The 57671-nt window shown below is 33.8% G+C and carries 49 protein-coding genes (1 of these 49 running past the window's edge); 10 read left to right on the forward strand and 39 right to left on the reverse strand.

Going from position 1 to position 57671, the window contains the following annotated elements; genetic code table 11:
- The 10 genes from D9R05_RS03415 to D9R05_RS03460 form a co-directional block, all read right to left on the reverse strand.
- Positions 1 to 2455, reverse strand: a 2455-nt coding sequence (locus tag D9R05_RS03415; protein ID WP_162984882.1) for an efflux RND transporter permease subunit, incomplete at its 3' end; no start/stop codon positions are given.
- 138 nt (positions 2456 to 2593) lie between these two features.
- Positions 2594 to 2905, reverse strand: coding sequence for a DUF6660 family protein (locus tag D9R05_RS03420; protein WP_120187512.1), 312 nt, complete (start codon positions 2903 to 2905; stop codon positions 2594 to 2596).
- 58 nt (positions 2906 to 2963) lie between these two features.
- A complete protein-coding gene (locus D9R05_RS03425) occupies positions 2964 to 5027 on the reverse strand; it encodes a Piwi domain-containing protein (RefSeq protein ID WP_121665839.1) in 2064 nt (687 codons plus the stop codon).
- 20 nt (positions 5028 to 5047) lie between these two features.
- Positions 5048 to 5341 carry a helix-turn-helix domain-containing protein gene (locus tag D9R05_RS03430; RefSeq protein ID WP_099215414.1) on the reverse strand — a complete coding sequence of 98 codons (294 nt, stop codon included), beginning with the start codon at positions 5339 to 5341 and terminating at the stop codon, positions 5048 to 5050.
- 163 nt (positions 5342 to 5504) lie between these two features.
- Complete coding sequence (locus tag D9R05_RS03435; RefSeq protein WP_121665840.1) at positions 5505 to 7244, reverse strand: DUF3987 domain-containing protein; 1740 nt, start codon at positions 7242 to 7244, stop codon at positions 5505 to 5507.
- Positions 7241 to 8149 carry a BT4734/BF3469 family protein gene (locus D9R05_RS03440; RefSeq protein ID WP_121665841.1) on the reverse strand — a complete coding sequence of 303 codons (909 nt, stop codon included), beginning with the start codon at positions 8147 to 8149 and terminating at the stop codon, positions 7241 to 7243. Before D9R05_RS03440 ends, D9R05_RS03435 begins: the two co-directional genes overlap by 4 nt.
- On the reverse strand, positions 8136 to 8408 hold the full coding sequence (locus D9R05_RS03445; protein ID WP_240462911.1) for a helix-turn-helix domain-containing protein: 273 nt from the start codon (positions 8406 to 8408) through the stop codon (positions 8136 to 8138). The genes D9R05_RS03440 and D9R05_RS03445 overlap by 14 nt, the downstream gene beginning before the upstream one ends.
- A gap of 20 nt (positions 8409 to 8428) precedes the next feature.
- A complete protein-coding gene (locus D9R05_RS03450) occupies positions 8429 to 8731 on the reverse strand; it encodes a helix-turn-helix domain-containing protein (protein WP_121665843.1) in 303 nt (100 codons plus the stop codon).
- A gap of 155 nt (positions 8732 to 8886) precedes the next feature.
- Entirely contained in the window at positions 8887 to 9858 is a 972-nt protein-coding gene (locus D9R05_RS03455) for a DUF6617 family protein (RefSeq protein WP_121665844.1), read from the reverse strand.
- Complete coding sequence (locus D9R05_RS03460; RefSeq protein ID WP_121665845.1) at positions 9858 to 10964, reverse strand: site-specific integrase; 1107 nt, start codon at positions 10962 to 10964, stop codon at positions 9858 to 9860. The genes D9R05_RS03455 and D9R05_RS03460 overlap by 1 nt, the downstream gene beginning before the upstream one ends.
- A gap of 286 nt (positions 10965 to 11250) precedes the next feature.
- On the opposite strand from D9R05_RS03460, the gene D9R05_RS03465 reads away from it, so the two are divergent.
- A complete protein-coding gene (locus D9R05_RS03465; RefSeq protein ID WP_162984883.1) occupies positions 11251 to 11673 on the forward strand; it encodes a hypothetical protein in 423 nt (140 codons plus the stop codon).
- A gap of 959 nt (positions 11674 to 12632) precedes the next feature.
- Here D9R05_RS03465 and D9R05_RS03470 read toward each other — a convergent pair.
- The gene (locus D9R05_RS03470) at positions 12633 to 15035 is read right to left on the reverse strand and encodes a TonB-dependent receptor (RefSeq protein WP_121665847.1); all 2403 of its coding nucleotides are present in this window, start codon (positions 15033 to 15035) and stop codon (positions 12633 to 12635) included.
- Positions 15036 to 15323: 288 nt separating this feature from the next.
- On the opposite strand from D9R05_RS03470, the gene D9R05_RS03475 reads away from it, so the two are divergent.
- Complete coding sequence (locus tag D9R05_RS03475; protein ID WP_162984884.1) at positions 15324 to 17762, forward strand: hybrid sensor histidine kinase/response regulator; 2439 nt, start codon at positions 15324 to 15326, stop codon at positions 17760 to 17762.
- On the opposite strand, the gene D9R05_RS03480 is transcribed toward D9R05_RS03475, so the two are convergent.
- The 8 genes from D9R05_RS03480 to D9R05_RS03515 all read right to left on the reverse strand — a co-directional run bounded on the left by D9R05_RS03480 (position 17752) and on the right by D9R05_RS03515 (position 23755).
- Entirely contained in the window at positions 17752 to 19107 is a 1356-nt protein-coding gene (locus D9R05_RS03480; protein WP_121665849.1) for a sigma-54-dependent transcriptional regulator, read from the reverse strand. The two genes, D9R05_RS03475 and D9R05_RS03480, sit on opposite strands and share 11 nt — an antisense overlap.
- Before the next feature lie 137 nt (positions 19108 to 19244).
- Positions 19245 to 19562, reverse strand: coding sequence for a hypothetical protein (locus D9R05_RS03485; RefSeq protein WP_162984885.1), 318 nt, complete (start codon positions 19560 to 19562; stop codon positions 19245 to 19247).
- 222 nt (positions 19563 to 19784) lie between these two features.
- Positions 19785 to 20189: an alternative ribosome rescue aminoacyl-tRNA hydrolase ArfB gene (gene arfB / locus D9R05_RS03490; RefSeq protein WP_121665851.1), complete on the reverse strand. Its 405-nt coding sequence runs from the start codon at positions 20187 to 20189 to the stop codon at positions 19785 to 19787.
- Positions 20176 to 21690, reverse strand: a complete 1515-nt coding sequence (locus D9R05_RS03495) for a DUF4301 family protein (protein WP_121665852.1) — start codon at positions 21688 to 21690, stop codon at positions 20176 to 20178. Before D9R05_RS03495 ends, arfB begins: the two co-directional genes overlap by 14 nt.
- Positions 21687 to 22268: an AAA family ATPase gene (locus D9R05_RS03500; RefSeq protein WP_121665853.1), complete on the reverse strand. Its 582-nt coding sequence runs from the start codon at positions 22266 to 22268 to the stop codon at positions 21687 to 21689. Before D9R05_RS03500 ends, D9R05_RS03495 begins: the two co-directional genes overlap by 4 nt.
- Positions 22229 to 22861, reverse strand: a complete 633-nt coding sequence (gene pnuC, locus D9R05_RS03505) for a nicotinamide riboside transporter PnuC (protein ID WP_121665854.1) — start codon at positions 22859 to 22861, stop codon at positions 22229 to 22231. The genes D9R05_RS03500 and pnuC overlap by 40 nt, the downstream gene beginning before the upstream one ends.
- Entirely contained in the window at positions 22845 to 23105 is a 261-nt protein-coding gene (locus D9R05_RS03510; RefSeq protein ID WP_121665855.1) for a thiamine-binding protein, read from the reverse strand. The genes pnuC and D9R05_RS03510 overlap by 17 nt, the downstream gene beginning before the upstream one ends.
- Before the next feature lie 20 nt (positions 23106 to 23125).
- Positions 23126 to 23755: a 4'-phosphopantetheinyl transferase family protein gene (locus tag D9R05_RS03515; protein ID WP_121665856.1), complete on the reverse strand. Its 630-nt coding sequence runs from the start codon at positions 23753 to 23755 to the stop codon at positions 23126 to 23128.
- 63 nt (positions 23756 to 23818) lie between these two features.
- On the opposite strand from D9R05_RS03515, the gene ahcY reads away from it, so the two are divergent.
- Positions 23819 to 25135, forward strand: coding sequence for an adenosylhomocysteinase (gene ahcY / locus D9R05_RS03520; protein WP_121665857.1), 1317 nt, complete (start codon positions 23819 to 23821; stop codon positions 25133 to 25135).
- Between the two features lie 169 nt (positions 25136 to 25304).
- Here ahcY and D9R05_RS03525 read toward each other — a convergent pair whose 3' ends face one another.
- The 4 genes from D9R05_RS03525 to D9R05_RS03540 form a co-directional block, all read right to left on the reverse strand.
- Entirely contained in the window at positions 25305 to 26288 is a 984-nt protein-coding gene (locus tag D9R05_RS03525) for a metallophosphoesterase (RefSeq protein ID WP_162984886.1), read from the reverse strand.
- Positions 26257 to 27267, reverse strand: coding sequence for a phytase (locus D9R05_RS03530; RefSeq protein WP_121665859.1), 1011 nt, complete (start codon positions 27265 to 27267; stop codon positions 26257 to 26259). Before D9R05_RS03530 ends, D9R05_RS03525 begins: the two co-directional genes overlap by 32 nt.
- A 74-nt stretch (positions 27268 to 27341) precedes the next feature.
- Positions 27342 to 30191 carry a TonB-dependent receptor gene (locus tag D9R05_RS03535; RefSeq protein WP_162984887.1) on the reverse strand — a complete coding sequence of 950 codons (2850 nt, stop codon included), beginning with the start codon at positions 30189 to 30191 and terminating at the stop codon, positions 27342 to 27344.
- A 177-nt stretch (positions 30192 to 30368) separates the two neighbouring features.
- The gene (locus D9R05_RS03540; RefSeq protein WP_121665860.1) at positions 30369 to 31880 is read right to left on the reverse strand and encodes a tetratricopeptide repeat protein; all 1512 of its coding nucleotides are present in this window, start codon (positions 31878 to 31880) and stop codon (positions 30369 to 30371) included.
- A gap of 373 nt (positions 31881 to 32253) precedes the next feature.
- Between D9R05_RS03540 and D9R05_RS03545 the strand changes: the two genes are divergently transcribed.
- Complete coding sequence (locus D9R05_RS03545; protein ID WP_121665861.1) at positions 32254 to 33228, forward strand: ribonucleotide-diphosphate reductase subunit beta; 975 nt, start codon at positions 32254 to 32256, stop codon at positions 33226 to 33228.
- A 25-nt stretch (positions 33229 to 33253) separates the two neighbouring features.
- Entirely contained in the window at positions 33254 to 34948 is a 1695-nt protein-coding gene (locus D9R05_RS03550; RefSeq protein WP_121665862.1) for a ribonucleoside-diphosphate reductase subunit alpha, read from the forward strand.
- Between the two features lie 80 nt (positions 34949 to 35028).
- Here D9R05_RS03550 and rpmA read toward each other — a convergent pair whose 3' ends face one another.
- The 3 genes from rpmA to D9R05_RS03565 form a co-directional block, all read right to left on the reverse strand.
- Complete coding sequence (gene rpmA, locus D9R05_RS03555) at positions 35029 to 35289, reverse strand: 50S ribosomal protein L27 (protein WP_121665863.1); 261 nt, start codon at positions 35287 to 35289, stop codon at positions 35029 to 35031.
- A gap of 28 nt (positions 35290 to 35317) precedes the next feature.
- On the reverse strand, positions 35318 to 35809 hold the full coding sequence (gene rplU / locus D9R05_RS03560) for a 50S ribosomal protein L21 (RefSeq protein WP_121665864.1): 492 nt from the start codon (positions 35807 to 35809) through the stop codon (positions 35318 to 35320).
- Between the two features lie 87 nt (positions 35810 to 35896).
- A complete protein-coding gene (locus D9R05_RS03565; RefSeq protein ID WP_121665865.1) occupies positions 35897 to 36397 on the reverse strand; it encodes a DUF4199 domain-containing protein in 501 nt (166 codons plus the stop codon).
- Positions 36398 to 36581: 184 nt separating this feature from the next.
- On the opposite strand from D9R05_RS03565, the gene D9R05_RS03570 reads away from it, so the two are divergent.
- Together D9R05_RS03570 and D9R05_RS03575 are read left to right on the forward strand one after the other, a co-directional pair.
- Positions 36582 to 37907, forward strand: a complete 1326-nt coding sequence (locus D9R05_RS03570) for a M16 family metallopeptidase (protein WP_121665866.1) — start codon at positions 36582 to 36584, stop codon at positions 37905 to 37907.
- A 22-nt stretch (positions 37908 to 37929) separates the two neighbouring features.
- Positions 37930 to 39996, forward strand: a complete 2067-nt coding sequence (locus tag D9R05_RS03575) for a M16 family metallopeptidase (protein WP_121665867.1) — start codon at positions 37930 to 37932, stop codon at positions 39994 to 39996.
- 32 nt (positions 39997 to 40028) lie between these two features.
- Here D9R05_RS03575 and D9R05_RS03580 read toward each other — a convergent pair whose 3' ends face one another.
- The 5 genes from D9R05_RS03580 to mutY all read right to left on the reverse strand — a co-directional run bounded on the left by D9R05_RS03580 (position 40029) and on the right by mutY (position 44514).
- The gene (locus D9R05_RS03580; protein WP_121665868.1) at positions 40029 to 40925 is read right to left on the reverse strand and encodes a DMT family transporter; all 897 of its coding nucleotides are present in this window, start codon (positions 40923 to 40925) and stop codon (positions 40029 to 40031) included.
- Between the two features lie 97 nt (positions 40926 to 41022).
- Positions 41023 to 41580: a gliding motility lipoprotein GldD gene (gene gldD / locus D9R05_RS03585; protein WP_121665869.1), complete on the reverse strand. Its 558-nt coding sequence runs from the start codon at positions 41578 to 41580 to the stop codon at positions 41023 to 41025.
- Entirely contained in the window at positions 41577 to 42911 is a 1335-nt protein-coding gene (locus D9R05_RS03590; protein ID WP_121665870.1) for a gliding motility-associated protein GldE, read from the reverse strand. The genes gldD and D9R05_RS03590 overlap by 4 nt, the downstream gene beginning before the upstream one ends.
- An 18-nt stretch (positions 42912 to 42929) precedes the next feature.
- Positions 42930 to 43412 carry a single-stranded DNA-binding protein gene (locus tag D9R05_RS03595; protein ID WP_121666204.1) on the reverse strand — a complete coding sequence of 161 codons (483 nt, stop codon included), beginning with the start codon at positions 43410 to 43412 and terminating at the stop codon, positions 42930 to 42932.
- Between the two features lie 40 nt (positions 43413 to 43452).
- Positions 43453 to 44514, reverse strand: a complete 1062-nt coding sequence (gene mutY / locus D9R05_RS03600) for an A/G-specific adenine glycosylase (RefSeq protein WP_121665871.1) — start codon at positions 44512 to 44514, stop codon at positions 43453 to 43455.
- Between the two features lie 136 nt (positions 44515 to 44650).
- Between mutY and D9R05_RS03605 the strand changes: the two genes are divergently transcribed.
- From D9R05_RS03605 to D9R05_RS03615, 3 genes are all read left to right on the forward strand, one after another.
- Positions 44651 to 44941, forward strand: coding sequence for an HU family DNA-binding protein (locus D9R05_RS03605; protein WP_121665872.1), 291 nt, complete (start codon positions 44651 to 44653; stop codon positions 44939 to 44941).
- Positions 44942 to 45225: 284 nt separating this feature from the next.
- Positions 45226 to 46764, forward strand: a complete 1539-nt coding sequence (locus D9R05_RS03610) for an Rne/Rng family ribonuclease (protein WP_121666205.1) — start codon at positions 45226 to 45228, stop codon at positions 46762 to 46764.
- A gap of 63 nt (positions 46765 to 46827) precedes the next feature.
- Entirely contained in the window at positions 46828 to 47298 is a 471-nt protein-coding gene (locus D9R05_RS03615; RefSeq protein ID WP_121665873.1) for a regulatory protein RecX, read from the forward strand.
- Here the strand turns inward: D9R05_RS03615 and D9R05_RS03620 are convergent.
- The 8 genes from D9R05_RS03620 to D9R05_RS03655 all read right to left on the reverse strand — a co-directional run.
- Entirely contained in the window at positions 47295 to 48479 is a 1185-nt protein-coding gene (locus D9R05_RS03620; protein ID WP_121665874.1) for a PepSY-associated TM helix domain-containing protein, read from the reverse strand. The two genes, D9R05_RS03615 and D9R05_RS03620, sit on opposite strands and share 4 nt — an antisense overlap.
- Before the next feature lie 165 nt (positions 48480 to 48644).
- Positions 48645 to 49853, reverse strand: coding sequence for a DUF4374 domain-containing protein (locus D9R05_RS03625; protein WP_121665875.1), 1209 nt, complete (start codon positions 49851 to 49853; stop codon positions 48645 to 48647).
- Positions 49854 to 49877: 24 nt separating this feature from the next.
- Entirely contained in the window at positions 49878 to 52271 is a 2394-nt protein-coding gene (locus D9R05_RS03630) for a TonB-dependent receptor (protein ID WP_205589266.1), read from the reverse strand.
- A 132-nt stretch (positions 52272 to 52403) separates the two neighbouring features.
- Positions 52404 to 53288: a cupin-like domain-containing protein gene (locus tag D9R05_RS03635; protein ID WP_121665876.1), complete on the reverse strand. Its 885-nt coding sequence runs from the start codon at positions 53286 to 53288 to the stop codon at positions 52404 to 52406.
- A 14-nt stretch (positions 53289 to 53302) separates the two neighbouring features.
- Positions 53303 to 54148 (reverse strand): cupin-like domain-containing protein, encoded by an 846-nt coding sequence (locus D9R05_RS03640; RefSeq protein ID WP_121665877.1) that lies wholly within the window; start codon positions 54146 to 54148, stop codon positions 53303 to 53305.
- A 132-nt stretch (positions 54149 to 54280) separates the two neighbouring features.
- Positions 54281 to 56089 carry a LamG-like jellyroll fold domain-containing protein gene (locus D9R05_RS03645; protein WP_121665878.1) on the reverse strand — a complete coding sequence of 603 codons (1809 nt, stop codon included), beginning with the start codon at positions 56087 to 56089 and terminating at the stop codon, positions 54281 to 54283.
- Between the two features lie 152 nt (positions 56090 to 56241).
- Positions 56242 to 57126 carry a helix-turn-helix transcriptional regulator gene (locus tag D9R05_RS03650; protein ID WP_121665879.1) on the reverse strand — a complete coding sequence of 295 codons (885 nt, stop codon included), beginning with the start codon at positions 57124 to 57126 and terminating at the stop codon, positions 56242 to 56244.
- Between the two features lie 90 nt (positions 57127 to 57216).
- Positions 57217 to 57671, reverse strand: partial view of a tetratricopeptide repeat protein gene (locus D9R05_RS03655; RefSeq protein WP_121665880.1) — the 3' portion only. 193 nt of this gene lie beyond the right edge of the window; the window shows 455 of its 648 coding nt (coding positions 194-648); its start codon lies off the right edge, out of view; its stop codon occupies positions 57217 to 57219.

Below are 57671 nucleotides of genomic sequence, written 5' to 3' on the forward strand. Positions count from 1 at the left end.
CTGCTATTTCTTTTATAGGCACCTGAGTTCCGTCTGGAAGATCGATATACATACCACGCAAATCATCAATATTCTTTCTATGATCTTCATCAAATCTTACTACCAGATCAAATCGTTTTTCTCCTTCAAAAATGACTCCGGCTGTTCCTCCTGCAAAAGCTGTACTTATGTAATCATTGGCTTTTTGGATATCCAGTCCATATTGCGCAATTTTATCACGGTTAAATTTAACGGTCATTTGTGGGAGGCCTGATGTTCGCTCCGCGTTTACGTCTCCTGCACCAGGCACGGTTTGGATAATACTGGCCATTTCCTGTACCTTTTCCGACAACACCCCCAGGTCCTCTCCATATAGTTTAACCGCAATATCTTCTCTAACCCCCTCTAATAATTCGTTGAACCTTAATTCTACAGGTTGCGTAAACACAAGGTTTACCCCAGTAAGTTCTTTATTGAGTTTTTCCTTGATTTGCGCTATAAGTCCTTCTTTAGTTTCAGCGGTTGTCCAATTATCCTTATCTTTTTCAAGAATCAGGTACATATCTGCTATATCCATCGGCATTGGATCTGTTGGGATGTCCGCTACTCCAATTCTTGCTGTTGCTGTTTTAATTTCAGGAAAATTTTCTAGAAGGATATTTTCTATTTTTTTGGAAACTTCAATAGACTCTGTTAATGAACTTCCTGGTCTGATTAAAGCCTGCATTGCAATATCCCCTTCATCCAGTTGAGGCACAAATTCTCCTCCCATTCTGGAAAAAAGGAAACCGGCTAATACAAGTAGAACAGCAGCAGCACCTACAACAATGAGCTTCAGTTTTAATGCCCCTTTCAGTAAAGGCATATATACCCTTTGTATTCCACCAATTATCTTATCACTTATCCTTTCCAGCCAGCGTTCAAACCTTCCAAACCAGTTCTTTTTATTCTGAATGGGTTTCATAAATAGGGCAGACATCATAGGGACATAGGTAAGGCATAAGAAAATAGCACCTATCATGGCAAAACCGAAAGTGTACGCCATCGGCTTAAACATTTTACCTTCTACCCCCGTAAGAAAAAGTATAGGCGTGAATACAATAAGAATTATAATCTGTCCAAAAAATGCGGAACTCATCATCGTGCTCCCAGCATCATAGGCTACTTCATCCATTTTAGCCTGATTGAATTTCACCTTGCCAGATCTTATCCGTTTTTGTATTTCATACACGGTTCCCTCGATGATAATCACTGCACCGTCTATAATGATTCCAAAGTCAATAGCGCCCAAACTCATTAGATTGGCCCAGACATTGAATTGTTTCATTAAAATAAAAGCAAAAAGCAGTGATAAGGGAATAGTGGTAGCAGTAATAAGTCCACCTCTTAGACTACCTAATAACAATACCAGGGCAAAAATCACTATCAATGCACCTTCCAGTAAATTTGTTTTAACAGTATCGGTTGTTCGTGCTATTAATTCACTCCGATCAATAATTGGCTCTATGGTCAAACCTTCAGGAAGTGACTTTTCAACTTCTGCCATCCTATCTTTAACATCCTGAATTACGGCATTGGGATTGGCGCCTTTTAACATCATTATTATCCCGCCTACGGCTTCCTCTCCGTCTTGAGTGAAAGCTCCGTAGCGTACCTGATTTCCAAACTGAACATCTTCCGCAACATCTCCAATAGTTATCGGAATAGAATTTTCGGTAGTAATAGCAATTTTCCTTATATCCTCCAGTGAACGGATTAAACCTTCACCTCTAATAAAATTTGACATTTTATTTTTCTCAATATAAGCTCCACCGGTATTCACATTGTTTCGGGCCAGCGCCTCATAAACCTCAGAGATACTTATACCCATACTGTTTAATTTCTCAGGATTGATTGCTACCTCATATTGTTTTATGGAGCCTCCAAAAGAATTTACTTCCACCACACCTTCCAGCAAGGTAAGTTGTCGCTTGATTATCCAGTCCTGAATAGTTCGTAGTTCCATGGGAGAATATTCAGTTTCGTATCCCTCCTTTGGCTTTATGGTATACTCATAAATTTGACCCAATCCGGTTGAAATAGGTCCCATAGCAGGACTTCCAAATTTATCGGGAATGGTTTCTCCCAATTCATTAAGTTTTTCCTGTACTAGTTGACGAGGGAGATAAGTTCCCATATCATCTTTAAAAACAATAGTAACTACCGAAAGTCCAAACCGTGAAATAGAGCGAATCTCTGTAACTCCAGGTAAATTACCCATCGAAAGTTCTACGGGATAGGTTACAAATTGTTCAATATCTTCTGTGGCAAGATTTGGCGACTGGGTGATCACCTGAACCTGATTGTTAGTAATATCTGGCACCGATCCCAGGTTGACGGTCATCATGGACCAAATACCCGTCCCTATCAGCGCTAAGGTAAGTAGTCCAATAATAAATTTATTATTAATGGAAAATGCGATTATCTTATTAATCATATAAATAAAAATTTAATTCAGTTAAAATTCTTGATAATAATTTTGTGCCTAACAAAATCTATCAATAGGACCAAGGATCTAGTATGAGAACCAGGATTTGGTCAAAAAAGGATATAATTATCCTTTAAAAAAACTGAATTATGCCTGTGGTGGCTGTAAAATGGAAGTGGTAAAATCTTTTTTTATACCGTTTAAGTAGAGAAAATCTTGAGAAGAAATGTATTTAAACTCAAATTTTATTTCTGCGAATTTGAAATAAGTTGCGTTTATATGGCAACATTGGCAAATACAAAATGGGGAACATAAATCTGCATCTTGATGTTGGTGGTTATCACCTAAATCTTGAGAAATTTCTGTTTTAACTTCATTGTCAAAAGTACCTGTATCTTCACAAGGCACTAAATTTAGTGTGAAGATATAGATTGACAATATGAATGCTAAAAATTTCATTAAGGCAAATATAAGAATTTTTTAATGCAATGGTTGTGCAAAGAAAAAAGGCTTCGGATTATAAAAACCATAAGGTTTCTTGACCAAAAGGTGGTATTTCCTTGCTTTCAAAACGAGGTGCTATTTCTGCAACCATTTCAGGATATTTAATTGTTATTGGTACGTTTTGTTGACGTAAGGATTTCCAATATAGCCTACTAAATTGATACACTTGCTCTATTAGCTTTCTAATCATTTTACTATCATTTAAAGCCTCTGGTGTAGGACTTGATATTTTAAGTTTTATTGGAAATGAATAACTTGAATGACTTGGGTATTTTACAGTATTGTTATACCTCAAATTATTAAAGAGTAAATATTTATATTCTCCTTTAGGGCCAATATTTATATATGTGCCACTCATTGGAATTAACTCACCATTCCAATTTTGGTCAAAAGCAATAATATCTTGTGATTTTGTTTTATTAATATTAAGAACAAAAAGAGGACAAGGCAATTGAAGTTTATCCATCATTTCTAAAACAGGTTGTATTTCTTCATCCTTCATATCCTTATAAAAGTGAATCACTATTTTTTCAGGTATTTGGTTTGTTGGTACGTATTGATAGATAGCATCACTTAATGCACCCCCTAACTGTTTAACATCAGATTTACTGAAATAATGAAATTCATTAAACCTTCCATTATTTTTAAAACTGAATGCACTTGCTACATATCGAATGTTTTCTTCGGTATTTTTAAATGCACCCACACCAATAACTAATTCATTTTTAGGTTTGACATTTAGTTGCCAAGGTGTACCATCTAATTTTGCTAATAAGGCTAATGAAATGTTTGTTAAATCGTATATGAACTTATGTTGATTTCTTCTAAATCTATCAAACTCTATTACTTGAGATATAATTCTTTTATATAAAAGCTGTTCTTTAACCTTGTAATACACTAACTTTTTTTCAAGATTGGGTTCGTGCTTGTTAAAAGGACTTAAATAAATAGCAACATAATTAATATTAGGGTCTGATTTAAAATCTTTTATACCCTTTGCAATTTGAGGTAATGGATTTTCTAAATCATCAAATATTATATTGACATTATTATCGAAATGTGCTAAAACACCTGCATAAATATTTAAACCTTTATACCAACTTGTACCATCTTCCAATAATTTTTGCAATGTTTCTACTTCTTTAGCATAACTTGTATGATATATAAAGAAGAAATGCACATTATCTAACTGACAAGGATTTAAAGGCTTTAAATTCTTAAAATCAATTTTGGGATTTCTACCAACACCATTTTGAAACACTAAATCATTGCTTTCATCAGCAACTTCACCAATTCGATTTATTTCTACAGGTAAGTAATCGTCATTATTAACAGGAATAACTTTCTTAAATTCTTCACTTAAAATGAAATGTTGAATAAACTTATCTATTTTGTGTTTATAACCAATATATTTATTGGAATCATCTTTTGGTTCTGGTTGAATATTAAAAGCTGTTCGTAAATCGTTATTCAAAATGGCAAAAGCCTTTGTGTTATCATCAATAAATTCCTTTTCCTTATGATATTTTAATAACCTCATTTTATATACAACTTTATTAAGATTTGTTGTTGAGGTATGTTTTATAATTTCAGAAATAGGTTTTTTAAACACTTTGGCCATACCATCATAAGAAATAACTAACTCACCATATTCACTAACTTCTTTAATTTGTACTTTGACAGTAAACTTATAATACTGTGCAAAACTTTTATTTTGATATGATCTATTACCTATCCAAATTTGATTATCATTCACAAAGTTTTGACCAACAAGTTTTTTTATGCTTTTAAAGAATTTTTTGATTCGCCAATTATAGTAATGCTTTATTAAGTCGGTTGGTTGTTCTTTTAGATTGAGTTTTAAAGGCAAATAACCTTCCTTTTCATAAATAAATGATGTGTAGATAAAATCAGGATTTTCTTCTTTTATACCAGGAAACAAATCTTCTATATTGGTTGGAAACTTTGTTTTATACAACTTTTGCGCATTTCCAATTTTCTCTTTACTTAAATAAAAAGTTATTGGTTTGTCTGGTAAATCAAATGTTATGATATTAAAATAAAGTTCCTGACTCATAAGACTTGGGTTTATTAATTCTACTTCTTGCTCAATCTATTAATTTTTTGTTCTACAATTTTGAGGATTTCCGTAATGTTTTTTTCTTCTTTTAACATAAAGACAATTTTATCTGCTAACCAATATTGAAGTAATTCGCTTTTGTTTTGCTTTAATGCTTTAGCTAATGCTTCAACTTGTTCTTTACGAGCTATACGAGTACCACGTTCAATTTTACTTAAAAGTGCCGTATCAATATTCATTTGAGAAGCAACTTCTCTTAATAATAATTGCTTTTCTTCTCGTATTTCTCTGATGTATTCTCCAAACGTCATTTTGGGGATATTTTGACTTGTCAATATTTGTCTAATGTAAGAAAAAGAAAATAAGAACTAACAAAAAGATATTAACAATTATAAACAGGAAATGAGGAAGTTAAGGATTTGAGGATATAAAGTATTTTTATAAATCCTCGTTTCCTTAAAATCCTCAAAATCCTTATTGTGCTTTTGTGGGATTTGTATAATTGTTATGTGCTTCCCTATGTATTAGACCAGCATCAACAAATTTAGTAATATAGCCTTCTGCTGTTTTATGAGGAATCTTGTTTTTGTCGGCTATATTTAGGTAATCTTGTCTTGAAAATTGATAAGGTAGTGCTTCTAAAAAACGTTCTTTACGATTGGCTCTTTTTACTTCTTTTTGTTCGATAGGTAAATCGTTAAACACCTTACTACTGTGCTTTACTAATACGCTTATCATTTCCAATGTATTTTCAAAATCTATATCCTCACAATATCTTACTTGGTTTACATCACCATCTTCCATAATGCGAAATACAGAAAACAACATTATAATTCTAAATGCTATTAACCCCAAACGTCTAACAGTTGCTATATAGTCATCGGGTTGAAGATTGAGGTATTTGGTTTGAAGCTTCTCAAAAAACACATTAAACTTTTGTTGTTGCTCGGTTGTTAGCCTTACTTCAATATCAGGATTGTTTTTTAGGGTTTTGTATAACCCAAAAAATTCTTTTCCTAATTGGTCGTAATATTCATCTAAACCATTGGTTGTATCAGTTTGAAAAACGTTCTTCCAAGTAGGTTTGATATTCATATAATAAAACATAAAACGACTAAACAAGCCATTTTCAGCACTTGGAACCAATGCCTGAATCTGCTTTGGTGTACCAGACAACACCGTTGACAAACAAGGTCTTTCAATATCTACATACTCTCTGTCCGTTCTACGATAGTAACTAATGGTTTCGTGGTGGAATGCTTTACGAAAACCATCGGAATAATTACCGTAATCACTTTTAAAAGCTTGTGCTAAAGTATCTCCTTCGGTTTCAAAAATTAACCCTCTACCTTCATTATCCGATATTAATTGATAAACACCTGTTACACTATTGTTAGCCGGAATAAACAGCATTCTTTCAGGTGGTTTACTCGGTTTTTCCATAGTTTCACTTTTGCCCTTATTCATATTATAAGTAGCCATTTCAACTTGATGCTGTTGTTTTAGGGTTTTGGATTGTTCGCGCTTTTCTTTGTGAACAGGATTTACCAAATTTTTAATTTGGTTTAATCTCCCTTTTCCTGCTGAAGCAGGTGCAGTAACAAATAAATACAAGTTGCTAAACACTTTCCGTTGGTCGTACACACCAAACAATTTAGGAAAACAAGCACTAAATGCTGTTAATGCACCCAACAACAAAATATCACGTTCTTCATTACTGTCTGATGGTTTTACTACTTGTTGCAAAAATGTTGGGATGTTGTTGTAAACTGTTGTTGGTATTGTTGGCAACGGTTGTTTTTCTTCCTCTGGATGTTGCGATACTTCAACAACTTGTTGTTGCTGTTTTGGTTTAATACCAACTTGATGCAAATGGTGGTATAAGGTTGCTATGCTTATACCGTGTCCTTTTGCTTGTAAGCATTTATTATACTGTTCGTCGCATTCTTTATGGTCGTAACCTGAATAATTTCTGCTAATTCTATGGTAGTAATCACGTCCAGCTTCACCGTATTCCTCTGAAATAGCAAAACCAATATCACGCCACTTTTCATAAGTATCAGTAATATCGATACCTGATTGTTCTAAAGCGTTGATATATGTTTCAATATCATTTGCAACAACCGTTGTCGGTTTGTTGTTGATTGGTTTTTTAGGTACTTCTTTTTGCTCTGGAACAGCTAACCAATCTTTCGGGTTGAATATTTTTGTCATAGCTTTTGATGTCTTTTATGTAGGTATGCCAATGGATCGTGGGATAAAAAACACGCTCTGGAAATGTCTTTACCCGATTGGTCTACCTCAATGTTATATGTTTGCTTTATGTAATTGGCCACCGCAATAAAATATTCATTGTGTGACACTTTCGATAAATCGATTCTAATTATCCATTTTAAGCCTTCTCCTGAAGGTGATGTAAACAACATTTCGGTTTCGAAATATTCATCGTTTAATAATTGTTGTTTTAGTTCTTCAAGATTTTCTAAATGGTCAAAATCGATTGTCAATAATGATGAATGCTCAATTAAGCTATCATCATTTCGTTTAGAAAACACACCTGAAAATGTTACATAATCAAAATGATTTGCTTTAAATTTCCGTGCTTCTTTAGGGTTTTTAATCGCTCTAAATTGCTCTGTGATACTTTTATACTTATCGCTTGTAATACGCTCAAATATTTGGTGTAATCTTACTTTTTCAGTTGGAAAAACATTTCTAATTGGTGCTTTATAAAAACTGCTGTAAGCATACCAAGTATCATCGGGTTCATCTAACCAGGATAATTCATCTTCTTTTTTAACTTCAAAATTTAGATGCAGTACCTCATTGATTTTTAGTAACAATTCTTCTTCATTAATGATTTTAAAATGATAGGATGCAAAATCGAATACATCACCTTTAAAATCGGTTAATTCAGTATCGTAATGCATTGCCTTATTATCTACAACATTAATTTGTAATGTTGATTTACCACCGTTAAAAGGGTTACGGGTTATCCCGCAGTCCCTTCCTTTTACGGAAAGGACTGTTGTTTCAGGATAATACTGCCTTAATACATAGGCATAGATATTTAACCCATAATGCGTTTTCTTTAAAATGCTTTCTTTACTTATTTCCATCGCATTTAAAATTTGGGTTATAATAATTGCTTTGTAATAGTTCCTCTATGTCAGATACTTTGTAATAAAACTTTCCTTGTATCTTACTATATGGAAGCGTACCATTTGAACGGAACGTTTGTAGTGTGCGTTGGCTAATATGTAGCATTTGCATTACGTCCTGATTGTCAATCCACGTATCTTTTAAGCATTCTGCTCTCGATGCTCTTATTAATTCAATACGTGCTTTTATGTCCTTAATCTCTTGTGAGAGTGCCAAGAGTAAATCGATGATTTCAGTCATAACTTTACCTTTCCTTTTTTGATTAGGTAATCGGCAGCTTGCTGTTCGATTTCATCTTGGGAATCCATACGGTTACGCAGTAACCATTGATCTAACTCTTGACGTTGGAAATAGATTTTTTTGCCATTCGGTTTATAGTGTGGAATGGCTCCCGTACTTGTAAGTTTATACAAGTGCGATTGTGATAGTTCTAAATACTTGCAAGTTTCATTGAAGTTCAATACTTGCTTTTGCAACGTTTGTTGTTCTATTAACAACTTTTCGATGCTTTCTAATTTTTCGATGATTGAAATGTCCATCTTTTATTATTTTTAAATAAATGAGGACATCAGGCCTAATGTCATTCTTGATTTTCAAGAACAATACAAAGGTTTGAAATAAGCTATTGGATTTTAGTAAGAGTGTAAAATGAAGGTAAGATAACAGTAAGATTTCTTACTAATCTTACTGTTTTTTATTGCAGATGTTGGATAATATTGTCTATTTCTTCCTTTTCTTTAGGGTTGTGAACTTTATTTTTATAAAGGTTGTTAGCCTTTAAAGGTGTTCCTGTTTTGGTAATAAATTTACCAGATTGTTCTACGGTAGATTTTTTAAGGTTGGTAAAATATGGTTTGAGAACATCCAACACATAACTAAATTGTGTTGTCTCACACTGTAGATAAATCTTTGTGTCTAATTTTGTAAAATCATCAGCAATAAAGAGTTTATGTAAATCCTCAACAGATGTTCTGTTTTGTAATAAATCAATTCTAAATTGAAGTGTTTTAAAAACTGTTAACAAAGCATCGACGTTTTTACTTTTAAACCCAAAATTGTTTTTTTTCTTAAAAACAGGTTTAGAAACACTTTTTTCGACTTTTAACTTTAAACCTTTATAAGACGATATAATTTTTTCTTGAGTTGGTTCTTCGTTAAAAAATACTTCGTGTAGTTCTTCGATAGTATAAATTTCTGTATCACTCAATTCTGAAAATCGTTCTTGAAGTTCCATAAAAAGCATCATCGCATTAGCCTTTAAAAATGAAATGATATAAGCTTCATCTGATTTATCATTATTAGTAGGCTTTAAATATAAACTTTCATCAAGATCATTTTCAGAAATGTAATTGCTAATCTGGGTTAAATAATTTGTAATTCGATTAAATTCTTTGTCATAGAGGAAAGACAAATGACCAGGTGTTGAATTTGCTTCAAGGGTATCATTAATAGCATTAAACTTTTTGATATAATCGTTTTCAATTAGTTTAATGTAATATTTACGCTTGTTTGAATATGCTTTTTTAAAGTCGATTTCATAATTAGGCGTGGTTATAGGATATTCTTTTTTAAAGCCATTTAATAGCTCTTTAAATTGGTTTTCGGTTCTTTTATCATCAGTAACCTTTTCCACATACAGTAAGTCAATAAATAGGTCTTTAGCCATTATAAATCCAATTTAATTTTATTAGCAGCTTCTTTCTTTTTATCATCAATGACTTTAGCGTAAATTTGAGTTGTTTTTAAGTTCTTATGACCTAACATTTTTGATACTGTATAAATATCAGTACCTAAAGTTAGCTGCAATGTAGCAAATGAATGTCGCGCACAATGGAACGTGATATTCTTTTTAATTTCTGCATCTCCAACCCAATCTTTTAATAGGTCATAGTTTCTCTGAACATTATTTATATTCTCGAAAACTTTTTGAGTTGGTTCGCCTTTTTCTCCTAACAATTCAAATGCTTGTTCGGAAATTGGTAAGGTTTCAGCTCCTTTAGTTTTCTTTTGCTTAAATCTAATAAAATTCCCGTAACTTTCTGAATATTGGATTTCTGACCATTGTAGCTTTGTAATATCCGACCAACGCAAACCTGTAAGGCAAGAGAAAAGAAACGCATTTTTTAATTGTGGGTGTTTGCTATCTGTACTAAAAAGCTTTCTAACTTCTTCTAAAGTTAAAAATTCCATATGTGTATCTTCTTCTTTGAAGTTTTCAACATAAATTGCAGGATTGTATTGTATTACCTTTTCTTTAACCGCTTGACGTAATACCGCCAATAACTTTTTAAAATATGCAGATTTAGTATTTTGGCTTAATTCTCGTTTACTTCTAGAAAGTGCCTTTTTATCTAAATACTCTTTAAAACCTTCAACCCATTCTTCATCAATTCTTTCAAAAGAAATACCACTAGGATAATAAGCTTTTAAATGCTTTAAAGTACTATTCCATACTGCTAAATTTCCCTTGCTTTCTGAACGTCTTTCAATCCATTGTTCTAAATACACAAAGAAGTTCCCTTGTTTCTTTTCCTTATTCTCAAAGCCATAAATATTATTTTGAATTTCTAGATGCCTTTTAGCTCTGATGCTTTCGGCAAGTTGCAAGATTTTCTTATTCTCTAATTTCTGCGCTTTGGTTAAGGACCCTTTATCGGGTTCTGGTGTTAAATATAATTTCAAGTACTCGTATTTACGATTACCGTTTTCGTAATAATCAAGATATAAACTAATTCGTTTCCCTTTTCTGCGTTGGCGTAAAGTAACTTTCATTTTCCTTATATTTACTGTGTTAAACGATGTGTTGTATTACTGTTAAATGGGCAACAATACGGCAACAAATATAAGCAAAAAAGGGTAGTTTGGCAACAAAAAAGAATACCAAAAACCCTATAAAACAATGATTAATAGGTAGATAACAAATAAAAGAAAGATAATGAATTTCCTATCGGAAAGTCCTCGCAAATTTGCTATCTTCGGTTTATGGCGGAAAATCCTAGCGGATTTTCACGCAACGAAACCATAGCCAATCACGTTGTGGCACATTTGAAAAAAGAAAATGACATTCTACTTAATAATATTATTGATTTTTATTCTACTCATAATCGGATTAATTTATTGGATTTTCCGAATATTTAAATCGTATAAAAAGGGAAATAAAAAGTCATTTTTCACTCAAGTTTCAATTCTTGGATTATTATTAATTGTACTTACTTGGCAATTACAAATATTTCCATTTTCAAAAAACTTTTACATAAAGGAACAAACTGAAAAACTGATTGGAAAATCATTTTGGAGTTGGGAAGAATACGATTACGAAGGATTAGGAATTCGTGGAGAAGGATATACGCTTGACATTTATGAATTCAACGATGAAATGGCGGAATATTTTTCTAAGCCACCGACTGATTTTATTCAAAACTATCCACCAGAAGAATTTGCGGACATAAAAATGGACGGAAACGCCCGTAAAAGAAAGTGATATCGAAACACTTGATTTTGTTACGCCAATTTACGGAGGTTGGAAAGGAGAAATTGTAGAACGCCAAGATTTTATAAAGTCTGTAGCTAACGAAAAAGGCGGTTTTTACGCTTACAAAAAAAACGGAGGAACTGATTTTTACTTAATTTCACCTAAACGGAATTTGATAATAATGATAAATCACAATATGTAAAAAAACGTTTGCCAACAAAGTACTGTGGTAAAAAACAACTAAAAACTCATTAATTTTTTATTAAAGTACTTCTATGTGAATCATCATAAAGTAATCCTGAGTTTGCTATCGCAAAAGCTTGTTTCAGTGGCTTGTTGCATACGGCAATTGACACCCATTTTTTGCCTGTGTCTTCCACTCTTTCGTTTCTTAATCATCAGACAAGTTGCTAATATCAGCTCATTATTAAGAAACTAGGGTTACAATACAATGTTCTCTTTAAATATATCAAACGTATTCCACTTCGAATACATCCTAATAAAAAAATAACTACCTCGAATATAAACTCTTAAATATTTATCATAACCTCCTATTATAAGCAATAAAGCCAAATTATGTTGTATCATTACCAGCTATTCAAAAGAAACGTACAAGCCTTTAAAAGAGGAAATATTTAAAATTGAGCTCAGTTCTACTTCGGCTCCTATAGCCGGCCAGACATTTACCTCCACTTTCTTAGCTTCGTCATGCCTTGCTATTATTTCCTGTTGCATATTATATTATAAAAAAGACTTGCTATAGGAGTTTATCTTGCTTAACCATAAAACACTGCATCCTGCTAAAATTGTAAAAGTGCTAAGGATACTGGATTGATTATTCTGTTAGGCTTAGACTGTATTAGTAAATTATCTCGAGACAAGCCGCTAGACATGTAAACCCCTTGGCGGCACCAATAAAAAAACGGCTTAGATTTCTCTAAACCGTTTTTTATATAATATAATTTTATTTAAAATTTAAGCGTAATTCCGGCTAAAAAATTAGTTGTTGCTTGCGGATAATATCCTGCACCTTCAACAGTTTCAAAACCACTTGGAAATGTTCCGTTTTGCACATCGTAGCTAAAATAATAGCCATTAGAAACATACTTTTCATTAAAGATATTATTCACCAAAGCGGTAAACACAACTTCTTTAAAAAGCGGTGCAGTTTTCCATTGATATTGAACATTAAAATCATTTACGAAATAACTATCTAAAAGGGAGGCGTCCGACTCAATATTACTCATGTATTGTTCACCTACAAACTTGCTTAAAAAATTAAGCTGTAAATTTTTTACGGGACTGTAACGAATCATATTTCCGGCAACAATTTCGGGTGAAAAAGAAATATCCGTATCGCCAAAATTTTGCTGTTGTCCATTAAAACGAGCGCTAAAATCTTGATTTTTATTTTGACTCAAGGCTACATTAGGACGAATGCTTAGTTGGTCAGTCACTTTAATTGTTGCATCAACTTCTAATCCTAGTCGGTAACTATCGCCACTATTCTCACGCACTGCCGCTCCTTCATCATCAATTGCTCCGGTAAGTACCAACTGATTTTGATAATCCATATAGTACCCGTTTACATTTAATTGAAGTTTTTCTGAAGCAAAACGCCAACCCAATTCAAAATCGTCTAAACGCTCTTCTTCCGGATATGGATTTCCGCTAAACAATGCATTCTCATAATCGGTTCGTGTTGGCTCACGATGCGCTCTTGCAAAAGAAGCGTAAAACCGATTCTTTACATTTAATTGGTAAGTCAATCCAAATTTAGGATTGAAAAACGAAAATGAATCATCTATAGCTAACGCGATCCCTTCTTCTAATGGCCCTTGCGTGTCATAATTTATATTACGAAGCTGAAGATCTCCAAAAACGGCTAAGTTACTCGTAAGCGAATAGGTGATCTTTCCATATATATTAAAATCGGTTTTGGTAGCTTCATTTTCATAGTAGGGCTCAAACGGATCATTATTTTGTGCAAAACGCGTGTAAATAACTTCCCCAAAATGATCACCTATATACTTATTCCATCCCCCACCTATTACGGCATCAAGTTTTGAGTTTTCATAATTTAAGCTGAATGTGGTTCCGAAAAAATGATTATCTAACCAACTGGTATTGACCAAGTCTGATGTAGTTACTTCTGCTCCGTTAGCCATAAAGTTTGGTAAACCATAAAGACTTAAACTGGCATCTTCCTGGTATTCTTCGTAATAGCCTCTACCGCGTGTATAGTGTAAAGCCATGTTAGAAGACCAATTAGCATCATAGGTCTGATTCCATAACAATTGATAATGATCTTGCTGGTAATTATCGGTTTGGTTGTCATAGAACTTTTCATTACCGGCTTCATCGGTGTAAATTCCGGCGGGATTATAGGTTCTATCGTTTTTCAAAGTCTCTTCATCAATACCGTACCAAGCTTGATAAGTGCGTTCTTTACCTCCAAACATTAAGGCTTTTATAAGCGTATTATCTTCTACATAAGTTCCTTGTAGAAAATACGATTTCAGTTCAGATTCGGCGCGATCAATATAACCGTCACTTTTTATAAGTGATGCTCTTCCGGCAAACTCCCAATGATCATTAAACAAACCGGTACTAAATTTAGCAGTATGCTTATGCGTGTTATACGAACCGTAGCTATTAGCCACTTCAGCATAAGCTTCTTCGCTGTAGCGATCTGTTAAAATATTAATACTGGCTCCAAACGCCCCAGCACCATTGGTTGATGTTCCTACTCCGCGTTGCAATTGTAAATTCTCTGTAGAGGAAGCAAAATCCCCCAGATTTACCCAAAAACTCCCCTGACTTTCTGAATCGTTGTAAGGTACACCGTTAATGGTTACATTAGTTCGAGTAGCATCGCTACCACGAACACGAAGACTGGTATAGCCTACTCCGGCTCCGGCATCGGTAGTGGTCACTACTGAAGGTAAATAACTCATCAACACCGGAATGTCTTGACCTAAATTTCGCTCTTCAATCTCCTCATTTGTTAAATTACTATAGGTAATAGGTGAATCTGCATCTACCCGAATTGAAGAAAGAAAAACTTGGTCTAAGGTTTCTTGTGCATTAGTTAAATCGACATCTAAAGTTGTGTCTTTCGTTAAATTTACCTCAACGGTTTTACTGTTCCCGTAAGAGAATTTGAGGGTGTAAGTTCCCGACGGCAGCTTTAGCTGGTACTCACCCTCTAAATCGGTCATCGTACCCTTACCGGTTTCTTGAACAACCACATTTACACCGGGTAAAGTTTCTCCTTTACTGGTGACTTTTCCACTTAACGTGAATTCTTGCTGAGCAAAAACACAGAGGTTAATCATAAAAAAGATTGCGAAAAATAATACGTTTTTCATCCGTAATAATAGTTTACGAATAAAAGGGGCGATTATTCTTGATTAAAAATTTGATTAAAAAAAATCCTGATACCAAACTCACGTTAAGTCTAGATCAGGAGTACATACACAAAAAGCAGCTAGCTTGCTTTTTGAATTCCCTTGGCAGCATTACCCGCCCAGGTTCTTTGGGTATGATCTCAGCCTTACGGCACCCCTTTGAGATTTGCGGCAAAACTAATGCTTATTTTTTAATTTACCATAATTTTAAGTGCTTTATCAAACTAGGATAGTAAATTTGAATTTATTGTGAAAAATACCAAACGCTCCATAACATTTAAAGTCTTGGCCGGCTATATTTTACTGTCGGCTGTAGCCGTTATTACGGTTTGGTTTGTCTATGGAAAAATTGTAAGTCTTACACAAGTAAATACCCTAGGCAATCAAAATAATCAACGCCTTATTTTAATTAGCGATGCGGTTACGAGTTTATATACTGCAGAAGGTATTAGTAGAAACATTATTCAAAACCAACGTGTAGAGGACCTTCCTAAATTTAATGCAGAAATTGATACCATTTCAATCTTAATCGATTCGTTAAAAAAAACTTATACCGACGATGAGATTATTCCAGAATTAGACAGCATCAATCAATTATTAAGCTTAAAAGAAAAAAACTTAGTTGATTTATTAGCGCTACGTAAACAAAATAACAGCGAAAATTACTACGATCGTGTACTGAATGAATTAGAAAAAACAAATTATCTTTTTGAAGACGACAATTACCAAGAACGTTTAAAACAGTACAAACCTTATGTGCGTGAAGTCTTGGTAAAATATTTAGAATACGCCAAAGAAGACAATGCCAATACGTTGACACAGCAGTCGGCAGACTCTTTAATCAATTCCATGAAAGCGGTACTCAGCAAATTGGAAAATGAAGAACGCCGTTACCAAAATACCATTAGCACCAAAGAAAACGAACTCCTACAAAACGACCGAAAACTTTCGGCTCAACTTCGAAATTTAAGGGCTGAAATTGAACAGGAAGAAGTGCAAAAATCAGTTGCTCAAGTAACTGAATCACGTAATTTAATTCAGGAAACCTCTTCGTTGATTTTAGTTTTAGGTATTGCATGTATGCTGATTATTTTACTCTTTGTAATTTTAATTTTAAAGGACACCAATCGCAGTCAACAGTACCGTAGCGAATTGGAAAAAGCAAAATCCTATGCCGAATTTTTATTAAAACAGCGAGAGCAATTTATGGCAACAGTCACCCACGATTTACGTTCGCCATTAAATACCATTGCCGGATATTCTGATTTATTACAAAAATCATCTTTATCTGAAAAGCAACAACATTACTTGCATCAACTCAAAAAATCATCTGGTTATATTTTGCACCTTGTCAATGATTTATTGGATTTTTCTAAACTTGATGCAGGAAAAATGCGGGTAGAAAAATTGCCTTTTAATCCGAAAAATGTTATCCAAGACAGCATAGATGGTGTTATCCCAAGTGAAGATCCTAAAAATTTGCAACTTCATGTGAATGTGGAGAAAAAACTCGATCAAAATTTTTTAAGCGATCCGTTTAGAATTCAACAGATTCTTACCAACCTCATCGGAAATGCTTACAAGTTTACAGAAAAAGGAGAAATTATTATTTCAGCAGTATTAGATACTTCTTCCTTGCAAAGTAAGAAGTTAAAAATCACCATTCAAGATTCTGGGATTGGCATCAGCAAAAAACAACAGAAAATTATTTTCGAAGAATTTTCACAAGCCAAAGCATCTATAGAAAAAAAATACGGCGGTTCCGGTTTGGGCTTGGCAATTACCAAAAAATTAGTAGGCCTACTTGGCGGCAACATTCAACTGGAAAGTAAACCTACGAAAGGAAGTACGTTTATTATTTCTCTTCCTGTCGAAAATGCAAAACGAACCTTTAGCAGTACGGTTACAGAGCAAATTCAATTAAAAAACGCCAAAAACAAATTTATTCTTATTGTAGATGATGAACAATCGCAACTTGCCTTGACTCAAGAAATAGTTAAACAAAACGGATTAAAATTTGAGTCGACTACCTCGGCTAAAAAAGCTTTAAAAATCTGTAAGCGTAAAAAAATCGACTTGATTTTAAGCGATATTCAAATGCCCGAAATGAACGGTTTTCAGTTTATCAGAAAATTAAAAGCTTCTGCTAAAACCAAAGAAATACCGGTTGTAGCTCTATCCGGAAGAACAGAAATGAAGCAAGAAACATATACCGAGAAAGGCTTTGAAACCAATATCATTAAACCATTTCACGCCAACGAGCTTATACAAATAATTGCGAGAATCCTTGATTTAGAAACGGAAAAAATAGCCCAAGCCCCCTCTAAAAAATCTACTAAGTCTAAAGAAGATCTCTTCCAATTAGAAGATTTAAAAGTATTTACTGATAATGACGAAGGCTCTTTAAAAGCAATTCTAGATAGTTTTATAGAAAGTACCCGCATAAATTTGGAAGCTTTACAACAAGCGATGAGTGAGAAAAATAGCTCACAAATTGCTTTTATTGCCCACAAAATGTTGCCTATGTTGCGGCAATTGAAAGCAAGACAAGTAATAGAAGATTTATCGAAATTAGAACAGCAACACGAATTAAATTTAACCGAAGAACAAATAATTGATTTAACTAAGGAGGCTATACAAAAGTGCAAGACATTATTACATCATCTAGCCATGGAAGTTAGAGCTTGATATCGTATTGCTTTAATTTATTGTATAAGGTTTTTCGGTCAATATCAAGTATTCTAGCTGCTTTACTCTTATTTCCCCCGGCTTCTTCCAGTGCATTTATTATTAATTCTTCTTCATTTTTATTTTTAAATAAACTGTAGTTTTTTTCCTGAGTATTTTTTTCTTTGAATACCTGTGAAGGCAACACCTTGGTATGAATTAGTTTTTCTTCTGTCAATAAAACCGAACGCTTTATGATATTTTGTAATTCTCTTAAATTTCCGGGCCACGCATATTGATTGAACACGGCAATTGTTTCATCTGAAAATCCTACAATATCTTTTTCCAATTCTTGATTGGCTTTGTCTAAAAAATAATCGGCAAATAACATCAAGTCCTCATTTCGCTGTCTCAATGGCGGAACTAACACACTAAACTCGTTTAGTCGATGAAAAAGGTCTTCCCGAAAATCACCTTCTTCAACCGCTTTCTGCAAGTCTTCGTTGGTAGCGGCGATCACTCGAATATCAACTTGAATTTCCTTATTACTGCCAACCGGTTTTATATGACGTTCTTGTAAAGCTCGAAGTAATTGCACTTGCAATTCGTAGCTTAAGTTACCGATTTCGTCTAAGAATAATGTTCCTCCATTAGCCGCTTCAAAATGACCTATTTTATCATTAACAGCGCCGGTGAAGGATCCTTTTATATGTCCAAAAAATTCACTGGAAGCTATTTCTTTAGGAATTGCACCACAATCTACAGCAACAAAAGCTTCTTTTGCACGCTTGCTTTGATCGTGAATATTTTTGGCAACGTATTCTTTTCCTGTGCCGCTATCACCAATAATTAAAACCGACATATTGGTTGGTGCGACCAACTTTATATAATCGTTTAATTTTTTAGAAGCATCGCTTATACCCGCAACATAACTTTTTTTATGAGAGGCTACTTCTTCCTTTTTTAGACTCGACTTCTTTTTCTCTTCAACTTTATTTTTTTCAGTTGGTCCGGCTAATGCTTTTTGCATTGTTTGCAACATGGTTTCTGGATTAACCGGCTTAGAAATATAATCGAATGCTCCTTTTTTTATAGCGTCTACCGCCAAGTTCACTTCTGCATAACCCGTCATTAAAATTACTCTGGTGGTCGGAAAGTTTGTCTTTAATTCCGCTAAAATTTCAGTGCCATCAAAATCCGGTAACCGAACATCGGTTAGTACAAGATCAAAACGCTCCTTTTTTATGCTAGCAAAAGCATCTTTTCCCGTGTGCGACGTTTGTACATCATAACCTTTTTTCAATAAAAATGTTTCTAACATTTTGCAAAATGCCACATCATCTTCAACGAGTAAAACTTTAGCCATGGGGTGAAACGTATTTATACAAAATTAGTAATTAAGAGGTTTGAATTGGTTAAAATAAAGCAAAAAAAAGAGACCTTTTTACAAGGTCTCTTTTAGGTTGAAAAATATCAACCTACGGTACGGGGGTACACGTTTCTTTATTTTTTAATCCATTCGCCTTTTGCGTTGGCATATACCGTTTTCATTTCTGAAGCACCTTCCATTTTAAGCATAAGCTTATATTCTTTTTCATCATTCATAAAAGCTTTAGCTACATCTGCTCCTTTAAAATCTTTTTTCACAGCTTTTTTTACTGCATCTGGAAGTTGACTAGTTTTTATCTCTTTAAAACCGTCCTGTGCTTGCACTTCCATTTTTACAGCTTGCTTTTCTTGTGCTTGTGCACTTTGAGCGTTTACTTGTCCTGCACTTAATACCATTGCTGCAATCGCAGCAGTCATCATTAACTTTTTCATAATTATTAAATTTTAGTTTTTGTTATGTTGTTTAAAGTCATTTAATTAATAGAAAGTTTTATGCCAACAGATACCAATATTCACAAAAACACCATAAACCCCTGAAAACAAAGGAGTAATGGGATTTTCACAAGAATAACTAAACAAAAAAACTGGGTGTGGAATGATAAAATTTCCACAGTTGACTGTAGAAATATTACACAGGTATAAAAAAGGGAGCGATTAATCTAACGGATTTTTACGATTTGCTTTTTTCTCAGCTTGGTGTTTTTTATTTTTTAGCCGTTTGAGTTTTGCCTTTTTCGAAGGTTTTGTTTTTTTTCGGCTACGCGGAATTTTGAGTGCATCTTCCAACATTCGAAGGAAACGACTTTCTACGATCTCTTTATTTTTATGTTGGCTACGCGTATGGTCTGAAGCTATTTGAAGCACGCCTTCTTTGGTAATCCTATTTTTAAGTTTTATGGAAAGTCGCTCTTTTTCTTCTTCCAAAAAAAATGCAGAATCTTTAAGTTTCCACATCAGAACTACTTTTGTACTGGTTTTATTAGCATGCTGGCCGCCCGGACCACCACTTAAAACTGCCTTAAAATTTACTTCTGACAGAAGCTTTTCAGGATTTCTCATTTCCGGGTTGGTGATTGGGTTGAAGCAAATCGTTTACTGTTTTTACCGGATTAAAGGTACAACTGGGCACTTCTACAAAAACGGTATTCCATTTGGCCATGGCACCATTCCACAAGCCTGGTAGTTCTAAAGCTTTCAATTTTTTACCGTGTTTTGATTTTTCAGAAATAAATAGTTGGCTTTTATCTACAAAATCATTCAGATCAAATTTTCTGCCTTTAAAATCTTTAAATCCGCAAACTACATCTACGGGATTAAAATGTGTGGCTTGATCTACAATGGCTTTTTGTGTGGCATCTTTTTGATCGATTTGAGCACCTTCTATAATTTGTAAACTTGTTTCTCCTTTTTCATTTTTGATCCAAAAGGGTCCGCCGCCGGGAGCACCTTCATTTTTAACCATTCCGCAAATCCGTATGGGTTTATGGAAAGCTTTTTTAAGCTCTTCAGCAGAGTTTAAATCCAGCGTTAATCCAAATTCTTTTTTCATTAAGTGCGTTGCCCGTTGCTGTAAGGTTTCAGAAAAACCTTGTGACTCCAATTCACGTAATAGGGAAAAAATCTTTTCTTGTAACTGCAATAAAAATCCGCCGAGTATTTTTTTATAGTCAACAATTTCTTTCAACTGCTCTCGTGGAATGACATTATCTATGTTCTTAATAAAAACAACATCTGCCTCAATTTTATTTAGATTTTGAAGCAAAGCGCCATGTCCGCCGGGTCTAAAAACTAATTGATTATGTTTATTTCGAAACGGTGTATTGTCTAAATTTACAGCAATGGTATTCGTCCTTTTTTCCTGAAAAGAATAATCGATTTCAAAAGTAGTTTGGGTTGCATTCTCTAAATCAGTTTGTATAGCATCAAATCGTTCTTTAAATTTATCTAAATGATGTTCTGCAACCGTAAAGTGAATCTTTGTTTTGCCGTTAATTGAACAATATTGAGCGCTTTCATATAAATGCTCTTCAAATGCTGTAGCTGAAAAATTTTGATATTGATGAAAAGGAATTAAGCCTTTAGGTAATTGCCCGAAATTCAATTTATTTTCATCGAGCAAGGTCTTTAAAAAAGCGACTTCTTCGTTCTCTAAAGGATTTTCTATTTCCGCTAAGACTTGCTTATAAAAAGGAAACTGATTTCTAGAGGATAAAAATTTATTTACGGGCTTATATTTTTTTTGTTCTAATAAGGAAGCAAAATATTTGCCCTCGTTGATTTCTTCTAAAAATTCGAATAACAATTTAAACATCCGAGTTGCTGCTCCACTGGCGGGTACAAACTTCACAACGGCTAACTGCTTTTTAGCGGAGTCAAAATATTCTATAAAATGATCTTTATCTTTTTCGGAAATGGAAAAAACACCATTATTTAATACGGCGGCCTCCACAAGATTTGCATACGGAATTCCTTCCTTAAAGCAAGCTAATTGCTCAGCGATTATTTCTTCTGAAAGTCCGTTTTCAGTAATATATTGTTGATCTTCCTCTGTAAACTTCATAGGTTTGGGTTAGTTTTACCAAGCAACTTATCTACATGTGTAATTGCCTTTGCTAAGCGTTCTTCAAGATTCCCAGTTAGTAAAACCACATTTGTTTTATTCTCTTGAATGAGCGCATTTTTAAAATGCTGAAACATTTCTTCGCGATCATGAGGTTTATCTCGCAAGTCATCTGCTTCCCAAGGGGTATCGATATAGGTTAAAAAATATAAATCGTACCGATGTTTGCGAATATAATTTTTTAAGGGCTTATTTTCAAAATTCTCGTAATATACTTTTCCGTAATAGTAGGTTTGCAGTACATTGGTATCACAAAAAAGTACCTTATTAGCCGTTTTACTTAATTCATTTTCAGTTTGAATTTGCCCTTTTGCAATGGGGATTAAATCTTCTTTGGCACATACTTCTTGGGTTTTGTCATATTTTTCTTGTAAATAATCTCTTGCAAATTCGGGAACCCAATGCGTGTTATAATATGCTGCTAATTTTTTTGCCAAGGTAGTTTTCCCCGTAGATTCGGGACCAAACAAAACTACTTTTAGACAGTCTGAAGTTCTTTGTTCAAGAGTTTTTTCCATGCGAAATAACCATAAATTGCAATAATAGTCAATACTAAATAAAGTATAGCACTAAAAATTAATCCTTTATAAATGTAAAGCGGTACAGAGATAAAATCTCCCAAAATCCACAATAACCAATTTTCAATCTTCTTTTTGGCCATGAGCCACATGCCGACAAAAAATATTCCGGTAGTTAAAATATCGGTATAGGAAGCCCAATTTTCCCATTTATCAAAATATTCATACAATAGACTTACCCCCAGCATCGTTCCTAAAAAAATACCTAAGGCTTTTTTCCATTCAGTATTAGTGGTCGTAGTAATGGGAGTGTAATGCGTTTTGTCTACCTTTCTAGTCCAAATATACCAACCGTAAACACTCATGATAACGTAATAGGCGTTAATAATCATATCGCCTAAAAGACCATAAGAAATTAAAATATAAACCGAAATTGAAGTTCCTACCAAACCCGTAGGGTAAACTAGAATATTGTTTCGTTTAGAAAAAACAACACTCAAAATACCAAAAAAAACGCTTATTAATTCTAAAACCACAATATGTGTTGGCGTATCTTGGTATTGTGAAAAAAGCCAATCAAAAATGAGGTTCATATTCGCTTCTATCAGATTTTACAATCTTCATGTAAATCAATCCGCGATCCAAGGCTTCTAATGCTGTTTTCATTTCTTTATTCAATAAAGCCATAACCTCATCATAAGTTCCATAAACTTGGGTGCTTAATGGATTTTCTTTTACGTTAAGTCCTGAATTGCGCAAGGTCTTTATAAAGTTGACAATCGCCGGTTCGTAATCATCCTGAATTGGAGTTAAGGTTAATTCTACCGAAATATTCATATAAATTTTATTTGTAAGAATTATTGAACTTGGGTATAAACACAGGTAAAACCTTCAAACTCTAAATATTGAATTTTATAAGCTGATTTTTTTCCGTGATAATTTACCGCAGCCGTTGTTTTTTTATCATCAAAATTAAAATCTGTTACATTGATATGATGTAAAAATAATAACCCGGGAACGCTTAAAAGTTTATAAATCCCTTCTTTAGCCCCCCAAACAATAGTCAGTTTTCTGATGAGTGCATCTTCATTAGCCAATGTATGATATTCTTCTAGCGGCGTAAACTTATGCGCTATTTTTAGTATTTTCTCGCGTTGTTTTTCAATATCAATTCCAATAGGATCTTCACTAACAATAATTCCGGTGAACTCAAAAGAATGTGTTATCGAAATAAATTTACCATCTTTTAAATGCGGTTTTCCAAAATCATCGTAATACAAATCCTGATCTACATAACCGGCCTCAGCCATTAAGTGGCGAATGCTCATAAAACCCCGGCGGTGAATATCAGATTTCATACTATCCACTCGCTGTTGACAATGATCGGTCAGTTGAATACCTTTAGCCAATTGCTCGTAAGACTCTTCTATCTTCCAAATGAGGACTTTAGTACGTTCATCAACTGTTATTGTTTTGTAAAGAGCCATAAGGTTTATTAGATATTATGTATTTTTGCAATTCATAAATTGGTTAACAACAAATATAAGAATATGAGTACGAAAACAGTGCCTTACACGGCGTATAAAGTTAAAGATATTTCACTAGCAGATTGGGGAAGAAAAGAAATTGAGCTTGCTGAAGCAGAAATGCCCGGGCTCATGTCACTTCGTGAAGAATATAAAAATAAACAACCACTAAAAGGAGCTCGTATTGCAGGATGTCTACACATGACGGTACAAACTGCGGTACTTATAGAGACATTAACTTCTTTAGGTGCTAAAGTTACGTGGAGTTCTTGTAATATTTTCTCTACACAAGATCACGCAGCAGCAGCAATTGCAGCGGCTGGAATCCCGGTTTATGCGTGGAAAGGAATGACCGAAGAAGAATTTAATTGGTGTATTGAGCAAACTCTATTTTTTGGAGAAGAGCGTGAACCATTAAACATGATTTTAGATGACGGAGGCGATTTAACCAATATGGTGTTAGATGATTACCCTGAATTAGCAAAAGCTATAAAAGGACTATCTGAAGAAACCACTACGGGAGTTCATAGACTTTACGAAAGAATGAAAAACGGAACTTTACCGATGCCGGCTATCAACGTAAACGATTCGGTTACCAAATCTAAGTTTGATAATAAATACGGATGCCGCGAGAGTGCTGTTGATGCTATTAGACGTGCAACCGATGTGATGTTAGCCGGAAAACGTGTTGTAGTTTGTGGTTATGGTGATGTTGGTAAAGGTACCGCACAGTCGTTTAAAGGAGCTGGTTCTATTGTAACCGTTACAGAAATTGATCCTATTTGTGCGTTACAAGCTGCTATGGACGGTTTTGAAGTAAAAACTTTAGAGAATATGCTTCCAAAAGCAGATATTGTTATTACCACTACAGGTAATAAAGATATTGTTCGTGGCGAGCATTTTGAAGCGATGAAAGACAAAACTATTGTTTGTAACATTGGTCATTTTGATAATGAAATTGCTGTTTCTTGGTTAAATGAAAACCACGGTGATACCAAAGTTGAAATTAAACCTCAAGTAGATAAATATACTATTGACGGAAAAGATATTATTCTTCTTGCTGAAGGAAGATTGGTAAATTTAGGTTGTGCAACAGGTCACCCAAGTTTTGTAATGAGTAATTCATTTACAAACCAAACTTTAGCACAAATTGAATTATGGAACCGTTCTGAACAATACAAGAATGAGGTTTATATGCTTCCAAAGCATTTAGATGAAAAAGTTGCCAAGCTTCATTTAGAAAAAATCGGGGTAGAATTAACCCAATTAAATGAAGAACAAGCTAAATATATTGGCGTAGAAGTTAACGGCCCTTATAAGCCGGAGTACTATAGATACTAATTTTTTTCAACTACAAATAAACAAGAGGTCGTCTAAAAGATTAATAAAGCGTCATTCTGAATTCATTTCAGAATCTCAACTTACTGAAATATAAATCAGTATGAGAACCTGAATCAAGTTCAGGTTGACAAAGGTATATTAATCTTTTAGACGACCTCTTCCTTTTTTACTACTTCTCAATCTCTACTTTATAAGTAACCTCTCCTTTCCAATTAACTGCTTGTACTAGCATTTTTTCAGGTAATAAACTAACGATTAAAAATCCTTGCTCCGATTTTGAAAATTTCGTGAAATCTGAAATTCCCGTAGGACGAACTTCAGAGCCGGCGCCGGAGATAAAATGATTAGTGAAAATTCCTTTAGGTTTTAAATGCTGAATATCATGTTCATGTCCTGCAAAATATGCCGGAACTTTATATTCTTCAAAAACATGTTCTAAATGATTCCGCGTATAAGGCTCATCATTAACTCGTTTTCCCGACGTATATAATGGATGATGACCTATGACAATATTCCAATCGGCAGTTGAGTTTTTTAAGCTTTTCTCCAACCATTTTTTTTGTTTCAACGAATCCTGCTTTTTTACTTGTTTATACTTTTCCTCCGTATAATAATCGTCTTCAAACGGACTCGTATCTAAAAACACAAATTTCGCCTTGGTTTTATCATCTTCTAAAGTTTTTTCAACTTCATAGTATAAAGATGGCATATTCCAGCGTTTACTGATATGAGTATAATCTACTTGCGCTTGAATGTTACCGCGATACCCGTGATTCCCCATCACTACATACCACGGACAAAATAAATTTGACCCATAGTAAATATCTTCATAACTACTTTTTAAGAATGGATCTTGTACCGAAGCAATGCCATCAGGATAAAAATTATCCCCTGTAGAAATGATGAATTCCGGTTCTACTATAAAGCCGGCTTGTTGCATAATATGAGCTACATCAGCTTGTTTAAAGTGCCCGTTTCTTCCCCAATCGCCAATCACATAAAAATGAAGTCCATCTTCTTCAACTTGAAGCTCTTTTAAGTTATCATTTTCATTCTGATTGTAATACTTTTTTTGAGCGAAAGCTGTAATTGTGCTAAGTAGCAGGCAAAATATGATTAAGCTAGTTAGTTCCTGTAATCTTCGATAAGTCATAAAAATAAAAGTTTTTGTTATCATTCATTGCTACAAAAAGTCCGTTAGGAAACTTTTCATTTAAATACCCTGTATAGACTTCGCAGCCATCAGTTTCTGTAGTTCCTAAATTTTTAGCAAATAAAAATTCATTAGTTTTTCTGTCAAAAAAATTGAAGGTTCCTTCTTGCTGATCTGAAGCAACAATATAACCTTTCTCTTTTCCATTGTTTGCAATGGCAATACCTTCTATATCTCTATTGAATTTCTCAGCACCAAAACAAGCCAATTCTTCATTACCAGCATCAGGTTCTGCCTCATATTTTCTTATACAAACTTTTTCATCAGCATAATAAATATAACCCAGCTCCTCATCTACAGCAATGGCTTCAATTTCTTTTTCGCCGCTAAAATTACCAAACTCCCGTACCAATTTAAAAGTGATATGATCTCCGGCAGGCACTAGTTCAAATTGATGCAAATAATTGGTTTTAGGACCGTTTTTTCTTCCAACAATGGCATAGGTTTTATTGGTTTTTGGCGATTTATAGATTGAAATTCCCATAGGAAGATTCCATTCATTTTCTCGTTTTTCTTGAAATACCTTAAAACCACCCTGATCTAACGGCTTCATATCGGGTACAGAAAACAAACGGATTTGCTCGCGTTCTCTTTCAGTAAACATTAAAATATCGGTAGTTACTGAATCATTCAATTTCACCCCATAAGCTACGTCTACATTATTAGGACGTTTCATCCCGCGAAGTGTTTTCTCTTCAATAATTTTTCCATCTAGATTAAATGCATAAATAGCACCGTCGGTATCTTTATCGGTTCCAAAAACAATACTTTCTTCAGTATTTTCCTTATTCACCCAAATAGCAGGATCGTCGGTATCGTGTAATGTAGATGCTGTAATAACATCGGGTTTTATTTCTGGAAGTTGTGTGCCGCAAGCAGAAAAGCTTAACGCAATAATTGCTATCAATAATTTTTTCATAAAAATAACTTCTTAAAAGAGCTGCCAAATAAAAATTCATTTAGCAGGCTCTATATTTTATAATGTTTTTGGGTTTAGTATAAATCGTATTTAAGACCAAAGGTTAACCTTCTTTCATAAAATTCCATCTGCATAGTTCTTTTACTAGATCCTTGATAATAACGTAGTGGCTGATTGGTAATATTATTTAAATCAGCATAAATCCTTAGGTTTTTATTAATGGAATAAGACACATTAAAATCTAAGAAAAATTGGTGGTCGTAGTAACGATCTTCAAAAGCATTACCTCCTAATTCATCTAAATATGCATCAGAAAAATTAGACGATAATCGTGCGCTAAATTTCTTATCGGCATAAGAAAGAGATGCATTAAACATATTTGGTGAAGAACCCGGTAATTCTAATTCCCCGCGCTCATCTCCATCTTCATTTCTAATTCCGTTTGCGGTAGAATTTAAGAATGTATAATTGGTATAAATACTAAAGTTTTTTGCAAAACCAGGTAAGAAATCCAATTGACGTTGAAAAGCAATCTCAGCTCCATAAATGCGAGCATCGTCTCCGTTAAAAGGCTGATAAATTTCGTAACCGGTTGCTTCATCTTCTACCACATAGGTATACACAAAATCGTTAATATCTTTATAGAAAACTCCCCCTGAAAGTATTCCTACAGAACTAAAATAATATTCTGCCATAAAATCAAAATTCATAGAGGTAGTAGGATTTAATTCTGTATTTCCTAGAGAGATTTCTTCATCTTCATTATTAATAGCCTGGTAAGGAACCAAATCTATGTAGTTGGGTCTTGACAACGTATTTGTCCACGCAAAACGTAAAACGGTTTTATCATTAAGATCATATTTTAAATGAACGCCTGGTAATACATTTACATAATCACTCTCATCTTTTACTTCCATAGAACCTTCAAAATCGCCATCTTCATTGTAAATTACTTCATTCCCGATACTTTCTATTTGCGTAGCTTCTAAACGAATTCCCGCAAGCACACTCAATTTTTCAGAGACTTTTTGATTAGTCATAATATATCCGGCATATACATTTTCTTTTACTTCAAAATTTTCGCTTAAATATTCATCTTGAACCGCTTCACTTTCAAAAAGATCGGCATTATTTAAATCTAAATTCCCTAGATATGGAGCAGAAACAAAAGTTCCTGGAACATACTGATCTCCCGCTAAAAAGTCGTCTCCGGAAAAACTTTGCGTATCAACATCAGCAAGAGTTTCCATTCCGCCGGTTAAAGGTTCATACTCGAAAAAATTATTATCTCTGTATTTATTTTTGAATCTTCCACGAACCCCAAACTTGATGATTCCGTCTCCATAGCCAAAGAAATCTGAAGGTAATTCTGCGTTAGCAAAAACATTTACATCTTCTTCTTCCGTATATTGATATTCTTCGGTTAGTTCATCCAATTCAAAATCGCTTAAACTAGGGTCTTCTACTGCGGTATGTAAGGGTTTTTCCGAATTGGAAACATCATTATTTACCGCATATTCTGAAGCGTAAACCATATAGCGCTCATTTTCTCTTTCTTCTGATGCCTTTGCATACGAGCCCATCCAATCAAACTTTATATTTCCAAAAATATGATCGCCGCCTAAGGTATAATTTTGCATACGCTGATCTTCCAGCCTGCGGTTTTGATTTCTTCCCCCGGGAATTCCTCCTTTGGTTTCTCTAGCCACTTCAGCAGGAAAACGCGTTAAATTTCCATTTTGTATTTCAAAATCACCGGCTCCAATATCTTCTCCGTCTAAAATTTCAGAAGATAAGGCATAACGATTTTCACGATCATCACGCCAGTTGTACATGGACTTTAAGTAAATCGTATTATTTTCATTAAAACGATAATCAAAATTTGCAGAAAAACTGCGTCTCACACGTTGTACTAAATACTTTCTAGTTTCAAAAACCTCTGCATACGGATTCACATCTACTTCTTCTAAAATATCTTCGCCTTCAGCATTTTGTTGTCCAGTGTTATATTCAAATTCATCAGACCATTCTGCTTCAACATTATCAGATCCAAAATCGTTATCATTAATAGAAGCCGAAAGCATATAACCGAACTTTCCATCATTAGTACGATCTCCAATTAAAAATGAACCGTTTAAAATTCGTTTATCCGTAATAAAATTAATTCCCGAACCTACCGTGGCAGAAAGTCTAAAATCTTCTGGAGCCGAACGCGTTACTAAATTTACAGATCCGCCAAGTGCATCGCCATCCATATCTGGAGTTATTGCTTTATTCACCTCGATGGTCTGAATCATATCTGACGGAATTAAATCCATTTGCACATTTCGGTTATCTCCTTCAGCAGAAGGAACTCTGCTTCCGTTTAAGGTAACTGAATTTAACTGAGGCGCTAAACCTCTAACAATAATATTACGTGCTTCTCCCTGATCTACTTGCATCGTGATTCCCGGAATTCGTTTTGCAGCATCACCAATATTGGCATCGGGAAACTTCCCAATTTGTTCTGTTGAAACAATATTGGTAATATTTGTTTTGTTTTTTTGTGTGTTTAAGGCTTTAGCTTGAGCACTTAATCCACTACCAAAAATCTGTACAGTTCCTAAAGTTGTTTCGGTTGCATTTAAAACTATTTTAACTGAGGCGGTTTCTCCTGCAATTACATTTACTTCTTTTGTAATGGTTTGATAGCCTAAATATTTTATCGATAAATCATAATTACCTTCCGGAATTTCTACCAAGGTAAATTCACCATCAAAATTAGTGACCGTTCCTTTTTTAAGTTCTTGGATCATCACAGAAGCACCAGGAACATACATTCCGTTTTCATCGGTAATTGTACCCCTTACCACTCCGTCTTGAGCGTGTAAAAAGCTAAAATTTAAAGCAACAAAAAATGTTACAAGCATTAATTTTAAATTCATAATTTAGTTTGTTTGGTTTGCATTAAAAGACGCTGCAAACCTAGCGACATCGTGTAGTCTCTACTAATTATCTACAGCAACAAAGAATGAACAAAGACAAATTTCTTGGCTACTTAAAGGCAACAATTAAGGTTTCTTTACATTGAACTAACCATTACGAAAAACAGCACTTATTTTTTACAAATTCATAAGAAAATGAACCAATTCTTGTTTGGAATTTATCGGTAATTTTTTTCTAAAACGATATCTTGCCACCCGAACACTATCTGGCGTAACTCTTAAAATGGAGGCTATTTCTTTTGAAGAAAGATTTAAGCGAAGTAGCATGGCCAAGCGTAATTCTGCCGAAGATAATTTTGAAGTTGCTATACTAGAAAGATCTTTAAAAAACTGTGGATGTATATCTTCAAAGAAATTCATAAACTCATCCCACTCATCTTCTTGCTGAAGTGCAAAATCTAGTTCTTTTGCCAAGTCTTTAATTTTAGTTTGCGTATCCATTTTAGAGCGCGAACTCATCTTTTTTAGCGTTGCCGATAAATCTGAAAGTAATTTATTTTTTTGAGCAATATTTAGGCTATACTTAGAAAGTGAAGCTGTTTTTAACTGAATTTCACCTTGAAGTTTCTTTTCTTCAATTTCCTTTTTATCCAATTCCGCTTGCAAAACTCTCTGTTCATAAGCCTGAAGTTTTGTCTTCTCCTTTCGTTTTCTATTCATAAACAAAAATGAAATACCCGAAACAATTAAAAAAGCTCCGCCACCTAACAGCATTAAATTTTGATTGGCTTTATTAATAGCATTTTGCTTTGTAAGCAATTCTATTTGCGCCTCTTTTTGCTCAGTTTCATAAATGGTTTGCAAGACATTTAACTGCCTGAAATTTTGTTTATAAAATAATTCTTCCTGAATTTTATTATATTGAAAAAGATGCTGATAAGCTGTTTTGTAATCTTTTAAAAAGGCATAAGTTTTTGCCAAATCTTTATGAGCACTTTCTATTTGATGATTTTCATTAAATTTCTCTGCAAGATGAAGTGCTTTTGTGGTATAGTCTAAGGCTTTTTTATAGCGCCCGGTTTTTCTATAAACATCACCTATATTATTCAGGACATTTATTTGTTTTCCATTGTTTACGATTACAAAATAATCATACGATTTTAAAAAATATTGATGCGCTTTTTCAAACTGATTCAGGTCTTCATAAATGCTTCCTATATTTTCATTTACAATCGCAATACCTTCCTTATCCTTTGATTGCTCAAACAACTTCAAACTTCGTTGCTGATGTTTTAAGGCTTTTAAATAATCTCCTTCTTTTTCAAAACAACTTCCCAAAATTTCTTCGGCAATTGCTTCAGCTTTCACAAACTTGTATTGCTGTGCTTGCGCCACACTTCTTAACAGATAACGTTCAGCTTTTTTATAATTTTTTAGGGCCAAATAAATATTACCCAGCCTGTTTTTTAAAATTACCTGAAGAGAATCTTCGTGTTGAGTTTTGGCTATTTTTAAGGCAGAAGTATATTGATCTACAGCTTCGGTAAAAACTTCAGCTTCCTGAAAAAAATCTCCTAACTGAAGATGTTTTTGTGCGATTAAAAAAGTAGCTTCTTTTTTTTTGGCTACATCTAATTCATTTTTAAATTGATGAAAAAGTGAATCAGAAAACTGGACTTTCTCATTCATTTTTTCAGGTTGCTGCGCTATAATAAAGCTCGAGAAAAAAAGAGAAAAAAAAAGGCAAAATAAAGTTTCATCTTTAAGGTTTTAAAAGATCAAAATTAATAATTAGTAAACCTACATTACTTGCGTTAATTCAAGGTTACAACAGGATTATGCTATGATTAATAAATTTTAAACAACAATGTAAAAACCTGTATTACAGAAAAATAACTATTGTTAACAACCTTTTTAAATCTTTTTTCGATTTTATGAAAATTCAATCAAATCATATTTTAACTTCGTTGTCCTGTAATTATGAAAGCTGCTTTTCTTAGAAAGCTGATTACAAAATAATTACAAAAAAAGTAACTGAAAATAATCTGAAAAACTATATATCATGGCCATTTTTGACAAGAGAGTTAACTACAAACCGTTTGAATATTCAGAAATTCTTCAATTTACAGAAGCCATTAATCGCTCTTTTTGGGTACATAGTGAAGTAGATTTCACAGCAGACACGCAAGATTTCCATTCGCATTTAAGTCTAGCAGAAAGAACCGCAATTAAAAATAGTTTGTTGGCCATTGCACAAATTGAGGTTGCTGTAAAATCTTTTTGGGGAAATATCTATAACCACTTTCCAAAACCAGAATTTAATGGTTTAGGAAGCACTTTTGCTGAATGTGAATTTAGACACTCAGAGGCCTATTCGCGCTTATTAGAAGTATTAGGCTATAATGATGAATTTAAAGATTTACTAGAAGTTCCTGTCATTAGAGAACGGGTAGACTATCTTTCTAAAGCATTAGAAAATGCCAATTCAGAGGACAATAAAAAATATGTAGTTTCTTTAATCTTATTTTCTATTCTTATAGAAAACGTTTCTCTTTTCAGTCAATTTGCCATCATTTTATCCTTTACCCGCTTTAAAGGACTCATGAAAAATGTAAGCAATATTATTGCGTGGACTTCTGTAGACGAACAAATTCATGCCAATGCAGGTATTTATTTGGTGAATAAAATTAAAGAAGAATACCCAGACTTTTTTGATGAAGCAACCATCACTCATATTCAAGAAACCGTAAAACACTCCTTAGATATAGAAGGGAAAATTTTAGACTGGATTTTTGAAGATGGCGAATTGGAGAACGTAAAGAAAAAGGACTTACTGAACTTTATGAAATTCCGTATAGATGATAGCATGGAAAAAATTGGAATGGAAAAAATTTACCATACCACTTCTGAAGAATACGCACCAATGCGCTGGTTTGAAGAAGAAGTTTTTGCCAATAGCCTAGACGATTTCTTTGCTAAAAGACCTGTAGATTACACAAAACACGATAAAAGCATTACAGCTGACGATTTATTCTAATAAAAAAATTGAAGAAGAAAAAAATATGTTCACAAGCGAATTACCATTAATAGATGAAAAAGATGTTTCCTTAAGAGGCAAACTTTGGTGGAAAAATGAAGAAAGCGAGCAAATATTAAACCGCGGGTATCTTTTAAAAGGAGAAACCGTAGAAGGCGCAATAGATAGAATTACAACAGCTGCAGCCAAAAGATTATATAAACCGGAATTAAAAGAATCTTTTCAAGAAATGATTGAACGCGGTTGGATGAGCTTAAGCTCACCAATCTGGGCAAATATGGGAACAGAAAGAGGTCTCCCTATTTCTTGCTTTAACGTTCATATTCCCGATAAAATTGAAGGAATCACTCACAAATTAGGCGAAGTAATTATGCAAACCAAAATTGGAGGAGGAACTTCCGGATATTTTGGTGACTTACGCGCTAGAGGAAGTGCCGTTACCGATAACGGAAAAAGCAGTGGAGCCGTAAGCTTTATGAAACTTTTTGACACTGCTATGGACACTATTTCTCAAGGAGGTGTTCGTCGGGGAGCATTTGCTACTTACCTAGATATTGACCATCCGGATATTGGAGAGTTTTTAAAGATTAAGAATATTGGTAACCCCATTCAAAATCTTTTCTATGGGGTTTGCGTTCCAGATTATTGGATGCAAGAAATGGTAGAAGGCGATAGCGAAAAAAGACAAATCTGGGCCAAAGTTCTAGAAAGCAGACAACAAAAAGGATTGCCGTATATTTTCTTTTCAGATAATGTTAACCGAAATAAACCTCAAGTTTACAAAGATCTGAACATGCAAATTAATGCCAGCAACCTATGTTCTGAAATTATGCTGCCTTCTAATGAAGAAGAATCATTTATCTGCTGTTTATCTTCTATGAATTTGGAACTCTATGATGAATGGAAAAATACCGAAGCTGTAAAATTAGCGACTTTCTTTCTAGATGCGGTCTTAGAAGAATTTATTCAAAAAACAGAAGGAAATCATTACCTGAACTCAGCTAATAAATTTGCTAAACGCCATAGAGCATTAGGACTTGGCGTATTGGGATGGCATTCCTATCTTCAGAAGAATAACATTCCATTTGAAAGTATGGAAGCTAAAATGAAGACTACTGAGATTTTTCAACATATTAGAGAAAAAGCAGACAAAGCAACCGAAGATTTAGCAAGAATCTATGGTGAACCTGAAGTTTTAAAAGGCTATGGGAGAAGAAATACTACAACTTTAGCCATTGCACCTACAACATCCTCATCTGCTATTTTAGGACAAACCTCTCCGGGTATTGAACCTTTCAGCAGTAATTATTATAAGGCCGGACTTTCTAAAGGTAATTTCATTAGAAAAAATAAATACTTACGAAAATTACTTCAAGAAAAAGGAATTGATAATGAGGACACGTGGAGAGATATTATGCTGGACAATGGTAGTGTTCAAAAATTAGATGCATTAACAGAACACGAAAAATCGGTTTTTAAAACTTTTAAAGAAATCAGCCAGTTAGAGATCATTCAACAGGCTTCTATCAGGCAAAAGCATATTGATCAATCACAAAGTTTAAATATCAACATTCCATCTTCGTTAGCTATTAAAGAAGTAAATCAATTAATCATTGAAGCTTGGAAACTTGGCATTAAGACCTTGTACTACCAACGAAGCCAAAGTGTTTCTAAAGAAATGGTAAACAATTTAGTAAACTGCAGCAGCTGTGAGTCTTAAAACTCATAGCTGCAAAGTTTGCGGCATAAAAAAGCCTTCAGAAATCTGAAGGCTTTTTTTTATTGCTTAAAAGAAAAAAGTTAAGCTTCAAACGGTTCAATAGAAACGTAAGACTTATTGTTCTTCTTTTTTGAAAACTTTACAACACCATCAATTTTAGCATGTAATGTATGATCTTTTCCTGCGTACACGTTATCTCCTGGATTGTGTGCAGTACCTCTTTGTCTAACGATAATGTTTCCGGCAACGGCTGGCTGACCTCCAAAGATCTTAACGCCTAATCGTTTCGATTCTGACTCTCTACCGTTTTTAGAACTACCGACTCCTTTTTTATGTGCCATCTTCTATTAAGTTTTTAGTAGATTAATATTATTTGCTTAAAGCTTCAATTAATTCAGCTTTCTTCATTGAAGAGTATCCTTCAAGCCCTTTTTCTTTAGCCATTTCTTTCAATTCGGCTACAGTGTTCTTGCTTAAATCATCTCCTTTAGAAGCTTCTTTTTTAGTCTCTGTTTTTTTGTTATCAGAAGAAGTCTTTTTCTTTCCTCCTTTAACATTGATGTCACCAATAACAATTTCTGTTAATGATTGACGGTGACCATTTTTTACACGGTAACCTTTACGTCTTTTCTTTTTAAAGACGATTACTTTGTCTCCTTTAAGATGACGAGTAATTTTTGCTCCTACAAGAGCTCCTTCTATAACCGGGGCGCCTAAAGTAACATTGTCTCCGTCTCCGGTAAGAAGAACCTTATCAAAAGATAAGCTATCACCTTCTTTCCCGTCTAAACGGTTAACAAAAACTTTTTGGTCTTTCGCAACTTTAAATTGCTGCCCTGCTATCTCTACAATTGCGTACATAGCGTAACGTTTAGTTAAAATTAATTATTTAAAAATGGATGCAAATATACCTCTAATTAATTAAAATACAAACGTTTCAAATTTTATTTAGCCATTTTTTATTTCTGTTGCAGAATTTTCATCAGAAATGGTGTGCTTTTTACCGGCTTTGGTATTCCAGCTATCTTTAAAAAGCTGCATAAAAGCCAAGGTCAGCACAATCGTAGTTGCAAACCCCATTACGGCTACTACAAATAATAATAACCCAAGACCGGTATTATAATCTGTCTTCCAACTTTCCAACAATTCTGTTGCAAAAGTTTGATCAATATTTGTTGCATAAATACCAAAGAATAGCGTAAAAATTAAGGTAGCAAAGAATCCGGTTATAATACCAGCCATAAAGCCTTTTTGATATTTAAACTTATCTTTTTTATACGCTCTATAGCTTTTAATAGAAAAATAAATTCCAGCTCCAGTAATTAAACCATTTACCAAACTAAACAAAGGCTGCGTATGCAAACCGACGGCTGAAAGCAATAAAAAATAAATAATTAACAGGACACTTATTCCAAATCCATATCGTAAAGGAATTGATTGATTTTTCATAGTTTTTATCTTTTTTCTACAGTAAATTTCATAAAAATTTGACGAAAACTATTATAATAGCTTGTTAATTTTAGTGATAATATACTGCAAGGCTAAGAATTACAACAAAATAACTCTATGTTTTTTGTAACAAATGAGTATTTTTGAAGTCGTATATATTGAAACAACTAAATAATTTTTAAAAATGATTAAAAAAATTAGCTCAGCGGCCATCGCTTTGTTTTTCACTTTTGCAGCTTTTGCTCAAGAAGTAGAATTTACAGAGTACGATTTAGACAATGGCCTTCACGTAATTCTACATGAAGATAATACTGCTCCTGTGGTTACAGTTGGTGTTATGTATCATGTTGGTGCAAAAGATGAAGAAGAAGGTAGAACTGGTTTTGCTCACTTCTTTGAACACTTACTTTTTGAAGGAACAGAAAATATAGAACGCGGTGAGTGGTTTAACATTGTAGCTGCTAATGGTGGTAGTAACAACGCAAACACAACCCAAGATCGTACGTATTATTACGAAACATTCCCTTCTAACAACTTAGAATTAGGTTTATGGATGGAATCTGAACGTATGCTTCACCCGGTGATTAACCAAATTGGAGTTGACACCCAAAACGAAGTAGTAAAAGAAGAAAAGAGAACACGAATAGATAATGCTCCTTACGGAAAAATTATTTACAGTACAGGTATTAGCCCTTACATGTTCGATAAACATCCGTACAAGAACTCTGTTATTGGTACTATGAAAGATTTGGATGCTGCTCAACTTAATGAGTTTAAAGCATTTTTCGACAAATATTACGGTCCAAATAATGCAACGCTAGTTGTTGCCGGAGACATTGATATTAACGATACAAAAGATATGATCAAAGATTATTTTGGTCCTATTAAAGCTAAGCCGGCCGTTAAGCGTGTAGACATTAAAGAAGCTCCTATTAAGGAAACTATAACCGCTACAGAATACGATGATAACATTCAAATTCCTGCTAAGCTTTTTGTCTACAGAACACCGGGTATGGCAGAACGTGATGCCTATGTTTTAAATATGATTTCTTCGTTATTAACCGACGGAAAGAGTTCTCGTATGTACAAAAAAATGGTCGATGAAGAAAAAGAAGCCTTACAAGTATTAGCTTTCAACAGAGGACAAGAAGATTATGGATTATATGTAATTGGTGCTTTAGCTATGGGAGAAACTCCTTTAGAGACGCTTGCAGGATCTATGGATGAAGAAATTGAAAAACTTCAGACAGAGCTTATTTCTGAGAAAGAATACCAAAAGCTTCAAAATAATTTCGAAAATAGCTTTGTAAACTCAAACAGCAGCGTTCAAGGTATTGCATCTTCATTAGCAACCTATAATATGCTTTATGATAACACAAACCTTATCAACGAAGAAATTGAAATCTACCGAAGCATTACACGCGAAGAAATTAAAGAAGTAGCCAATAAATACCTAAATAAAAACCAACGTTTAAGTTTAGATTATTTACCTACTCCAGAAAACAAATAATACAACATCAAAAATTTTAAATATGAAAACTAAAATAGTTTCACTATTCATACTCTGCTTTATGGTGGTAGGCGCACAAGCGCAAATAGACCGCTCTAAGCAACCGGAACCAGGACCGGCTCCAAAAATTAATCTTGGCACACCAAGAGCGTTTACTTTAGACAACGGCTTGAAAGTAATGGTAGTTGAAAATCACAAATTACCAAGGGCCAGAATGAGTCTTATCATAGACAACAAACCGCATGCAGAAGGTAATAAAATAGGCGTTTCGTCTCTATATAGCGCTATGATGGGTAACGGAACTGAAAAAATGACTAAAGATGAATTTAACCAACGCATAGACTTTTTAGGAGCTAATGTTGGCTATGGATCTGAAAGCGCTTATGCAAGTTCACTTTCTAAATTTTTTCCAGAAATCGTTGGTTTAATGGCACAAGGTCTTTTACAACCAAAGTTCACGCAAGAGGAGTTTGAAACACAAAAAGATAGACTTATTGAAGGTTTAAAAACCAATCAAAAAAGTGCTAGTGCTATTGCCGGTAATGTAAGTCGATTATTAGCTTACGGAAAAAATCATCCTTTTGGTGAATTTGAAACAGAAGAGTCTGTAAAGAACGTAACCTTACAAGATGTTGAAGCATATTATAACAACTTTATTTCTCCTAAAAACGCTTATCTAGTAGTGGTTGGAGATGTGAAATACAGAGATGTAAAAAAATTAGCCAAAGAAAATTTTGGGGGCTGGACAGCAGATGTACCTCCTTCAGCTAATTTACCAAAGGTTGCTCCTGCTCAATACACGCAAATAGATTTTGTAGATGTACCGAATGCCGTACAGAGTGAATTGAGAATTCAGAATACAGTAGACCTTCAAATGAATGATGATGACTACTTTCCTGTATTAGTTGCTAACCAAATTTTAGGAGGTAGCTTTGGAAGTTACTTAAACATGAATTTACGTGAAGAGCACGGGTATACTTACGGAGCTAGATCTTCTACCGGTACGAGCAAATATGCTAGTAGATTTTCTGCAACAGCAAGTGTGCGTAATGCCGTAACCGACAGTGCAATTGTTGAAGCCGTAAAAGAAATCAACCGTATTAAAAACGAGCAAGTTGCATTTGAAGATTTAAATAATGCTAAAAACAAATTTGCAGGAGATTTTGTATTGCGTTTAGAGAGTCCTTCGACTATTGCTAATTATGCCTTAAACATTGAGACTAATGATTTAGATGAAGATTTTTATGAAACTTTTCTTCAAAAAATCAACGCTGTTACGCCAGATGATATTCAGCGTGTAGCTAATAAATATTTTAAAACTGACAAGATGCAAATTGTTGTTGCCGGTAAAGGTAGTGAAGTTGCAGATAAGTTAGAAAACGTTAGCCTTAATGGCAAAAAAGTACCGGTACTATATTTTGACAGAAAAGGAAACCAGGTTGAAAAACCGGAATATAATAAAGCCGTACCAGAAGGCCTAACCGTAGAAACAGTGTACAACAATTACATTAAAGCTATTGGTGGCAAAAAAGCTATAGATGATGTAAATACAGTTATGATGGAAGGAAGCGCTACTGTTCAAGGTATGCCATTATCGTTTACGATTAAGCAAACCAAAGACGGTAAGTCTTACCAAGCAACCAAAATGAATGGTATGGTAATGAGTAAACAAGTTTTTAATGGTAAAACTGGTTATGCAGAAGGTCAAGGTCAAAAAATGGATTTCACAGAAGAACAAATTGAGTTAGCTAAGAAAAGTTCAGGTTTATTTCCAGAACTAGAAACCCCAAAAGATGCAACTCTTACTGGTATTGAAAAAGTTGATGGAAAAGATGCTTATGCAGTTTCAACTTCAGAAAATAGTAAATCTTATTATAGCGTAGAAAGCGGTTTAAAACTTCAAGAAAGCAATACTGTTTCTCAAGGAGGACAAACCATGACTACATCAACTAAATATGATAATTACAAAGAAGTAAATGGGGTTAAGTTTCCACATACTATGACGCAGTCTTTTGGCTCTCAAGAAATTGAGATCGAGATGAGTGAAGTAAAAATTAATGAAGGAGTTAGCGACGCTGATTTCCAATAAGATTTTCTTGCAAATAATAAAAAAGCCGGTTTTCATACCGGTTTTTTTGTTTTTCGCTTTTTCTTATTCGCAAAATAAACACCCAATAAAATTACTAATCCCGATAAAGCTTGTAACCAGTTAAATAATTCGCCATCTAAAATCCCCCAACTCAACGCCACAACAGGAATTAAATAGGTAACCGAAGTTGAAAAAACAGGGGTAGAAATTTGCACCATTCGGTTAAATAATATTTTTGCTATTCCGGTACCCACAACCGCCAAAATAGCAATAAAACCAATTGATATTTGCGTGGCATCTTGTTGTAAATAATCCCAGTCAAAAAAGCCACTTAAATATAAAACGATTAACGAAGGTATTAACAAAACAATAAAAGAACCCGTTGTTAAGCCCAACACAGGAATTTCTTGTAAATAGCGCTTAATAATATGCACATTAAATGCATACATTGTAGTAGCCGCTAAAGGCAATAAAGCAAACCAATAATTTTGATTTTCATTAATACTAGCGCCTGCTAAAATTAAACCCACCGAACCTATTAGTCCAACAATAACACCAAGTGCTTGATTTGAATTTGATGAAATCTTAAAAAATAACATCCCTACAATCAAAGCTAAGATGGGCACCGTAGAATTTAAAATAGAAACAATAGCACTATCGATTTGCGTTTCGGCAAAAGCGAATAAAAAAGCCGGAAAAAAACTTCCCAAGCAACCCGAAATAGCAACCCATTTCCATTGATGCTTTTTTACTTTGCGAACACTTCTAGAACCAATGCTTATTAAAAAAAGTCCCGCCAAAAAAGTTCGTAATGCTCCTAATTGAATGGGCGTTAAGCCTACTAAGCCCTTTTTGATAAGAATAAAAGAACTTCCCCAAACTAAGGCTAAACAAACAAGGTAAACCCACTTCAACTGACTTTGCTTCATTTTTAAATCTTTTTTTAAAAAATGCAAAAGTCCGATTAAAAAATGAAATCAACGAAAGGATTACCATTAGATTAACAAAGAAATCAACGCTTAAAAATTACTTCCACTCCACTGTTTCCATCAAATGGCGAATGTCTTCTTTCAAGTAAGCTGCAGCAGGAACTATAGAGTCAAAATTTGGCTTTGCTCTAAAATAAATAGATCCGGTTAAAAAATGTGTTGTACTATCGGTTAAGTAAAATTGTGCTTGCGAAGCTGCATCGCCTTTTACTTCATAGAAAGTTCCGTAAGTCTCATGCCTTTTATTTATATACGTATCGCCTTCTATTTCGTCTGCTTTTATGGTATGTTCTAAGGGTAATTTTTGCGCGTCTATTAATAGTTTTTCAAGGTTATTACGCACCGGTTGATAGGTAATGAATATTGTACCCTTCATATTTGGATATTCCACATCTAACCAACACGGATTACCCGCTTTGCCTGGTTTTACAATAGTATTTCTATTAACTTGAAATGTATACGGACAATTAGAACTAATTTTATCGTAGCTAGGCTCAGGATACTCTAAAGCCAGATAAGCTTTAGGTTTTGGCTTAGCAGCGTCTTCGCAAGCCAGTAGAAAAAAACAAAAAAGTAAGCTTACAAATATTCTCATGAATCTATGCTGAATTTCACTTGTTTTATTCGTTTATCATCAATAACTTCTATGGTAAAGGTATAATTTTCAACCTGTATTACTTCATTTTTTTGTGGAAATCCACCGGAAGTTTCCAATAAAAATCCGGCTAAAGTTTCGGCTTCTCCTTTTCGTTCTTCAAAAATCTCTATTTGGCTTTCTTCAATTTTGGTAACCTTGTAAAAATCTTTTAAGGAAGTTTTTCCTTCAAATACAAACGTTTTTTCATCTAGTTTAGAAAAGACTAAATCTTCATCGTCAAACTCATCGGTTATATCTCCTACAATTTCTTCAATAATATCTTCTAAGGAAATTAATCCGCTTGTACCACCATATTCATCGACCACAATTGCTAAATGGTTTTTTTTGTCTTTAAAATCATTTAACAAATCGTCTAACTTTTTATTTTCAGGTACAAAATAAGGTTCTCGCAACAACTCATTCCATTTAAAATTCTTGTCTTCTAAATAAGGTAATAAGTCTTTGATGTATAAAATACCTTGAATATTATCGATGCTTTCTTCGTACACCGGAATTCTGGAATAACCGTTTTCTACAACGGCTTTTAAAACTTCCTTATAATCTTCAGTCAGGCTGAGCGCAAAAATATCCATCCGCGGTCGCATAACTTGTTTAGTTTCTGTATTTCCAAAAGACACAATTCCTTTTAAAATTTTTTGCTCTTCTTTTGTTGTATCTTCTTCACTGGTTAATTCTAAGGCTTGCGAAAGCTGATCTACAGAAAGATTAGATTTTTGTTTCCCTAAGCGATTATGAATAAGCACTGTTACAAAACGCATCGGTAAACTGAAACCGCTTAAAATTTTATCTAAAAAACCGAGCGGGTAAGCCATAAAATGCGAAAACAAGACTTTATTTCTGCTCGCATAAATTTTTGGAAGAATTTCTCCGAACAATAAAATTAAGAAAGTCGCCAATCCAACTTTTAAAAGAAACACCAAATCTAAGCTGAAAAAGTATAAATCTAAACGGGTATTTATATTGCTAAACCATTGTGTAGAAAGCGACTCGAATAATAAAACTACGGCTATATTTACAAAATTATTTGCGACTAAAATAGTAGCCAATAATTTTTTTGGTCGATCTAAAAGACGAACCAAAATTTGTTGTTTGGCAGAAACTTTTCCGTCTTCAACTTCAAAGTCTGCCGGAGTTAAAGAAAAAAGCGCTACTTCTGAACCAGAAATTAAGGCAGAAAAAATTAATAGCACCATAAGCATAATTACTCCAAAAATTTGGTAGTAATCAAATGCTAAAAAAATAACTAAACTGGAAGGGTCTGGGTCCAAATGTTGGTTTTTTAGTTTTTAAAATGGAAGATCATCTTCCTCTTCTTCTCCTAAAGATGAAGAAGCAGACGGTTCTTGCGCTGTATTCTGTTGCAACGGAGTTCCTTGTTGCTTAGCTTGAGCATTTTGATTTGGCATTGGCGCGCCGGTTCCGCTCTGCTCTTTTGGTGTTAAGAAGGTAAACTCTAAACATTGAATTTCTGTAGAATAGCGATCCAGGCCTTTATCATCTTGCCATTTTCTGGTTTTTATTCTACCTTCAATATAAACCTTATCACCCTTAGAAAGGTATTTTTCGCAAATTTCTGCGGCTTTATTTCGCACTACAATATTATGCCACTCGGTGTTGCTAACTCGCTCTCCGGTGGTTTTATTTACATAATCTTCATTTGTGGCCAATGGAAATCTCCCAATGCAACCGCCACCTTCAAAATAATGCATTTTTACTTCATCTCCCGTATGCCCAATAAGCATAACTTTATTTAATGTTCCTGATGCCATAATTATTTTATTCTTGTGTAGTAAATGTAAGGAAAAAGAATTATTTGCTAAAACCGAATGCGTCAATAAATTTTTCTAACAAAACAGGAACCGCATAAGTTTCTATTGCAGAAAAGTTTGTCTTGACAACAGGTTTTAAAAAATTATCAGGGAAATCATCAACTTTTATCACCCAAAATTTTGCAAATATCTTTTGATGCGAAAGTACGTGTTTTATCGGTTTATTATTGTATAACTGAATTTTTTTAGGCTCATTTTTTAGGATTTTTTTTACTGCCGATTGTTTACTGAAATCTTCCATCTGGATTTCTGTTGCCGTTTCTACTAATGGAAATTCATACAAGTTTTCCCATATCCCTTTACCTGTTCTCTTTTGAAGCAAAGTTTTATCGTCGTTAAAAAAAACGAGGTAATTAAAATGGCGTGTGCGCACTTTTGTTTTTTTTAATTTCACCGGAAGAGATGCTACTTTCCCTTGCTGAAAAGCCACGCATTTTTTTTGAAAGGGACAACTTTCACAAAGCGGATTTTTAGGCTTACAATGCAAAGCTCCAAATTCCATTAACGCTTGATTATAGTTTGCAGGATCTTTTTTGTAGAGCATTTTTTGCGCTAAAGCCTTAAATTCTTTTACCCCTTCCGTAGAATTTATAGGCGTTTCAATTCCCATATACCGCGAGAGAACACGGTACACATTCCCATCTACCACCGCCACTGGTTCTTGATAACAAATAGAAGCAATTGCCGCAGCGGTATAATCTCCAACGCCTTTTAACTTTTTTAAGTCGTTGTAATTATCCGGGAAAACTCCGTTTAGTTCTTCTGCCACATAATTTGCCGTAAAATGCAAGTTTCTTGCACGAGAATAATAGCCCAAGCCTTGCCATAATTTTAAAACTTGTTCTTCATCAGCTTCAGCTAAATCAAAAACTGTCGGAAAATTGGCAATAAATTTCTGATAATAGGGTAATCCTTGAGCAATTCTGGTTTGCTGCAACATAATTTCGCTCAACCAAATAGTGTATGGCGTATTGGTTTTACGCCATGGCAAATCTCTTTTATGTGCTAAGTACCAGTTTAACAACGTTTTGTGAAATTTCATAGAAATAACTATTAATTTGCAATATTAAAAGTTTATTGCGTTACTATTTAAAGGATTAGGCTTGATTTATTGAATTTTAAATTAGTATATTTGCCCCCTTGAAAATATAAACCCTATATAATAAAAAAATTGTAAGATGACGAAAGCAGATATCGTAGCAAACATTTCGGATAAATTAGGAATGGAGAAAGCAGACGTACAGGCTACTATTGAAACCTTTATGGAAGAAGTGAAAACTTCTTTAGAAAGCGGAGACAATGTTTACTTGAGAGGATTTGGAAGTTTTATTATTAAAACTCGTGCAGAAAAAACAGGAAGAAATATCTCAAAAAACACAACCATAAAAATTCCTGCTCATAACATTCCGGCTTTCAAACCTGCAAAAGTTTTTGTTGAGGGTGTAAAGACAAACGTAGAAGTAAAGTAAAAAGAATTTATTAATATTTAAATTTATTATTTATGCCAAGTGGTAAAAAAAGAAAAAGACATAAGGTAGCAACGCACAAGCGTAAAAAAAGAAGAAGAGCTAACCGTCACAAGAAAAAGTAGTTTTCACACTACTTTTTTTAGTTAAAATGTTCATTGACAACGAAGTTTTATAACAAAACTTCTTCAGGATTTTTGCAGTAAAAACCCTGTGATAAATTTTGTTTAATCCATCTATACTTGCCTTTTGTAGGTATGGATAAAAATCTAATTAGCAGGAATGATATGGATAAAGAATTAATTATTAGATCAAATTCCTCTGCTGTTGATTTTGCCTTATTAAAAGATGGAAAACTAATAGAATTACATAAAGAAAACGATAATAGCAATTTTGCAGTTGGCGATATATTTTTAGCCAAAATCAGAAAAGCTATTCCCGGGCTCAATGCCGCATTTGTTAATGTTGGTTATGAGAAAGATGGTTTTTTACACTATCACGACTTAGGGCCCAAAGTGTCTACTTTATTGAAATTCGTAAAACGTGTAAGCACAGGTAAGTTAAAGGATTTTTCATTAAAAGATTATCCTTTTGAAAAAGAAATTGACAAAGACGGAAGTATTACCGATGTCTTAAAGTCAAATCAATCGTTACTGGTACAAATTGTAAAAGAACCTATCTCTACAAAAGGCCCAAGAATAAGCAGTGAACTCTCCTTTGCAGGAAGGTACGTTGTACTTGTTCCTTTTTCTGATCGCATTTCGATTTCGCAAAAAATTGAGGACAAAAAAGAAAAAGAACGCCTAAAGAGATTAGTAAAAAGCATTAAACCTAAAGGTTTTGGTGTTATCGTTCGTACCGTAGCGAAAGGCAAAAAAGTAGCAGAACTGGACAAAGACTTACAGAATCTAATGAGTCGTTGGACAGGAATGTGCAAGAAATTGAATAAAGCGCAACATCCGTCGAAAGTATTAGGAGAACTCAATCGAGCAAGCTCGCTATTGCGAGATATGTTTAACGATAGTTTTACTTCTATATGTACCGATGATGATGCACTCTATTCGCAAATTAAAGACTACGTGAGTGAGATTTCACCCGAAAAAGAGTCAATTGTAAAAAAATATCAGTCAAAAGTTCCAATTTTTGAAAAATTTGGAGTAGAACGGCAAATAAAAACTGCTTTCGGTAAAACAGTTTCTATGAGCAAAGGAGCCTATTTGGTTATCGAGCACACAGAAGCAATGCATGTTATCGATGTAAATAGTGGTAATCGTAGCAATAAAGCTAAAAATCAAGAAGAAACCGCTTTAGAAGTTAATTTAATTAGCGCCTCAGAAGTGGCTCGTCAATTACGTTTACGTGATATGGGCGGAATTATTGTAGTTGATTTTATTGATATGAACGACGCTGAAAACAGAAAAAAACTGTACAATCATCTTCGCGATGAAATGAGTGACGATCGTGCCAAGCATAAAATTTTACCGCCTACAAAATTTGGACTGATACAAATTACAAGACAACGTGTAAGACCGGAAATGAATATTAAAACAAGGGAGGAAAATCCCAATGGAGATGGAGAAATTGAAGCTCCAATTGTTGTAATAAACAAGATAAATGCCGACTTACAAAAACTTATTAAAAAAGACTATAAAAAGCTGTCCATTAGCGCACATCCTTTTGTAGCTGCCTTCTTAACACGAGGTATTCCATCACCTAGAAGCAAATGGTTTTTAGACCATAAGCGCTGGGTAAAAGTATTACCAAGAGATGCTTACACGTATCTTGAATATCACTTTCACGATCAAGACGGCGAAGTGATTATTTAACATTATGAGCTAAACCCCATTTAGAATTTTCTAAATGGGGTTTTCTTTTTTACTTTTATTCCCTTGAAAACCTATAAAACATATACGGTAAAAGAAGCTACAGCAAAACTCATGAAGTTTTGTGCTTACCAAGAGCGTTGCCATAAAGAAGTAGAGCAAAAGCTTATCGAAATGCGCATGATCCCTGAAGCACGTCAAGAAATTATTTACCAGCTTTTAAAAGAAAATTTTTTAAATGAAGAACGCTTTGCCAAAGCCTTCGCACGAGGAAAGTTTAGAATTAAAAAATGGGGGAAATATCGTATTCAACGTGAGTTAAAACAAAAAAACATATCAAAATACAATATTAAATCTGCCTTATCAGAAATATCTTCTGAAGAATATCACCAAACTTTTGAAACACTTTTTCAAAAAAAAGTCAAAAATACCCCCGAAAAAAACCACCTAAAATTAAAGAAAAAAGTAGCAGACTATCTTTTATACCGAGGTTGGGAGAGTCATTTGGTTTATGAAAAGCTAAAAGAGTTAGATTAGGGTTTCAACTTTCTTCCTTTATTCCACCAAACTAAAAACCCGGTTACTGGCAAACTTGCACAAATAAGACTGATAAAAAAGGCCAAAAGTTTACCGGCAAAGCCAAAAACCGCACCTATGTGCACATCATAATTTAACATGGAAAGTTGATCTGCAAAATCTGCTTCAACATAGGTATCATCTTTAGTTCTATACCGTTCTAAAGTATATTGATCGTAAAAATATTCGTTTCGGTTATAAAATGAGCCCGCATCTTGATAGGCAACAATTTCAATAGCATCGTCTTCATGTCTAATTGTAGGCGACATATAAAATCCGCCGGCATCCATTTCTTTTTTTCTAGTTAGATACCAAGCTTTATCTAAGGCTGAAACACTATCGTTTGCTACAAGGTTTGCTTTTGAAATATCGGAGTGCGGATGACTATGTTCAGGTTTTTCTTCTCCTCCGGAAGCAACATAATAAAGTCCGTCATCAAACCACTCAAAACTCCAAACCAATCCTGTAATAGTGATCACTAAAGCTAGCAATAAACTGTAAAAACCTAAAACATTATGCAAATCGTAATTCACACGCTTAAACTTTGCTTTCCATTTGATAGAAAAACTCTTTTTTCGGTTAGATTTTTTCCAATTTTTAGGCCACCACATCACTAATCCCGTAATTAAAAGAATCAGAAATATTAAAGTTGCTACCCCAACAATAGGTCTCCCAATATCATAAGGAAGCCATAAAGCACGATGACCATCTATTACAAAGCGAAAAAAATCAAAATTTTCGCCTCCTAAAAGTTGTTGTTTTTTTATGAATTCTCCCGTATAGGGATTTAAAAAAACCGCTGTAAAATGACGCTTGCCGTCAATTCGTTGATTAAAACCTACTGCCGCAGCACCTTCTCTATTACTGTAGGTCAAGCCTGAAGGTTTTACACCCGGCATATAAGCGGTAGCAGTATCGACCAATTGACTTGGTGGTACAAAATCTTGATCCTGAACCTCTACAAATCGCCAAGGTTCCAGGTAATCTTTTATTTCTTGTTGAAAAGCATAGATACAACCTGTTAGGCTGACAATAAAAACAATTATTCCTGAAGCTAAGCCTAACCATAAATGCAGCCAGTCATTAAGCTTTCTTAATGAGCTTTTTTTAGCTTTCTTCTTTTGCTTTTTTTGTTTTGCCATGCTAATCAATGTATAAAAAAGACTGTCTAAAAAGTTTACTTTTGTCAAACTGAACTTGATTCAGGTGCTCATATTTATTTGTGTTTCCGTAATATGAGATTCTGAAATAAATTCAGAATGACGCATTTTAATTTTTTTAGACAGCCTCTTTATCTACTTCAAGTTTTAGAATTTAAAGAAACCGGCCACAAAAGTAGCTTCTACTTTTGCTCCTTTTGTTGCGGTAAGCGACTCCGTATCCATTCTATATACATAAATTCCATCCTCTTCAGGAACGCACATATATACATCATCTCCTTGTTGAAGTGCAGCCAACTTTCTTCCGTTTCCTCTATGCTCAGGAACTCCTTGGATAAGATCTACAGTTTGTTCTTCAAAGTCGATCACAGCTGATTGTAAAGGACCATCAGACCATCTTTCTTGACTATCTCTATCTACAACATTCATTTCAGCGAATGCTTTACCGTTTCCTAAGTATTTTAAATGCGCAGTATTGTTACCTCCGCTTGCACTTTCTATATCGAAAAAGTAATCCTCATTAAATTCTGTTTCACCTGCATCAATTCTTAAAATTCCGCTTGGCTTTGTTGATTGACTAAATCCGTTTGCCGGATTTGAATGTGAAAGTGCATAGATATTTCCACTATTATCTTCTACCAATCCAGAGTTTACTCCAAAACCACCAATTGGCCCAACACGATTATCGGTAATTACTTTTTCAAACTCTAATTCTGGGTAAGAAAAAACCGCAACTTCCGCTTGGTCTGTATAATCTGTATCAAACGTATTTGGATCTGAAATGTAATAACTCAAAAATAAATGATCATCTCTTATTACCATTCCTGAATATGATGGACCAACTAAATCTGTGAAATTTGAAACCTGAACGGTTTTCTCTTCAGCAACAGTCACTGAATTTGTATTAAATTTTCTAAACGTCAACACATCTGATGAAGAAGACATACTAACTGAAACCAAAGTATTATTGTCTGCTTCAACTAAATCTTCTAATTGTTGATTGAAAGATACATCGCCCGTTTGATTTAAAGAACCATCTGCATTTTGTGATATTGCCACAACATTATCATTATCTAAACCACCTAGACTATAAATCGTGTTATCGTAACTTACAAATTCGTAATAACCCGGCTGTTCAATTCCTTGACCTGCTGCAGATAGAGTTCCTTCCATTACATCTTCAAAAGGTACTGTGTAATAGGTAAAATCTCCTGTACTTCCCTGAATGGCTAATGACAATGCATAATCACCTTGATTTGCTGATCCTGAATCATCATCACTACTACACGCAATCATTGAAAAAACGATTGTAAACAAAGCTATTAGCTTCCCTAAATTCATCATTAATTTATTCATTTTTCTACTTTTTAAATATTTGATTTATAAACTATATCTTAATTTTACATAAAATGCTCTTCCCGGTTTTTGAAGTCTAAAATTATCATAGAGTTCTTCATCGGTTACGTTTCTACATTCTACTGAAATATTATATTTTCCGTTTTCTAAACTATACACCGCTTCTAAACTATGCGAAAGTTGCCTAGGAATAATTGCTTTTCCATCGCGACCAAATCTTTCTGAAGAAAGAAAATACTCTTCGGTAAAATTGAAGTAATAATTAAAATTCAATCTTGATTTTTCAGCGAAAACATCTTTAAAATTCAATCCGGCGACCAGACTTCCAAATAGATAAGGCGTATTCGGAATTCTAGCCCCTTTATTTAAATTAGGCTGATAACCTAAATAATCGCTATAACTTAAATCGGCTTCGTCTGTAATATCTTGATACGTAATATTGGCGCTTAAGTTGAATACTTCTTTGTAGCGATATGCAAAAGATCCTTGAGCACCTAGAGCTTTTACTTTAGATAAATTTCCATTAGTCGTTGTGGGACCGGACACGGTTACAATATTATAAATAAGATCGTTTGCATCTCGGTAAAGAAATGTACCGCTTACATCGAATTGATGGTCATTGTTAATTTGAAAATTGTAAGAAGCTCCTAAATTGAAGTTTTTACCTTGTTCCGGTTTTAAATTAGGGTTAGGCAAAACGGTTAATCCATTTCCAAAAAACTCTTCTGCAGTTGGTAAGCGAAAGGTATTTTCAAAAGAAGCTTTTACTTGTAAAGCTGGCGTTAAAAAATAGGAAGTTGCAATACCATAACCGAAATTATTATCGGATATTTTAGAAGCTTCCGTAGATTCAATATTATTTCCGGTTTCTTCACTCGTCTCTACATTCAACGAATAAGCTTTCCCAAAAATAGTTGTGGTCCATTTCTCGTTAAACTTATATTTATAAGAAAGCCCAATTATATTTTTGCTTAATTTTTTCGGTAGAAAATATTGATTTACGTCTGTATTCACCTGATCAAACTCATCTCGCGTAAAATACTGGAAAGCCTGATTTAACGAAAAAGAATGTTTTTCATCAAATAGATAACTTAGATTAAACTGATTACTGAATTGTTTATCTTCTAACTCTAACAAATTCGCTTCTCCTTGTTCACCCTGTGTTTGCGAACCTGTTGCAATTTTCTCCCCATACCAATTATAACGGAATCCGGTTAACGTATCTATATTTTTTGTTTTGATTATACTGTAAGATGCGTTTACATTAACATCTAATCCTTCTGCAAATAAATCTCTTTTCTTGTATTTTAAGGAAGGTACAATTGATTGACTTTCTCTTTTTACCGCACCAAAAACGGTGGCCATGGTAGCACCGGTTTGTAATTCGCTATCGTCTTCAGAAGCAATTACACCAAACAATAATTGATCTGCAAAATTTTTATCTACAAAGCCTGTTTCTATTTGTGCTGAAGCCGACTGATATTGATCATGAAAGCGCTCTATCTCAACATTAGAATCCTGTAAATTCCCCAATTCATCTTCTACATCTACCAACACATCATAATTATTATCAGAATAATTATAATTTAGATTTCCTCTAACTGTAAAGCCCGTTTCATCATTTGTATAGGCTCCATTTACAGAAGCTTGATGAGTATTAAACGAACCGTAAGAATAAGAAACGTCTAAATATTCATCTTTTTGATTGGTAATAATATTTACCGCACCACCTAATGCGTCTGTACCTAACCAGATTGGAACCACACCATTATACACATCTATTCGCTCAATAGAATTAACCGGGATATTATTTAGATTAAACGAAGAACCAAAATTATCCATCGGAATTCCATTTAAAAAAAACTTGACTTGATTTCCCTTAAAACCATTTAGTGAAAATGTAAAATCTGATCCCAAACCACCTTCTTGAAGCACACGAACACTAGGCACGCGATCTAAAATCTGTTGAGCATTTTGAGAACTATTTAAAAGTTCTTTTGTAGAAACAGAGGTAACCGTATAGGCTTGTTCATTGATCTTTCTGACTTTAGATTTTCCATTTAATTGAACAGCACCCATTTCTAAAGGGGCATCTTCTAATTTAAAGTCAACTACTAAATTTTGATTAGGGTTTAATTGAATTTTGTGTGTGATTGTTTTAAATCCTAAATAGCTAATCTGTAAGGTATGGATTCCTTCTGCAAGATTAGATATGGTATAATAGCCCGACTTGCCCGTTACCACTCCTTTATTTTCTCCTACCAAAACAACATTGACTCCTTCTATAGCATTTCCAGAAACACTACTAATTTTACCGCTTACAGTTGCACCATTAGCTTGCTGTCCATATAAAGTGCCTGCAAGTAAAATAAGGACTAAGCTAAAAATAAGTTGATATAAATGGGTATGCTTTGGCAATCCAGTATTAATTTAGATTTATTTTAAACTGGCGCAAAAATAATACAAAATTCTACTTTGAAAAAACTTATTTAGACTAATTCTACACTTTGAATGTTAATTTTTAGTTATGCAAGTTAACTAAAGCTAATACTATAATGGAAGGTTATTTTTTCTATGAGTATTTTTATAAGCCATTTCATCTTTATAATCGATCCAGTTCTGCCCTTTTAGTTTTCGCATAAAATTATCGAAATGACGCATGACAAATACATTATAAGCGGCTTTTGCCAAATGTTTAGGTTTTTTAGGAATAGAACGTAAACTCATAGAAAAGCCGGGGGTTTTATAATGCATATAATGCCAATAGCCTTCGGGCATATAAAGTGCTTCCCCATGGTTGAGATCGGCTACAAAACCTTTTGCTTTTTTTAATGCCGGCCATTTATCAAAATTCGGATTCGAAAAATCGATATCCTCTCTGGAAATTAAGGCATGAGGTACTTTATACAGATAAGGTGTTTGTGATGGAGGATAAATTAAGCAGCGTTTTTTTCCGTGGAAATGAAAATGCATAATATTAGCATAATCAATATCGTAGTGCATAAAAACTTTAGAATCTTGCCCACCAAAAAATAAAAAAGGTAATCGTTTTAAAAATTTCAAACCAATATCAGGATAATTAAAATCCTTCTGAAGGGCAGGAACTTCCTTTAATAAGGAATATAAAAAGATTCTAAAATCGGTGGGTTCAGTTTTCAGAAGTTTAATATAGTCTTCCATACGCATTTCTGCATGTGGCTCGTTTACTTTGTAATCTGAACTTGCCGGTCGATTATCAAATAAAGGCACCGTTTTATTACCTGCATTTTTTTGTATATAATCTAAATTCCATTTGTTATAAGCGTCCCAATCCTTAGTTAATTCTTCAATTACTAACGGTTTTTGTGGCTTCACGAATTCTTCAACAAATCGTTTTTTGCTAATCGTTTTTACACGTGGAATTTCCTCAACATATAATCCGTTAACATTCTTCATTCTTCTTCTTATTTTTATTGAGCGCGTTTTTTAGCCAATTTATTTTTATAATCTATCCATTTTTGACCGCGCAATTTTCTCATCAAATTATCAAAAGTCATCATAAAAGCAATATTTTTAAAAACTTTTGCAAGTTTAGGAGCGCTTTTAGGTAAGGCTCGAAGCGTCATAGAAATACTCGGACTTACATACCGAATATAGTGCCAATAGCCGCTAGGAATATATAGGGTTTCACCTGCATTTAATTGAACACGATAACCTTCTGCCTTTTTTAATGCCGGAAATTTAATAAAATCCGGTCGGTCCATTTCTATTTCTTCTATTGTTACAATAGAAAAAGGCACGTGATAAAGGTACTTCTTTTGATTATGCGGAAAAAGAATCACTTCCTTTTCTCCGTATAAATTAAAGTGCATATTATCGGCCAAATCCACATCATAATGCGTTAATACGCGTGCGCCTGCTCCTCCAAAAAAAAGCACCGGTAATTTTTTAAAAAACTTTAATCCTATATCGGGATAACTAAAATCTTTGGTTAATTCCGGACACTTTTGTAAAATATTAAAAAAGAATATTCGTAAATCCGTAGGTCCTTTTTTTAATAATTTCACATATTCACGCATGCTTAAATGCATAGCAGGTTTTCGAGAGTTCTCATTACCTTTAGCCGGCTCACTATCATAAAGCGGAACTACCACATCACCTACTTTTTCTGCAAAATAATCTAAATTCCATTTTTTTGCGGCAGGCCAATCTTCAGAAAGCTTCGTTAACACCAAAGGTTTCTTTTTATTGACATAGTTTGTCATAAACTCAGCTGCATCAATATTTTCTTTATAATCAATCTCCTTCAGCTTCATCTTGTAGAATTAATCTTTCAACTTTTCAACTAATAAAAACAAAAATACTGTAATTTTTTAGTTGAAATAAAAAGGCCGCCCAAAATTTGGACAGCCTTTTTATCAAAAATAAGAAATGAATAACGAATCAGCTTATTGTTTGATCAATTTATAAGTTCTAGCACTAGTGTTTATTTTAACCTCTACAAAGTAAACACCTTGCTCTAAATTAGAAATTGTTAAGTTTGATTTTAAGGTTTCTGGAGTAGCTTCTTTTACCTTTTGACCAAGCGTATTATAAATAGTAATTTTATTTACTAAGACTGAAGACTCAAAATAAACAGTTTCTTTTGCAGGATTTGGATAAAGCTTAAGACTGTTAAAGTTCTCATTAATAACCGATAAATCTTCTGTTGTGAATGATTCTGCTGCAGACCAATCACTTGTTTCACCAGCACCGCAATCTGCACTTACTCTAAATTCATATGTAGTATCATCAGATAAAGTGGTTAAGCTAACCCCTAAGGTTCCATCGTCATCTAACACCTGTTGTCCTTCAGTTTCAGGATCAAAACCAGGATCACCATATTTTACTACCCAACTCGTAGCTGTACCATTTTCTACCCAAGTAAGATCAGCAGAAGTTGCTGTGACATTAGTGGCGGTTAAACCTGTAACTGCAGGACAAGGATCTTGAGCTAAAGTTGTAAACGTTTCAACAGTAGACCAATTACTTAAATCACTGTTTCCGCAATCTGCACGAACATAAACGTCATAAACTGTTCCGTTACTTAAGTTATCAATTGTTTCTTGAGCAGTTGCTGAAACTAATATAGAGGTTCCATTTGATCCATTTGGGTCGAAACCTGGAGCTCCATACATAACTTCCCAATCGCTTGCCGTTCCATTTTCTGTCCAACTAAGTTCTGCAGATTCATGATCTACATTTGCCGCTGTTAAATTAGTTGGAGCAGCACAAGAATTAGCCACTGTAAACATTACGCAGTTAGTAATATAAGTACAAGTACCATCTGTGATTTCTACAGCATAGTTCCCGGTAGCGGTTGGTGCAAAAGCTTGTGAGGTTTCCCCAGTAATAGGTGCATTCGCATTATCGCAATCTACCCATTGGTAAGTAGCTCCTGCTTGATTAGCAGTAATATCTGTAGCTGTTGTTGAAAGCGTTTCATCAAAAGTAGTAGTAATAGTACCTCCTGTGACAAAGTTTGAAGAAGATCCTGTTAAACTAAAATTATTAAGAGTACCATCGTTAGCGTTTCCTGAACTATCGCTTACAGAAGTTAAACTTGTGTTGGAACCTCCGGCAATACCATCATTAAATTTGTAATAAGCTACTAAATTAGATGCCCCCGGGCATGCTTCAGAATTCATACTGTTTTGAATTTCTGTTTGTGTAAGAGCAATATCCCAAATACGAAGCTCGTCCATACTTCCAGAGAAAAAGCCTCCAAATGAAGCATTTATTCTTCGACCTATAATCATATCTGTATTAACCGTCGTGTTTAACGAAGTAGTAATATCATTTTCTGTATCTAAAACTCCATCAACATACAGCTTATATTTATCTGAGCTAAGGCTCGAATCGTAAGTTACAGCAACATGATGCCAAAGACCATCGTTAACATTTATTGTGCCGTTAAACCCTCCTCCTTTTATTTCTACTCTAATAACATCATTAGTACCAGATGCATTTAACCGGAAAGTAAAACGTTGTCCGTTTACATTTTCATTTCCCCAAGTTGTAATAATTTGTTCATTATTAAGACTTTCTGTTTTCACCCAAGCTTCTACAGTTCGAGAATTGTTGGACAACACTCCAGAATAGGTCGTTTGAATATAATCTCCTGAGCCACTAAAGTGTAAACCGGTTTGTGCATACAGAAAGTTGCTTACAAATATTGCACAGACTAACACATAAAAATTAAGTAATGTTTTTTTCATAAAAATTATTTTAAATTATTATACTATTCGTATAAATAAATATAATTTAATTATGCAACAAACATTTTTTATCAATAAATATTAAACACTCAACTATAAATTAATAACACTCATTTGAATTTAAAAAACTAGCTAACAATTAGTTAAATGTTTTATTTTACAGATCTTAAATAAGAAGAAATATTAATTTTTTTGTTAGTTAAATTAAGTTTATTACGCAATCTTGTCCTTGAGTTTTCTACGGATTTATATGAAACACCTGTTAATTTAACAATTTCCTTTGTTGAAAAATCTAAATAAAGTAAGATGCACAATCGTCGTTCTTTTGAGCTCAATTCAGGATGTTTCTCCACCAGTTTATTAAAGAAAGATGGGTGAACTTGTTTAAAACTAAATTCAAATTCTTTCCATATATCGGGATTAAGATCTCGTTCTAGTTTTTTTAAAACCTCGCTTAGTAATAATTGCGTTTCTTTTTTTGATGCTTTTCGCTTAATTAACTTTAAATCTTCTATAATTGATTTAACCATATTAGATTTATGAGCATCTATCATGGTTTTACCGACTAACTCGCTATTTTTTTGATCAAGACTTGAGTTTAATTCTTTATTTTTTTCCTGAATTAAAGCTTGTTCTATTTTATTATATGCTATTTTATTTCGGTATTTAATAAGTATAATCGCCAAAAATAACAATACACAAAGTAAGCCTAGAATAATCATAAACCATTTAGATTCTTCTTTTTCTACTTCAAGTTTCTGTACGGCTAATCTAGACTTGTACTCTTGCTGTAATTTTATGCGCTCTACATTAATAGCTTGTTTTTCCAGCTGAACACTATCTCTAACCTCATTATACAATTCAAAATAAGATGCTGCAGAATCATATTGTTTTTTATTCAAATACGCTTTGTAAATTACCTCAATTGCATCTTGATTGTTAAGCGTATAAGGATTTTTCTTCAGCTCTTGTACAGCTTTTTTTGCATAAAATAATGCCGAATCATTTTCTTTTTCTTTTAGAAAAAAATCGGACACATAGCCTTGAACTACGGCTTTAATTTGTTTATTTTCTATTTTATCTGCATTGATAATTGCCTTGTCATAATATTGTTTTGCTATTGTAGCTTACGTGCTATCCTTTTCATAAATTGTTCTACCAATATTAGTATAGATATATGCATAAAGCATATGATTTTTAATTGAATGATTAACGTCTAAAGCGCGATTATAATACACTAAAGAAGAGTCCAGGTCTTCTTTTAAATATAAAGTACCCATATTATTTAAGATGCTGGCATATTTAAACGTATCCCTAGTCTTGAAATCTTGATGATACTGAAATACTTTATCAAAATAAAAGGTCGCCTTTTTTATATTATTAAGCCTTGCATAAATAATAGCCAAATTGTTTTGAAGAGACATTTGCTCTGATAAATTACCCGACTCTTTATAAATCCCTTCTGCCTTTAAATAATATTCCAAGGCTACATCTATAACATCTTTACTGTAATATAGTTTACCGGTAGTTACGTAAACAGAGGCTAGTAATTCTTGGTCAGCTATTTCTTTAGCTTCTTCTT

Origin of the sequence: Mesonia aquimarina (genome assembly GCF_003667275.1) — a bacterium.
Taxonomy (GTDB): Bacteria; Bacteroidota; Bacteroidia; order Flavobacteriales; family Flavobacteriaceae; genus Mesonia; species Mesonia aquimarina.

Excerpts from the sequence above, each read along its gene's own strand:
- D9R05_RS03605 (WP_121665872.1), top strand. The coding sequence starts at position 44,651 with ATGACGAAAGCAGATATCGTAGCAAACATTTCGGATAAATTAGGAATG.
- rpmA (WP_121665863.1), bottom strand. The coding sequence starts at position 35,289 with ATGGCACATAAAAAAGGAGTCGGTAGTTCTAAAAACGGTAGAGAGTCA.
- D9R05_RS03565 (WP_121665865.1), bottom strand. The coding sequence starts at position 36,397 with ATGAAAAATCAATCAATTCCTTTACGATATGGATTTGGAATAAGTGTC.
- gldD (WP_121665869.1), bottom strand. The coding sequence starts at position 41,580 with ATGAGAATATTTGTAAGCTTACTTTTTTGTTTTTTTCTACTGGCTTGC.
- mutY (WP_121665871.1), bottom strand. The coding sequence starts at position 44,514 with ATGAAATTTCACAAAACGTTGTTAAACTGGTACTTAGCACATAAAAGA.
- D9R05_RS03580 (WP_121665868.1), bottom strand. The coding sequence starts at position 40,925 with ATGAAGCAAAGTCAGTTGAAGTGGGTTTACCTTGTTTGTTTAGCCTTA.
- D9R05_RS03550 (WP_121665862.1), top strand. The coding sequence starts at position 33,254 with ATGTTCACAAGCGAATTACCATTAATAGATGAAAAAGATGTTTCCTTA.
- D9R05_RS03430 (WP_099215414.1), bottom strand. The coding sequence starts at position 5,341 with ATGACGTTTGGAGAATACATCAGAGAAATACGAGAAGAAAAGCAATTA.
- D9R05_RS03515 (WP_121665856.1), bottom strand. The coding sequence starts at position 23,755 with ATGGCTCTTTACAAAACAATAACAGTTGATGAACGTACTAAAGTCCTC.
- D9R05_RS03535 (WP_162984887.1), bottom strand. The coding sequence starts at position 30,191 with ATGAATTTAAAATTAATGCTTGTAACATTTTTTGTTGCTTTAAATTTT.
- D9R05_RS03635 (WP_121665876.1), bottom strand. The coding sequence starts at position 53,288 with ATGAAGAATGTTAACGGATTATATGTTGAGGAAATTCCACGTGTAAAA.
- D9R05_RS03545 (WP_121665861.1), top strand. The coding sequence starts at position 32,254 with ATGGCCATTTTTGACAAGAGAGTTAACTACAAACCGTTTGAATATTCA.
- D9R05_RS03570 (WP_121665866.1), top strand. The coding sequence starts at position 36,582 with ATGATTAAAAAAATTAGCTCAGCGGCCATCGCTTTGTTTTTCACTTTT.
- D9R05_RS03495 (WP_121665852.1), bottom strand. The coding sequence starts at position 21,690 with ATGAAGTTTACAGAGGAAGATCAACAATATATTACTGAAAACGGACTT.
- D9R05_RS03450 (WP_121665843.1), bottom strand. The coding sequence starts at position 8,731 with ATGGACATTTCAATCATCGAAAAATTAGAAAGCATCGAAAAGTTGTTA.
- D9R05_RS03525 (WP_162984886.1), bottom strand. The coding sequence starts at position 26,288 with ATGACTTATCGAAGATTACAGGAACTAACTAGCTTAATCATATTTTGC.
- D9R05_RS03480 (WP_121665849.1), bottom strand. The coding sequence starts at position 19,107 with ATGGCTAAAGTTTTACTCGTTGAAGATGATGTGGCATTTTGCAAAATG.
- rplU (WP_121665864.1), bottom strand. The coding sequence starts at position 35,809 with ATGTACGCAATTGTAGAGATAGCAGGGCAGCAATTTAAAGTTGCGAAA.
- D9R05_RS03595 (WP_121666204.1), bottom strand. The coding sequence starts at position 43,412 with ATGGCATCAGGAACATTAAATAAAGTTATGCTTATTGGGCATACGGGA.
- D9R05_RS03420 (WP_120187512.1), bottom strand. The coding sequence starts at position 2,905 with ATGAAATTTTTAGCATTCATATTGTCAATCTATATCTTCACACTAAAT.
- D9R05_RS03455 (WP_121665844.1), bottom strand. The coding sequence starts at position 9,858 with ATGGCTAAAGACCTATTTATTGACTTACTGTATGTGGAAAAGGTTACT.
- D9R05_RS03610 (WP_121666205.1), top strand. The coding sequence starts at position 45,226 with ATGGATAAAGAATTAATTATTAGATCAAATTCCTCTGCTGTTGATTTT.
- D9R05_RS03470 (WP_121665847.1), bottom strand. The coding sequence starts at position 15,035 with ATGAAAAACGTATTATTTTTCGCAATCTTTTTTATGATTAACCTCTGT.
- D9R05_RS03540 (WP_121665860.1), bottom strand. The coding sequence starts at position 31,880 with ATGAATGAGAAAGTCCAGTTTTCTGATTCACTTTTTCATCAATTTAAA.
- D9R05_RS03435 (WP_121665840.1), bottom strand. The coding sequence starts at position 7,244 with ATGACAAAAATATTCAACCCGAAAGATTGGTTAGCTGTTCCAGAGCAA.
- D9R05_RS03510 (WP_121665855.1), bottom strand. The coding sequence starts at position 23,105 with ATGAATATTTCGGTAGAATTAACCTTAACTCCAATTCAGGATGATTAC.
- D9R05_RS03640 (WP_121665877.1), bottom strand. The coding sequence starts at position 54,148 with ATGAAGCTGAAGGAGATTGATTATAAAGAAAATATTGATGCAGCTGAG.
- D9R05_RS03500 (WP_121665853.1), bottom strand. The coding sequence starts at position 22,268 with ATGGAAAAAACTCTTGAACAAAGAACTTCAGACTGTCTAAAAGTAGTT.
- D9R05_RS03645 (WP_121665878.1), bottom strand. The coding sequence starts at position 56,089 with ATGAAAAAAACATTACTTAATTTTTATGTGTTAGTCTGTGCAATATTT.
- D9R05_RS03440 (WP_121665841.1), bottom strand. The coding sequence starts at position 8,149 with ATGGAAATAAGTAAAGAAAGCATTTTAAAGAAAACGCATTATGGGTTA.
- pnuC (WP_121665854.1), bottom strand. The coding sequence starts at position 22,861 with ATGAACCTCATTTTTGATTGGCTTTTTTCACAATACCAAGATACGCCA.
- D9R05_RS03620 (WP_121665874.1), bottom strand. The coding sequence starts at position 48,479 with ATGGCAAAACAAAAAAAGCAAAAGAAGAAAGCTAAAAAAAGCTCATTA.
- D9R05_RS03575 (WP_121665867.1), top strand. The coding sequence starts at position 37,930 with ATGAAAACTAAAATAGTTTCACTATTCATACTCTGCTTTATGGTGGTA.
- arfB (WP_121665851.1), bottom strand. The coding sequence starts at position 20,189 with ATGAGAAATCCTGAAAAGCTTCTGTCAGAAGTAAATTTTAAGGCAGTT.
- D9R05_RS03625 (WP_121665875.1), bottom strand. The coding sequence starts at position 49,853 with ATGAATAAATTAATGATGAATTTAGGGAAGCTAATAGCTTTGTTTACA.
- D9R05_RS03425 (WP_121665839.1), bottom strand. The coding sequence starts at position 5,027 with ATGAGTCAGGAACTTTATTTTAATATCATAACATTTGATTTACCAGAC.
- D9R05_RS03530 (WP_121665859.1), bottom strand. The coding sequence starts at position 27,267 with ATGAAAAAATTATTGATAGCAATTATTGCGTTAAGCTTTTCTGCTTGC.
- D9R05_RS03460 (WP_121665845.1), bottom strand. The coding sequence starts at position 10,964 with ATGAAAGTTACTTTACGCCAACGCAGAAAAGGGAAACGAATTAGTTTA.
- D9R05_RS03465 (WP_162984883.1), top strand. The coding sequence starts at position 11,251 with ATGACATTCTACTTAATAATATTATTGATTTTTATTCTACTCATAATC.
- D9R05_RS03485 (WP_162984885.1), bottom strand. The coding sequence starts at position 19,562 with ATGAAAAAGTTAATGATGACTGCTGCGATTGCAGCAATGGTATTAAGT.
- ahcY (WP_121665857.1), top strand. The coding sequence starts at position 23,819 with ATGAGTACGAAAACAGTGCCTTACACGGCGTATAAAGTTAAAGATATT.